The 57671-nt window shown below is 29.1% G+C and carries 59 protein-coding genes, 1 pseudogene and 1 riboswitch (1 of these 61 running past the window's edge); of the genes and pseudogenes, 51 read left to right on the top strand and 9 right to left on the bottom strand.

Annotated features, from left to right (window positions below):
• From tig to J2Z76_RS03350, 28 genes are all read left to right on the top strand, one after another.
• On the top strand, positions 1–66 hold the 3' end of the coding sequence (tig, locus tag J2Z76_RS03485; protein ID WP_209510618.1) for a trigger factor. It extends 1266 nt beyond the left edge of the window; 66 of the gene's 1332 nt are visible here — the last part of the coding sequence; its start codon lies off the left edge, out of view; it ends in the stop codon at positions 64–66.
• 42 nt (positions 67–108) lie between these two features.
• On the top strand, positions 109–693 hold the full coding sequence (clpP, locus tag J2Z76_RS03480; RefSeq protein WP_209510617.1) for an ATP-dependent Clp endopeptidase proteolytic subunit ClpP: 585 nt from the start codon (positions 109–111) through the stop codon (positions 691–693).
• A 14-nt stretch (positions 694–707) separates the two neighbouring features.
• A complete protein-coding gene (gene clpX, locus J2Z76_RS03475; protein WP_209510616.1) occupies positions 708–1970 on the top strand; it encodes an ATP-dependent Clp protease ATP-binding subunit ClpX in 1263 nt (420 codons plus the stop codon).
• A 63-nt stretch (positions 1971–2033) separates the two neighbouring features.
• Complete coding sequence (lon, locus tag J2Z76_RS03470) at positions 2034–4361, top strand: endopeptidase La (RefSeq protein ID WP_209510615.1); 2328 nt, start codon at positions 2034–2036, stop codon at positions 4359–4361.
• Positions 4362–4562: 201 nt separating this feature from the next.
• Positions 4563–5327 carry an epoxyqueuosine reductase gene (locus tag J2Z76_RS03465; protein WP_209510614.1) on the top strand — a complete coding sequence of 255 codons (765 nt, stop codon included), beginning with the start codon at positions 4563–4565 and terminating at the stop codon, positions 5325–5327.
• A 135-nt stretch (positions 5328–5462) separates the two neighbouring features.
• Positions 5463–6632, top strand: coding sequence for an ROK family transcriptional regulator (locus tag J2Z76_RS03460; protein WP_209510613.1), 1170 nt, complete (start codon positions 5463–5465; stop codon positions 6630–6632).
• A 204-nt stretch (positions 6633–6836) separates the two neighbouring features.
• Positions 6837–7562, top strand: a complete 726-nt coding sequence (gene nagB / locus J2Z76_RS03455) for a glucosamine-6-phosphate deaminase (protein WP_209510612.1) — start codon at positions 6837–6839, stop codon at positions 7560–7562.
• A gap of 30 nt (positions 7563–7592) precedes the next feature.
• Complete coding sequence (gene nagA / locus J2Z76_RS03450) at positions 7593–8747, top strand: N-acetylglucosamine-6-phosphate deacetylase (RefSeq protein ID WP_209510611.1); 1155 nt, start codon at positions 7593–7595, stop codon at positions 8745–8747.
• Between the two features lie 179 nt (positions 8748–8926).
• The gene (locus J2Z76_RS03445; protein ID WP_209510610.1) at positions 8927–10513 is read left to right on the top strand and encodes a glutathione ABC transporter substrate-binding protein; all 1587 of its coding nucleotides are present in this window, start codon (positions 8927–8929) and stop codon (positions 10511–10513) included.
• A 70-nt stretch (positions 10514–10583) separates the two neighbouring features.
• Positions 10584–11504 carry an ABC transporter permease gene (locus J2Z76_RS03440; RefSeq protein ID WP_209510609.1) on the top strand — a complete coding sequence of 307 codons (921 nt, stop codon included), beginning with the start codon at positions 10584–10586 and terminating at the stop codon, positions 11502–11504.
• A 12-nt stretch (positions 11505–11516) separates the two neighbouring features.
• Positions 11517–12380: an ABC transporter permease gene (locus J2Z76_RS03435; protein ID WP_209510608.1), complete on the top strand. Its 864-nt coding sequence runs from the start codon at positions 11517–11519 to the stop codon at positions 12378–12380.
• A 12-nt stretch (positions 12381–12392) separates the two neighbouring features.
• Positions 12393–13382 carry an ABC transporter ATP-binding protein gene (locus J2Z76_RS03430; protein WP_209510607.1) on the top strand — a complete coding sequence of 330 codons (990 nt, stop codon included), beginning with the start codon at positions 12393–12395 and terminating at the stop codon, positions 13380–13382.
• The gene (locus tag J2Z76_RS03425) at positions 13372–14340 is read left to right on the top strand and encodes an ABC transporter ATP-binding protein (RefSeq protein WP_209510606.1); all 969 of its coding nucleotides are present in this window, start codon (positions 13372–13374) and stop codon (positions 14338–14340) included. The genes J2Z76_RS03430 and J2Z76_RS03425 overlap by 11 nt, the downstream gene beginning before the upstream one ends.
• Positions 14341–14356: 16 nt before the next feature.
• Positions 14357–15859 carry a M81 family metallopeptidase gene (locus J2Z76_RS03420; protein WP_209510605.1) on the top strand — a complete coding sequence of 501 codons (1503 nt, stop codon included), beginning with the start codon at positions 14357–14359 and terminating at the stop codon, positions 15857–15859.
• A gap of 7 nt (positions 15860–15866) precedes the next feature.
• The gene (locus J2Z76_RS03415; protein ID WP_209510604.1) at positions 15867–16601 is read left to right on the top strand and encodes a copper homeostasis protein CutC; all 735 of its coding nucleotides are present in this window, start codon (positions 15867–15869) and stop codon (positions 16599–16601) included.
• A 60-nt stretch (positions 16602–16661) separates the two neighbouring features.
• On the top strand, positions 16662–18059 hold the full coding sequence (locus J2Z76_RS03410; protein WP_209510603.1) for an ROK family protein: 1398 nt from the start codon (positions 16662–16664) through the stop codon (positions 18057–18059).
• A 25-nt stretch (positions 18060–18084) separates the two neighbouring features.
• Positions 18085–19086, top strand: coding sequence for a Gfo/Idh/MocA family protein (locus J2Z76_RS03405; RefSeq protein ID WP_209510602.1), 1002 nt, complete (start codon positions 18085–18087; stop codon positions 19084–19086).
• Positions 19087–19490: 404 nt separating this feature from the next.
• On the top strand, positions 19491–20099 hold the full coding sequence (yihA, locus tag J2Z76_RS03400; RefSeq protein ID WP_209510601.1) for a ribosome biogenesis GTP-binding protein YihA/YsxC: 609 nt from the start codon (positions 19491–19493) through the stop codon (positions 20097–20099).
• Positions 20100–20216: 117 nt separating this feature from the next.
• A complete protein-coding gene (locus J2Z76_RS03395) occupies positions 20217–20603 on the top strand; it encodes an ATP-binding protein (RefSeq protein WP_209510600.1) in 387 nt (128 codons plus the stop codon).
• A gap of 108 nt (positions 20604–20711) precedes the next feature.
• Entirely contained in the window at positions 20712–23051 is a 2340-nt protein-coding gene (locus tag J2Z76_RS03390) for an ATP-dependent DNA helicase (RefSeq protein ID WP_209510599.1), read from the top strand.
• The gene (locus J2Z76_RS03385; protein WP_209510598.1) at positions 23051–23872 is read left to right on the top strand and encodes an aminotransferase class IV; all 822 of its coding nucleotides are present in this window, start codon (positions 23051–23053) and stop codon (positions 23870–23872) included. Before J2Z76_RS03390 ends, J2Z76_RS03385 begins: the two co-directional genes overlap by 1 nt.
• 250 nt (positions 23873–24122) lie before the next feature.
• Positions 24123–25289, top strand: a complete 1167-nt coding sequence (locus J2Z76_RS03380) for a cysteine desulfurase family protein (protein WP_209510597.1) — start codon at positions 24123–24125, stop codon at positions 25287–25289.
• 57 nt (positions 25290–25346) lie between these two features.
• Entirely contained in the window at positions 25347–26507 is a 1161-nt protein-coding gene (gene thiI / locus J2Z76_RS03375) for a tRNA uracil 4-sulfurtransferase ThiI (RefSeq protein ID WP_209510596.1), read from the top strand.
• Positions 26508–26571: 64 nt separating this feature from the next.
• Positions 26572–26724, top strand: coding sequence for a hypothetical protein (locus tag J2Z76_RS03370; RefSeq protein WP_209510595.1), 153 nt, complete (start codon positions 26572–26574; stop codon positions 26722–26724).
• A 181-nt stretch (positions 26725–26905) separates the two neighbouring features.
• Entirely contained in the window at positions 26906–28069 is a 1164-nt protein-coding gene (locus J2Z76_RS03365; RefSeq protein WP_209510594.1) for a 3-phosphoglycerate dehydrogenase family protein, read from the top strand.
• 15 nt (positions 28070–28084) lie between these two features.
• Positions 28085–28525 carry a ribonuclease HI gene (gene rnhA, locus J2Z76_RS03360; RefSeq protein ID WP_209510593.1) on the top strand — a complete coding sequence of 147 codons (441 nt, stop codon included), beginning with the start codon at positions 28085–28087 and terminating at the stop codon, positions 28523–28525.
• 59 nt (positions 28526–28584) lie between these two features.
• Positions 28585–29292 carry a LysM peptidoglycan-binding domain-containing protein gene (locus tag J2Z76_RS03355; protein ID WP_209510592.1) on the top strand — a complete coding sequence of 236 codons (708 nt, stop codon included), beginning with the start codon at positions 28585–28587 and terminating at the stop codon, positions 29290–29292.
• 34 nt (positions 29293–29326) lie between these two features.
• Entirely contained in the window at positions 29327–30118 is a 792-nt protein-coding gene (locus J2Z76_RS03350; RefSeq protein ID WP_209510591.1) for a patatin-like phospholipase family protein, read from the top strand.
• Positions 30119–30182: 64 nt separating this feature from the next.
• Here J2Z76_RS03350 and J2Z76_RS03345 read toward each other — a convergent pair whose 3' ends face one another.
• Positions 30183–30695 (bottom strand): ferritin, encoded by a 513-nt coding sequence (locus tag J2Z76_RS03345; protein ID WP_209510590.1) that lies wholly within the window; start codon positions 30693–30695, stop codon positions 30183–30185.
• A 124-nt stretch (positions 30696–30819) separates the two neighbouring features.
• Between J2Z76_RS03345 and J2Z76_RS03340 the strand changes: the two genes are divergently transcribed.
• Positions 30820–31728: a YncE family protein gene (locus J2Z76_RS03340; RefSeq protein ID WP_209510589.1), complete on the top strand. Its 909-nt coding sequence runs from the start codon at positions 30820–30822 to the stop codon at positions 31726–31728.
• Here the strand turns inward: J2Z76_RS03340 and J2Z76_RS03335 are convergent.
• Positions 31720–32247, bottom strand: a complete 528-nt coding sequence (locus J2Z76_RS03335) for a DUF4364 family protein (RefSeq protein WP_209510588.1) — start codon at positions 32245–32247, stop codon at positions 31720–31722. The genes J2Z76_RS03340 and J2Z76_RS03335 overlap by 9 nt on opposite strands.
• A 151-nt stretch (positions 32248–32398) precedes the next feature.
• Between J2Z76_RS03335 and J2Z76_RS03330 the strand changes: the two genes are divergently transcribed.
• The 3 genes from J2Z76_RS03330 to J2Z76_RS03320 all read left to right on the top strand — a co-directional run bounded on the left by J2Z76_RS03330 (position 32399) and on the right by J2Z76_RS03320 (position 34858).
• Positions 32399–33502, top strand: a complete 1104-nt coding sequence (locus tag J2Z76_RS03330) for a polysaccharide deacetylase family protein (protein ID WP_209510587.1) — start codon at positions 32399–32401, stop codon at positions 33500–33502.
• Between the two features lie 205 nt (positions 33503–33707).
• Positions 33708–33899 (top strand): DUF6897 domain-containing protein, encoded by a 192-nt coding sequence (locus J2Z76_RS03325; RefSeq protein WP_209510586.1) that lies wholly within the window; start codon positions 33708–33710, stop codon positions 33897–33899.
• A 71-nt stretch (positions 33900–33970) separates the two neighbouring features.
• Complete coding sequence (locus J2Z76_RS03320; protein ID WP_209510585.1) at positions 33971–34858, top strand: GNAT family N-acetyltransferase; 888 nt, start codon at positions 33971–33973, stop codon at positions 34856–34858.
• 111 nt (positions 34859–34969) lie between these two features.
• On the opposite strand, the gene J2Z76_RS03315 is transcribed toward J2Z76_RS03320, so the two are convergent.
• On the bottom strand, positions 34970–35524 hold the full coding sequence (locus J2Z76_RS03315; protein ID WP_209510584.1) for a spore coat protein: 555 nt from the start codon (positions 35522–35524) through the stop codon (positions 34970–34972).
• A gap of 139 nt (positions 35525–35663) precedes the next feature.
• Here J2Z76_RS03315 and J2Z76_RS03310 point away from each other — a divergent pair, with 139 nt between their 5' ends.
• The 16 genes from J2Z76_RS03310 (at position 35664) to J2Z76_RS03235 (ending at position 49685) form a co-directional block, all read left to right on the top strand.
• A complete protein-coding gene (locus J2Z76_RS03310; protein WP_209510583.1) occupies positions 35664–36452 on the top strand; it encodes a zinc dependent phospholipase C family protein in 789 nt (262 codons plus the stop codon).
• Positions 36453–36493: 41 nt separating this feature from the next.
• Positions 36494–37747 carry an MFS transporter gene (locus J2Z76_RS03305; protein WP_209510582.1) on the top strand — a complete coding sequence of 418 codons (1254 nt, stop codon included), beginning with the start codon at positions 36494–36496 and terminating at the stop codon, positions 37745–37747.
• Positions 37748–37930: 183 nt separating this feature from the next.
• Positions 37931–38284: a P-II family nitrogen regulator gene (locus J2Z76_RS03300; RefSeq protein ID WP_209510581.1), complete on the top strand. Its 354-nt coding sequence runs from the start codon at positions 37931–37933 to the stop codon at positions 38282–38284.
• Positions 38274–39446, top strand: coding sequence for a cation:proton antiporter (locus J2Z76_RS03295; RefSeq protein ID WP_209510580.1), 1173 nt, complete (start codon positions 38274–38276; stop codon positions 39444–39446). The genes J2Z76_RS03300 and J2Z76_RS03295 overlap by 11 nt, the downstream gene beginning before the upstream one ends.
• A 162-nt stretch (positions 39447–39608) precedes the next feature.
• Positions 39609–40226, top strand: coding sequence for a rhodanese-like domain-containing protein (locus tag J2Z76_RS16570; RefSeq protein ID WP_245210309.1), 618 nt, complete (start codon positions 39609–39611; stop codon positions 40224–40226).
• Positions 40227–40426: 200 nt separating this feature from the next.
• Positions 40427–41080: a prepilin peptidase gene (locus J2Z76_RS03285; protein WP_209510579.1), complete on the top strand. Its 654-nt coding sequence runs from the start codon at positions 40427–40429 to the stop codon at positions 41078–41080.
• Positions 41081–41170: 90 nt separating this feature from the next.
• Positions 41171–41255: riboswitch (cyclic di-GMP riboswitch) on the top strand.
• 182 nt (positions 41256–41437) lie between these two features.
• Positions 41438–41611 carry a Flp family type IVb pilin gene (locus J2Z76_RS03280; protein ID WP_209510578.1) on the top strand — a complete coding sequence of 58 codons (174 nt, stop codon included), beginning with the start codon at positions 41438–41440 and terminating at the stop codon, positions 41609–41611.
• A 75-nt stretch (positions 41612–41686) separates the two neighbouring features.
• Positions 41687–42079, top strand: coding sequence for a TadE/TadG family type IV pilus assembly protein (locus J2Z76_RS03275; RefSeq protein ID WP_209510577.1), 393 nt, complete (start codon positions 41687–41689; stop codon positions 42077–42079).
• Positions 42080–42088: 9 nt separating this feature from the next.
• Positions 42089–42823 (top strand): Flp pilus assembly protein CpaB, encoded by a 735-nt coding sequence (gene cpaB, locus J2Z76_RS03270; RefSeq protein ID WP_209510576.1) that lies wholly within the window; start codon positions 42089–42091, stop codon positions 42821–42823.
• Between the two features lie 21 nt (positions 42824–42844).
• Complete coding sequence (locus tag J2Z76_RS03265) at positions 42845–44035, top strand: CpaE/TadZ family protein (protein ID WP_209510575.1); 1191 nt, start codon at positions 42845–42847, stop codon at positions 44033–44035.
• Positions 44036–44068: 33 nt separating this feature from the next.
• Complete coding sequence (locus J2Z76_RS03260) at positions 44069–45424, top strand: TadA family conjugal transfer-associated ATPase (RefSeq protein WP_245210308.1); 1356 nt, start codon at positions 44069–44071, stop codon at positions 45422–45424.
• A gap of 10 nt (positions 45425–45434) precedes the next feature.
• Entirely contained in the window at positions 45435–46382 is a 948-nt protein-coding gene (locus tag J2Z76_RS03255) for a type II secretion system F family protein (RefSeq protein WP_209510574.1), read from the top strand.
• A 7-nt stretch (positions 46383–46389) separates the two neighbouring features.
• The gene (locus J2Z76_RS03250; RefSeq protein WP_209510573.1) at positions 46390–47322 is read left to right on the top strand and encodes a type II secretion system F family protein; all 933 of its coding nucleotides are present in this window, start codon (positions 46390–46392) and stop codon (positions 47320–47322) included.
• The gene (locus J2Z76_RS03245) at positions 47323–47649 is read left to right on the top strand and encodes a DUF192 domain-containing protein (RefSeq protein WP_342455007.1); all 327 of its coding nucleotides are present in this window, start codon (positions 47323–47325) and stop codon (positions 47647–47649) included.
• Positions 47650–47693: 44 nt separating this feature from the next.
• Positions 47694–48734 carry a coiled-coil domain-containing protein gene (locus J2Z76_RS03240; RefSeq protein ID WP_209510572.1) on the top strand — a complete coding sequence of 347 codons (1041 nt, stop codon included), beginning with the start codon at positions 47694–47696 and terminating at the stop codon, positions 48732–48734.
• Positions 48735–48761: 27 nt separating this feature from the next.
• Complete coding sequence (locus J2Z76_RS03235; RefSeq protein ID WP_209510571.1) at positions 48762–49685, top strand: pilus assembly protein TadG-related protein; 924 nt, start codon at positions 48762–48764, stop codon at positions 49683–49685.
• Positions 49686–49687: 2 nt separating this feature from the next.
• Here J2Z76_RS03235 and J2Z76_RS03230 read toward each other — a convergent pair whose 3' ends face one another.
• Together J2Z76_RS03230 and J2Z76_RS03225 are read right to left on the bottom strand one after the other, a co-directional pair.
• Positions 49688–51025 carry an O-antigen ligase family protein gene (locus J2Z76_RS03230; RefSeq protein WP_209510570.1) on the bottom strand — a complete coding sequence of 446 codons (1338 nt, stop codon included), beginning with the start codon at positions 51023–51025 and terminating at the stop codon, positions 49688–49690.
• Positions 51026–51185: 160 nt separating this feature from the next.
• Positions 51186–51953 (bottom strand): SDR family oxidoreductase, encoded by a 768-nt coding sequence (locus J2Z76_RS03225; RefSeq protein ID WP_209510569.1) that lies wholly within the window; start codon positions 51951–51953, stop codon positions 51186–51188.
• Between the two features lie 238 nt (positions 51954–52191).
• Here J2Z76_RS03225 and J2Z76_RS03220 point away from each other — a divergent pair, with 238 nt between their 5' ends.
• The gene (locus tag J2Z76_RS03220) at positions 52192–53853 is read left to right on the top strand and encodes a tetratricopeptide repeat-containing diguanylate cyclase (RefSeq protein ID WP_209510568.1); all 1662 of its coding nucleotides are present in this window, start codon (positions 52192–52194) and stop codon (positions 53851–53853) included.
• A gap of 112 nt (positions 53854–53965) precedes the next feature.
• Here J2Z76_RS03220 and J2Z76_RS03215 read toward each other — a convergent pair whose 3' ends face one another.
• Positions 53966–54781: an RMD1 family protein gene (locus J2Z76_RS03215; protein WP_209510567.1), complete on the bottom strand. Its 816-nt coding sequence runs from the start codon at positions 54779–54781 to the stop codon at positions 53966–53968.
• 12 nt (positions 54782–54793) lie between these two features.
• Entirely contained in the window at positions 54794–55618 is an 825-nt protein-coding gene (locus J2Z76_RS03210) for an RMD1 family protein (RefSeq protein WP_209510566.1), read from the bottom strand.
• A 226-nt stretch (positions 55619–55844) separates the two neighbouring features.
• On the opposite strand from J2Z76_RS03210, the gene J2Z76_RS03205 reads away from it, so the two are divergent.
• Entirely contained in the window at positions 55845–56771 is a 927-nt protein-coding gene (locus J2Z76_RS03205; protein WP_209510565.1) for an NAD(P)H-hydrate dehydratase, read from the top strand.
• 45 nt (positions 56772–56816) lie between these two features.
• Positions 56817–56915, top strand: a pseudogene (locus J2Z76_RS17045) (acetate uptake transporter); the annotation flags it as partial.
• Between the two features lie 67 nt (positions 56916–56982).
• Here J2Z76_RS17045 and J2Z76_RS03200 read toward each other — a convergent pair.
• Complete coding sequence (locus tag J2Z76_RS03200) at positions 56983–57153, bottom strand: hypothetical protein (RefSeq protein WP_209510564.1); 171 nt, start codon at positions 57151–57153, stop codon at positions 56983–56985.
• Positions 57154–57200: 47 nt separating this feature from the next.
• Positions 57201–57404, bottom strand: coding sequence for a heavy-metal-associated domain-containing protein (locus tag J2Z76_RS03195; protein ID WP_209510563.1), 204 nt, complete (start codon positions 57402–57404; stop codon positions 57201–57203).
• Between the last annotated feature and the right edge of the window lie 267 nt (positions 57405–57671).

Below are 57671 nucleotides of genomic sequence, written 5' to 3'. Positions count from 1 at the left end.
ATGCTTGTAGAAAATGCTAAACTTATAGATAAAGTTGAAACTGAAGTAAAAGAAGAAGAAAAATAATAAAATAGAGTAAATAAAGTAAGTAAATAAGGAGGAAATAAAATGGCATTGGTACCTTATGTGGTAGAACAAACTGGAAGAGGCGAAAGATCTTATGACATATATTCCAGACTTTTAAAAGATAGAATAATAATTTTAAGTGATGAAGTGAATGATGCAACTGCTAGTGTAATTGTAGCACAACTTTTATTTCTAGAATCAGAAGATCCAGACAAGGATATTCAATTATATATAAATAGCCCAGGCGGTTCAATAACAGCCGGTATGGCAATTTATGATACTATGCAATATATTAAGCCTGATGTTTCAACTATATGTATAGGAATGGCAGCAAGTATGGGAGCATTTTTATTGTTGTCAGGTACGAAAGGAAAGAGATTTGCTCTTCCTAATTCTGAGATAATGATTCACCAACCACTTGGTGGAATGAAAGGTCAGGCATCAGATATAAAAATTCACGCTGATAGAATAATTAAAATCAGAGAAACTTTAAATACAATAATTAGTGAAAGAACTGGTCAGCCTATAGACAAGGTTGAAAAAGACACTGATAGAGATAATTTTATGACATCCGAGGACGCTAAATCATATGGGATAATTGATGATATTATTGTTAAAAGAAATTAAAAAGGAGTGTTGTAATGGCCAAAAATAATGAAAAGCAAATAAGATGCTCTTTTTGTGGGAAATCCCAAGAACAAGTAAGGCGACTTATAGCTGGTCCAGATGTTTATATTTGTGATGAATGTATTGACCTGTGCTATAATATAGTAGATGATGATGTTGATGTTTTTGAAGATTATGATTTTTCTGAACTTCCAAAGCCAAAGGAAATTAAATCTAAGTTAGATGAGTATGTAATAAAACAAGATAACGCAAAAAAATCATTAGCTGTTGCTGTGTATAATCACTATAAAAGAATAAACCACAGGTTCAAGGATGATGATGTAGAGTTGTTAAAAAGTAATATACTTCTACTTGGTCCAACAGGTAGTGGAAAAACATATCTGGCTCAAACTTTAGCAAGAATGTTAAATGTTCCATTTGCTATAGCTGATGCTACGTCACTTACTGAAGCTGGATATGTTGGTGAAGATGTTGAAAATATATTGCTTAAACTTTTACAAGCTTCAGATTTTGAAATAGAAAGAGCTGAGAAGGGTATTATTTATATAGATGAAATAGATAAAATTTCACGAAAATCTGATAATCCTTCTATTACTAGAGATGTAAGCGGTGAAGGCGTTCAACAGGCACTTCTAAAAATACTTGAAGGTACTGTAGCTAATGTTCCTCCTCAAGGAGGAAGAAAACATCCACATCAGGAATTTATTCAAATTGATACTACGAATATTTTATTTATTCTTGGTGGTGCATTTGATGGTATAGAAAAAATCATTGAAAAAAGAATTGGTAAAAAAAGTATAGGGTTTGGTTCTGATATTACAGGCAACGTAGTTAAAGACAAAGAAATGTTATTGAAGCAAGTTCAATCAAGTGATTTATTGAAGTTTGGTCTAATACCTGAATTTATAGGTAGACTTCCAGTTATAGTATCACTGGATAAACTGGATAAAGAGGCACTTGTTAGAATTCTTACAGAGCCTAAAAATGCTTTAGTAAAGCAGTACAAAGAATTATTTAAAATAGATAATGTTGAATTAGAAATAGAAAAAGAAGCGTTAGAAGAAATTGCTTCAAAGGCTTTAGAAGTTAATACTGGAGCAAGAGGGCTAAGAGGTATTCTTGAGTCGACTATGACAGAAGTTATGTACGAGATACCATCTAGAAAAGATATTAAGAAATGTGTTATAACAAAAGATACGATTACTAATAAGAGTGAGCCTAAATTGGTTCTTAGTAAAAAGGCTTTAAAGGATAAAGAAGAAGAAAATGCATCGTAAAACTGCCTGCCTATAAGTAGGCAGTTTTTAGATATTATCTTACTTTACGACGAGGAGTAAATAATGATACAAAACTACAGTATAGAAAATAAAAAATTGCCGCTTATACCAATTAGAGGAATTGGGATTTTTCCTAATATGGTTATACATTTTGATATAGGAAGAGAAAAATCTGTAAATGCACTAGAAGAAGCAATGTTAGAGGATTCGGATATTTTCCTAACAGTTCAAAAAGAAGCTGATATTGATTCACCTAAAGAGGATGATTTTTTCGAGGTTGGTGTTATTTGCAAAATAAAGCAAATGATAAAAATGCCAGGGGATAATATTAGAGTTTTAGTTGAAGGATTATATAGAGCAAAAATTCTAGAAATCACACAAAATGAACCTTTTTTTGAGGTTAATATAGATGAATATGTTTATAACTTTAATATACAGATAGATGAGAATTTAGATGCTATGATACGATTATCATTAGAACAATTTGAAGAGTATGCATCAATATATTCTAAAATAGCTCCTGATGCAGTGTCATCATTAAAGGGAATTAAAGATCCAGATAAATTAGCAGATGTTATTGCTTCTTATGTTTATTTAAAACCCGAACAAAAACAAGAACTTCTGGAGATTTTTGATCCATATGAGCGATTAAATAATCTAAATAATTATATTGCAAAAGAAATAAAGGTATTAAAAATAGAAGATGAAATAAGTGAGCAGGTTCGAAAACAAGTAAGTGAATTTCAAAGAGATTATTATTTAAAAGAACAGATGAAGGCTATACAGAGAGAATTAGGCGAAGATGAAAATACGGAATTAGAAGTAGAAGAATATATTAAAAAAATAGCTTCAGCAAAAATGCCTAAGGAAGTAAAAGAAAAAGCAGAAAAAGAAATTGGACGACTTCTCAAAATATCCCCCTCTTCACCAGACTCAGGGGTTATTAGGACATATGTTGATTGGCTTATTGACATGCCTTGGGATAAAAAATCAAAAGATAATTCAGACCTTAAAAAGGCGAGAGGAATTCTCCAAGAAGATCATTATGGTCTAATGGAAGTAAAGGAAAGAATATTAGAATACTTAGCAGTGAAACATTTAAATAAAAGTATGAAAGGGCCTATACTTTGTTTTGTTGGACCTCCAGGTGTAGGTAAAACGTCTATTGCTAAATCTATTGCTAGGGCAATGAATAGAAAGTTTGTAAGAATTTCATTAGGTGGCATGAGAGATGAAGCTGAAATAAGAGGGCACAGAAGAACATATGTAGGTGCTATTCCTGGTCGAATAATTTCTTCAATTGCTAAAGTTAAAACAAATAATCCAGTATTTTTGCTCGATGAAATAGATAAGCTTGCAAATGATTTTAGAGGTGACCCAGCGTCAGCGTTATTAGAGGCATTAGATCCTGAACAAAACAATACATTTACAGATCATTATATAGATGCACCGTTTAGTTTGGAAAATGTAATGTTTATAACTACAGCAAATTCAACATCAACCATTCCTGAACCACTTCTTGATAGAATGGAAGTAATTGAAATATCAGGTTATACAGATGAAGAAAAAAGTAATATAGCACAAAAATATTTAATAAAAAAACAGTTATCAGAACATGGATTAAAAGATAAACAAGTAAATATATCTTTAAATGCCATCAATGAAATTCTAAGAAAATACACTAGAGAATCTGGAGTTAGAAATTTAGAAAGACATATAGGAAAACTAGTTAGAAAAGCTGCTGTTCAAATAGTAGAGAAAAATAAAAAATCTGTAACTATAAATAGTGGCAATATTAAAAACTTCTTAGGGTTACCTAAGTACTCATATGATGTTGCATATGAAGAAAACCAAGTAGGTGTTGTAACTGGCCTAGCATGGACATCTGTTGGAGGGGAAACACTATTTATAGAAGTAAATACTATGAAGGGTGACGGTAAACTTCAGCTTACAGGACAACTTGGGGATGTTATGAAAGAATCGGCAATGGCAGCTTTAAGTTATATTAAATCAAATAATGATAAATATGATATAGATGATAAGGTGTTCAAAGAAACTGACATTCATGTCCATGTACCAGAAGGTGCAATACCAAAAGATGGGCCATCTGCAGGAATAACAATAGCTACGGCATTAATATCTGCTTTGACTAAAAGACCTGTGAGACAAGATGTAGCAATGACTGGTGAAATAACTATTACAGGTAGAGTTTTACCTATTGGTGGTTTAAAGGATAAACTTCTAGCAGCTAATAGAGCTGGAATTAAAAAAGTAATTTTGTGTACAAAAAATAAAAGCGAAGTAGTTAAAATTGATTCTAAAATAATCAAATCGCTTGAAATTGTTTATGTTAATAGCATAGATGAAGTTATAAAAGAAGCAATGGCTTAAAAACATATAATTATTTACAAAAGCAGGTATATTAGATGACCTGCTTTTTGTTATAGCAATTGAATTCATTGGAAATATATGTTATGATAAATTTAATATCAAGAAAAAAGTTTCACATAACTGAAGTAGCCAGAAGCGTTATATATATTTTACAAAAAAATAACTTATGGAGAATTAAAAATTCAGTACATGGAGGGTATGATGAAAACTAAATTAGAAAATATGATAAAAGAATACGTTGAAAATTATCCTAAGAATAAGGATACTAAGAGTAAATGGAGAGAACCATTAATATCATATGCTGATGCAGATGATAAAGAATTTTATACGTTGAAGGAAATTGTAAGTCCAACACATGCTTTACCAAAAGATTTTTTGCAAGAAGCAACAACGGTTGTCACATATTTTATTCCTTTTGATGAGTCAATAGTTAAAAGTAATATAAATGATAAATATAGTTCGAAAGAATGGGCATTAGCATACATAGAAACAAATAAGCTTATTTTTGAACTAAACACATTTGTTATGAATGAACTTAAAAAAATAGGATATAAATCTAATGTTATTCCTGCTACTCATAATTTTAATGAGAAAAAACTAATCAGTGATTGGTCACATAGACATGTTGCAGTTATCGCTGGATTAGGTACTTTTGGACTAAATAATATGATTATTACAGAAAAAGGGTGTTGTGGACGAGTTGGGAGTTTTGTAACAGACATAAAAATAAATCCAACATCAAAAATAAAAGGTGAAAATTGTTTATATAAAAGTATGAATATATGTAAAAAATGTGTAGATAGATGTGTTAATGACGCATTAAAAATTGAATCTTTTAATAGATATAAATGCTATGAAATGTGTTTAGATAATGATAGATATCATTCACACCTTGGTTTGATGGATATATGTGGTAAATGTTTAGTTGACTTACCATGTTCAACAAAAAATCCAATAAATCGTTAATGCATTTATATGTTGTGGCTTATGCAAGATAATTTGATACATATTTTGAATAAACTTAAGAATGTATAAAACTTATTATCATGAGTAAAGTGGATATGAAATTTAGAATAGAATCATATAAGCAAGGGGAAAGGTATGAAAAAAAAAATAAATAATCTATCTGATATCAAAATAGAAAATATTAATTTAATTATTGATACTATAAAGAATAATAAAGGTATTACGAGAATAGAATTAGCGAGTTTATCAGGTCTTAGTGGTATGAGTATAACAAGGATAGTTTCTTTGTTGTTAGATAATGACTTCATATATGAAGATGGAGAAATTTCAAATAAAAGGGGTAGACCTGCAAAGCTATTACATATTAATCCTCGAGCACTTTATACATTAACAATATACATAGATGTAAACACCCTTATAATTGCAGTGGTTGATTTAAATAACTTAATTATACTTCAATCTAATATTAATTCCAATGATATAAGTTCAATGGAAGACTATATAGATGCAGCATATGAAGGATATAAAGAAATGATAAGAAATTACAGAGATATAAAAGAAGGTATTAAGTGTATTTCAGTAGTTTGCTCAGGAGTAGTAGATAATAAAAAAAACGAAGTAATTATTTCGGCCCAGCTCAAGTGGAGAAATGCTAAAATAGGTGATTATACAAGAAAAAAATTTGGGATTACCACAATTGTAGATAATGATGTTAAATCAGCTTTAATAGGGGAAATATCCAATAATAGCAAGTATAATAACATAAATCTAGCATATATGGATATTGGATACGGTATCGGTGTTGGATTATGGATAGGGGGACAAATACTTAGGGGAACTAATAATAATGCAGGAGAGATAGGTCATATAACTATAGACTACAATGGATTGCAGTGCGAGTGTGGAAGAAGAGGATGTCTAAATACAGTACTAAATATTAAATCATTTATAAATCAAGCACAGGAAAATGATAATAACATTACTTCCATAGAGGATATTGTTAATAAATACAAAGCACATGAAAAGTGGGCTATTTCACTAGTAGATGATGTTTGTATGTATTTTTCCATTGCTATTAATAATATAATAAATGCTTATGATCCTGCTATTATAATAATAGGAGGCAAATTTATTGATCAATTTAAGGGATTTTTAGATATTATTTCTTCGTCACAACATTTTACCCAATATGGAAGTTTTAAGATTGATGCAGATATCCAGTTAAGCTCTATGGGTGAAAAATCATACATAATGGGAGGTGCTATAAATTCTCAAAGGTTGATATTTAATAATTTGTTTAGTTAGGTAATTATAAGTTAATATCACAATTAACTTTGATTGCAATTATAAAAATTGGTATTGACATTTTGTTTTATATATTATAACATGGTGTTAATAATTTAGGGTTACATTGTCGCTTCAAAATATTATTTAATAATGGGATGTTTTGAAAATTCAGTTTATGCCTTAACTTTATAAATAGCAGAAGTGTAGAAAAGGATTTAATATATGGAAATAGTAATTAAGAAGGATTACGATGAAGTTAGTGAATTAGCAGCTAAATATATGTTAGATGTTATAAGAAATAAGGAAAACGCCGTTTTGGGACTTCCAACTGGAGGTACTCCTATTAGAATGTATAATATTGTTGTTGAAGAATATAAGAGAAAAAAAATATTATTCAATAATATAAAAACATTTAATCTAGATGAATATATAGGACTATCAAAGTTAAATAAACAAAGTTATTATTATTTTATGAATAAGCATTTATTTTCATACACGGATATAAAAGAAGAAAATATACATACACCCAATGGTATGACAAAAGATGTACTAAATGAATGTATCAATTATGAAAATAAAATTAAAGCTGTAGGGAGTATGGATATACTATTTCTTGGAATAGGACAAAATGGTCATATAGGGTTTAATGAACCTGCTGATTTTTTTGAACCTTATACACATAAAGTAATACTTAAAGAAAAAACGGTTAAGTCTAATTCTAGATTTTTTGAAAAAATAGAAGATGTACCTGTGACTGCTATTACCATGGGTGTAAAAACAATTCTGTCGGCTAAAAAAATTGTCATGCTTGCAATTGGTGAAACAAAAGCAGATGCAATATCAAAAATGGTGAATGGTAAAATTACACCACAATTACCAGCATCAATATTGCAACTTCATAACGATGTTACAGTAATAGTTGATGAAAATGCTTCTAAGTATTTATAACAATATAATAATAGCGTGAGAGGAGATATATTGAGTACTTTAATTAAAAATATAAGGTTAATTACACCATATGAAATTTTATATGGTTATGGGGTGGTAGTCGACAAAGGTATAATAGTAAATATCGATTTAATAGATAATATACCTAGTAGTTTAATAAATGTAGTCATTGATGGAAATGGAAAATATTTATCTCCTGGTTTCGTAGATATTCATAATCATGGTAACTCAGGCTACGATTTTATGGATGCAACAACTGAAGCAATAGATAAAATAGGTCAGTATCATTTGAAAAATGGAGTTACATCTTATTTAGGTACCGTTTTGACGTCTTCTTATGACAATATAATTAGTGCTTCAAAAACAATATCTAACTATGAAAATAAGGAAAATTCATCGCAGATATTAGGAATTCATTTAGAAGGCCCTTTCTTTTCAAAACAAAAAAAAGGAGCTCAGCCAGAACAATATATAGTTGAGCCTGAAGTGGATTTAATAAAAAAAATTAAAGAACTAAGCAATAATAAATTAAAAATGGTTTCAATAGCACCAGAGAAAAAAGGCGCAACTGAGGTTATAACATACCTGAAAAACAATAATATTACCGCTTCAATGGCTCACAGCAACGCAACATATAATGAGGCTAAAAATGGTATAAATCATGGTGCGACAGTGGCGACACATCTATATAATGGCATGAGAGAGTTTAGTCATAGAGAACCTGGAATAATAGGCGCATCATTACTAGATACAAGGGTATACTGTGAAATTATATATGATAGAATACATCTGCATGACGGTGCAGTGCAAATAGCTTTGAAAATGAAAGGTATAGATAAGATAATTCTAGTTTCTGATGCCATGAGAGCGGCGGGATTAGCTGATGGAGTATATGAACTAGGAGGACAAAAGGTTGTAGTAAATCATGGAGCTGCACGCTTAGAACATGGGAATTTAGCAGGTTCAACACTAAATTTAAGAACTTCAGTATATAACATGGTTCATTTCTTGAACATTCCAGTTCAAAATGCAATCAGGATGGCTAGTTTAAATCCAGCTACGGCTATCGGATTAGATTATTGTAAGGGAAGCATTGAAATAGGAAAAGATGCGGATATGTTAATTTTTGATGATAATATAAATATATCTTTAAGAATGGTAGCTGGGAAAGAATTGAAATTATAGTTAAAGTATTCGACAAGGCAAAATGTCGAATACTTTTTTTGTAACTTTATTTTTTGTTTTTTAGAATTTAAACATCGTGGATTTGGCATTGACATAAATACATAATCATGGTAAAATTAAAATCATATATTTAATAACATTATGTTATTAAATAAAATAATTAGAGGGGAAGTTAATTTATGAAAAAAATAGTTGTTTTATTTATGGTTATCTTAATGACATTTAGTTTTGTATCATGTACAAACGATACCAAGCAAGAAGAAACAGCAGCTAATGTAGAACCGAACCAAGAAAACACAGAAGGAAAAAGTGAAGATGTTAATATGACAATAGCAGTAAATGCAGAAATAATTTCACTTGATCCACATAATTTATCAGATACATTGTCAGGATCAGCTGCTGATACAATGTATGAATCGCTTTATGATTATAAACTTGATATGAGTTTAGAACCTGTTTTAGCTACAGGTTACAGTGTATCAGAAGATGGATTGGAATATACTTTTAATATAAGAGAAGGTGTAACATTCCATGATGGAACTGAATTAAATGCAGAGGCTGTAAAGTATAATTTCGATAGGGTTATGGATGAAGAAAAGAATCTTAGAAGACGAAGAAACTTCTTATATGTAAACAGTACAGAAGTTATAGATGAGTATACAATACTAATTAAATTAGATTCTCCATTCGCACCTATGATCAATAGAATTGCTTCTCTTTCAGTAATAAGTCCAACAGCACTAGAGGAATATGGAGATCAAGGTATTCTTACAAATCCAGTAGGTACTGGGCCATATACATTTGAAGAGTGGACACCAGGAGATAAAATGGTTGTAAGAGCTAATCCTAATTACTGGAAAGAAGGACCAAAAATTGATACACTTACATTTAAACCTGTAACTGAAAATGGTGCTAGGATAGCTATGTTACAAACAGGAGAGGCAGACTATATATATCCAATGCCAACAGAACAAGTTAAAACTGTAGAAAGTGATGAAAATATAAAGGTAATAGAGGGTCCTTCAACTATTGCAAGGTTTACATTTTTAAATATGACAAAGGATATTTTTTCAGATGTAAAGGTTAGACAAGCTATTAACCATGCTATAAACAAGGAAGCATATGCTAAAGTTGTTAAGTCGGGATACGCTGTACCACTTACTTCTCATGTTCCTACTACAATAGAATATCAATCTCCTCAACCTGAGTATGAATATAATGTAGAGAAAGCTAAGGAACTTATGAAAGAAGCAGGATACCCTGATGGATTTGCAACACATATCTGGGCACCAAACGATACTGAAAACATGAAGGGTATGCAATTTATAAGTCAACAATTAGCTGAAATAGGTATAGATGTAGAAGTGATTCCAATGGAAGAAGGAACACTATCAGATTCTATTTATAGTCCACAAACACCAGAAGAATCAGAAGTTAATATGTGGTATGTAAGTTGGTCTGCATTTGATATTGATGGTGCAACTACTAGATTGTTCCATAGTTCTAATATACCTCCAACTTCTCCTAATGTATCTTATTATATGAGTGATGAGGCAGATAAGCTTATGGATGCAGGTGCAACAGAAGTTGATCCAGTAAAGAGAGCAGAAATTTATGCAGAATTACAAGAAGTTATTTGGAATGATGCACCATGGATTTTCCTAGGATCGGATGTTTTGTTATCAGCTAAGAGAGCAACAACTGAAGGTATATTTGTTGATCCAAGTGGAGGAATAATAGCTACTGAAGCATCAACTACTAAATAATTAGTAAAGCTAGATGGTAGTTAAGAAATTTTAGCTACCATTTAATTTTTATTGGAAAGTGGGGTAAGAAGTGAAACAATATGTTTTAAAAAGACTATTAAATATAATTCCAATAATGTTAGTTGTATCAATAATAGTATTTATGTTTATTCATTTGATACCCGGAGATCCAGCAAGGATTGTAGCTGGTCAAAAAGCAACATTAGAAGAAATTGAGATAATGAGAGAAAAACTAGGACTAAATGATCCATATATTGTTCAGTATAAAAATTTCATGGTTGGTGTATTTTCAGGAAATTGGGGAACTTCTATTAAGTCAAATTTACCAGTTTGGAATGTTATAGTACCAAGGATTAAGCCAACTTTAATTCTTGCTATATTTTCAATAATATGGTCTGTTGTTGCAGGGATAAGTATGGGCGTAATCTCTGCTATAAAAAGAGGTAAATTAATTGACTATATTGTAATGGTAGGAGCAACATCAGGTATATCTGTTCCATTGTTTTGGCTTGGACTTATGCTTATGCAAATTTTCTCAGTAAAACTCGGCTGGTTTCCTACAACAGGAGTAGATAGTTTTTCATCCTACGTTTTACCTTCTATTACTCTAGGAGCAGGTATTACAGCTATGATTGCACGTTACACTAGATCTTCAATGATTGAAATATTAAAAGAAAATTATATTAGAACCTCACGAGCAAAGGGTCTTCATGAGTTTATGGTTATAAATAAACATGCCCTTAGAAATTCGCTTGTTGATGTAATAACTATAGTAGGATTGCAGTTTGGATTTTTATTGGCAGGATCAGTATTAGTTGAAACTGTATTTGCAATACCTGGTCTTGGCAGGTTGCTTATAGATTCCATATTATTTAGAGATTATACAGTCGTTCAGACGGTATTGTTAATTTTCACATTCCAATTCATTATAATAAATTTGATAGTGGATGTGCTTTATGGAATAGCCAATCCAAAAATTAGATATGAATAAGGGGAAATTACTATGAAAGAGATACAATATGAAGATTTTAAAATAGAAAGTCCTTTTAGAGAATTTTCGAGGAAATTCCTCAAAAAAAAATCAGCAGTAATTTCTTTGGCATTTCTAGTATTCTTGTTAATATTGGTGGTTTTTCAGCCTACGCCATACGATATATCTGCAATTGATTATGATAATATATTGTGTGAGCCAAATTCAGATCATCTATTTGGAACTGATGAATATGGAAGAGATGTTTTAAGTCGTATAATCACAGGTACAAGAATTTCATTATCTGTTGCAATTATAGCCGTAACAATTGGTGCAATTATAGGTTCTATTTTAGGAATTATTGCAGGTTATTATGGAGGTTTATTAGAGAGCTTAATTATGAGGAGCTGTGATGTTTTATTCTCATTTCCAGGGTTATTACTAGCTATTGGTATAGTTGCTATAATAGGACCAGGACTAACCAATGTAGTTATAGCTATATCAATTTATGGGATACCAACTTTTACTAGGATTATAAGAAGTTCTACATTATCAATAAAGGAATTGCTATATATAGAAGCAAGTAAGTCTATTGGCGTAAGTGATATGAGGCTATTATTTAAACATATTTTCCCAGGAACTTTACCTTCGCTTATTGTTTCTTATACAATGAGAATGGGAACTGCTATTATATCTGCTGCTTCTCTTAGTTTTTTGGGATTTGGAGCAAGTCCTAAAAATCCTGACTGGGGTGCCATGTTATCAACAGGTAGAGATTATATTGGTGTTGCACCGCATATGTTATTTTATCCAGGGTTGATGATATTTCTTACCGTATTAGCGTTTAACTTGTTAGGTGATGGTCTTAGAGACACACTAGACCCTAAATTAGATTAAGGAGAGTTAATAGTGACAGATAAATTATTAGATGTAAAAAACTTAAAAACAGAATTTCATACAGATAAGGGAAACTTGACAGCTGTGAATGATGTTTCTTTTTATGTAAACAATGAAGAAATTGTTGGGCTTGTAGGAGAGTCTGGCAGTGGTAAATCAGTTACATCATTATCTCTTCTTAGATTGCTTCCGGAAAATGGAGAAATATCAGAAGGAGAGATTTTGTTAGAAGGTAGAAATTTAAGAGAAATGAATAAAAAAGAGATAAGAAGTATTAGAGGTAGTGATATTGCAATTATTTTTCAAGACCCTATGTCATCGCTTAATCCTGTTTTAAGGGTTGGAGAACAACTTATGGAGTGTACAAAGCTTCATTTGAAATATACAAATGACCAAGCGAGAAAACATGCTATTGATATGATCAAACGAGTAGGGATTCCTGTTCCTGAGGACATAATGAATAGATATCCTCATCAGTTGTCAGGTGGGATGTCTCAAAGGATAATGATAGCTATGGCAATGTCCTGTAATCCAAAATTATTAATTGCGGATGAACCTACAACTGCCCTTGATGTAACAATACAAGCCCAAGTAATGGAACTTATGCTAGAATTGAAAGAAAAAAATAAAATTGGAGTATTGCTTATAACCCACGATTTAGGTGTAGTTGCTGAAATGTGTGATAGAGTAATGGTAATGTATTGTGGTAGGATTGTTGAGATGGCCGATGTTAATTCTTTATTTAAAAACCCACTACATCCCTATACAAAAGGGCTGATTGCTTCGGTTCCTAAAATAGGTAGGAACTCAGATGTACTGCCCTATATAAGCGGTAGAGTTCCAGATTTATCTCAATTGCCCACAGGTTGTAAATTTGCACCTAGATGCAGTTTAGCCATAGACAAATGTCATATAGAAGAACCTAAACTTATTTATGTAGGAGAAAACAGACAATGCAGATGTCATCTTGTTAATGAGAGAGGTGAAAACCATGAGCAATAATCTTGTTGAATTAAAAGATGTACGTAAGACTTTTTTAGCTTCAAAGACACTATTTAGGAGTAATAAATATGTCCATGCTCTTAACGGGGTATCTCTTGAGATAAAAAATGGAGAAACCCTATCTATAGTTGGTGAAAGCGGATGTGGCAAAAGTACTCTAGGTAGGGTAATAAACAAGCTTTTAGATGTTGATTCAGGAGAAGTTTGGTTTGAAGACAAAAATATTACAAACTATGCTACTTCTCAAATAAGACCTTTTAGAAATAAGATGCAGATGGTTTTTCAAGATCCTTATGGTAGTCTTAATCCTAGAATGAAAATAAAAGATATAGTAGCAGAACCTCTTTTAGTACACACAGACATGTCTAAAAAAGATAGATATAATACTGTTATAGAACTTTTAGAAACTGTTGGGCTTAATGAAAGACACGCTCAAGGCTATGCTCATGAATTTTCTGGTGGACAAAGACAGAGGATAGGAATTGCTCGTGCATTGTCGGTTAATCCTAAGCTTATTATTGCTGATGAACCTGTATCTGCCCTTGATGTTTCAATACAGGCACAAGTTATCAATATATTTAAGCGTTTGCAAAGGGACTTTAATCTAACATATTTATTTATTTCTCACGATTTAAGTGTAGTAGAAATAATATCAGATAGAATTGGAGTAATGTATCTTGGATATTTAGTAGAGATAACTACGAAAGAAGAATTATACAAAAATCCTAAACATCCATATACACAGGCATTACTATCTGCTGTACCCATTGCAGATCCTAGTCATAAGAGGAATCGTATAATTTTAAAAGGAGATATACCTAGTCCGATTGATATGCCAATTGGTTGTCCATTTAACACAAGGTGTATGTATGCAATGGAACAATGCTTTAAAACAATGCCTCAACTTGTTGAGGTAGGGTCTGATCATAAGGTTGCATGTCATTTAAACTTATCATAATGGAGGATGAAATATAATGAAAAGAATTTTGGTTGCAGGATTGCACCATGAATCTAACACTTTTAATCCAATAATAGCGGGAGAGAAAGATTTCAAAGTTATATATGGAGATGATATTTTTAATAATTTTCGTGAAAATGATTCAGTAACAGGAGTCATTAAAACTTTACAAGGAGCAGGATACGAAGTAATTCCTACTGTATTTGCAAGAGCTGTTCCAAATGGTGAGGTTGATTATGATTTTTATTTAAAAATAAAAAATGAGATTTTAGAAAAAGCAAAATTTGCTTTAAAAGAGGGACCAATAGATGCAATTACTCTTTCACTACATGGATCTATGAGAGTTAAAAAACAAGGAGAAGTAGAAGGATACTTTTTAGAGGAGTTAAGAGAAGTGCTCCCTAATATACCAATTATTTCATCTCTAGATATGCATACAACTATGACGAAAAGAATGAATTACAATTGTGATGCATTTGTTGGATACAAATGTGCTCCTCATACAGATTGCTTTGAAACAGGTGAACATGCTGCAAATATGACAATAGCTGTTCTTGAAAATGGGGCTAAACCAAAATCAGCATGGGTAAGGGTTCCTATTTTAATTGCTGGAGAACAATCTTCTACTTTTGTTGAACCTATGAGGGGACTTATAAAAGTACTTAGAGAATGTGAAAAAAAAGAAGGAATAATGGCAGCTTCATATCTTATGGGATTTCCATGGGCAGATAACGAGGATAGTTCCGTAGCAGTTTATGTAGTAGCAAATGGGGATAAGGAATTAGCTGAAAGAGAAGCTGTTAAACTTGCAGAAATAATGTGGTCCAAAAAAGATGATTTTTGTTTTCATACAGAGACATATGAAGAAAAAGAAGCATTGGATATTGCATTTAAGGCAGTAAAAGAAGGCAAACTTCCTATTTATCTTTCGGATTCTGGAGACAATCCAACTGCAGGGGCTTCTTCTGATGCTACTGGATTTTTAAAGTTGATAATGGATGATGATAGGACAGATAGCCTTAAACATCCAGTAATATTTGGGGGGATATACGATCCGATAGCAACAAAACAATGTGAAGGTAGAGTTGGTGAAGAAATAACAATTAAATTTGGAGCAAAATTTGATAGCATTACTTCAACTCCTATTACAGCAACTGGAATAGTGAAATCATACATTAAAAATTGGTCTAGTAGAGGAATGCTTCAAGGTGATTTGGCTTTATTTAGTAGCTGTGGAGTAGATATAGTTCTTGCAGAAGTTCATGTAGGATATGTAACTCCGGATATGTTTACAGATTTAGGAGTTAATCCTAGAGATGCAGAAATAGTAGTTTGCAAGCTTGGATATCTTACACATGAACAAAGTTTAGTGGCTAAACGAAGTATAATGGCACTTACTAAGGGGAATACAAATGAAAATTTAAAGACATTAGACTACAAAAAAGTAACAAGGCCAATATTTCCTTTAGATGATGATTTTCAGTACAATGCTTTAGACAATTTAAATAAAAAGGAATGATAAATTTATGATATTAGAAGTATGTGTAGATTCTTATACATCTTTGATGATAGCTAAAGATGCTGGAGCGGATAGAATAGAACTATGCTCTTCGCTTAATATTGGTGGAATTACTCCAAGCTATGGATTAATGAAAATGGCAAAAGAAGTAGAGGACATAGAAATATTTGTAATGATAAGACCTCGTTCTGGTGATTTTTTATATGATAATAATGAGTTTCAAACTATGAAACGGGACATTGAGATAGTAAAAGAATTGGGATTTGATGGGATTGTCACTGGAATTCTGCTGAGTGATGGTAGAATTGATATAGATAGAATGAATGAACTTGTATATTTTGCAAACCCTCTTAAGGTAGTATTTCATAGAGCTTTTGATGATGCAAAAGATCCCGTATTAGATATTTCAAAATTAATTGATATGGGTGTATGTAGAATTTTAACTTCAGGTCAAAGGGTAAATGCATTAGAAGGAGCAGAATATATAGCTAAAATGCAAGCAGACTTTGGAAAAAACATTACAATTATGCCTGGATGCGGTGTTAATGCAAATAACATAAAAAAAATATATGAAATAACTGGATGCAGCCATTATCATATGTCAGGCAAAGTTAATATAGGTAGTAAAATGGAATACAGAGGGAATATCATGAGGATGAGTACTCCTCAGAGTGAATTTATAGTCGAAAGATCTGATTACGACTTAATAAAAAAAGCTAGAGATGTAATTGACAATCTTTAGTTATATGCAATTAACAATTTGATTAGCATATTAAATTGTTATATGGAAAGGAAATATACTATGAAAAGTTTTAAACGTATACCAAAATTTATACCGGAATTAGATCCAGGATTTATGCCAATATCCCTTCAAAATAGAGAATATAGAGAAGCACTCGCTTTAGAAGATGAAAAAGTAGATGTTAAAGTCGCAATTGTTGGACCTAAAGGGTTTGTTTCTACTACCAAACTTCAGATTTTCCCAGATAGTGCAGATAAAAATGAAGATAATATTCAATATGTAGAGCGTCTAGTTAAATCCTTAATATGGGTTAAAGGTGGATATAAAGTTATATTTGCTGGACCTAATTATATAGGACAACATTTAAAAATGGCATATACAATTGGTGGAGAAAGAGATTTTGATGTAGTGTTCATGAGAGATGTCTATGATAGAGAATTTGAAATAGAAATCACAGACTACGACAATGTACCTGAATCAAACGAGCAAGTTAAAAAGCTTGGTAGGAATTTAGAAGGATATAGAATTGGATTTGATGCAGGTGGAAGTGATAGAAAAGTATCAGCTGTAGTAGATGGTGAAGCAATATATAGTGAGGAAGTAGTGTGGCATCCTAAGATAACTAAAGATCCAGAATATCATTATCAAGGAATACTAGATTCCGTTAAAAGAGCAGCTGAAAAAATGCCTAGAGTTGACGCTATTGGCATAAGTGCAGCTGGTATATATATAGATAATCAAGTTAGAGCAGCATCACTATTTAGGGTAATTCCAAAGGAAGATTTTGAAAAAAGGGTTAAAAATATTTTTTATGATGTGGCAGCAAATATTGGAGATGTGCCTATAGAAGTAGCTAATGATGGAGATGTAACAGCTCTTGCAGGTGCCATGAGTTTCCAAGAAAATTGTATTTTAGGTATTGCTATGGGAACTAGTGAGGCAGTTGGATATGTAGATAAAAATGGAAATATAACTGGATGGTTAAATGAACTTGCGTTTGTACCTGTTGATTATAGTGAAAATGCTATAATGGATGAATGGTCGTTAGACAGAGGTGTTGGAGTTAGTTACTTCTCTCAAGATGCAGTAATTAAGCTATCTCCAAATGCAGGTATAGATCTAGATGAAAATTTGTCTCCAGCGGATAAGCTAAAGGTTGTACAAAATCTAATGGAAAAAAACGATGAGAGAGCCAAGAAGGTATATGAAAATATAGGAATTTATCTTGGATATTCCTTAGCATATTACTCGGATTTCTATGATATAAACAAAGTGCTATTACTAGGAAGGGTAGTATCTGGAAAAGGTGGAGATATTTTAATAGAAAAGGCTAATGAAGTACTAAAAGTGGAATTTAGAGAGCTTTACGATAAAATTGAACTGATTACTCCGGATGAAAAAATGAAGAGAGTAGGTCAATCTATTGCTGCAGCTAGTCTACCAAATTTATCAAAATAATTGATCAGTTACTGGAGGAATTTTGGTGAAAATCATAATAGTAGGTACAGGTGTAATGGGTATAACTCATGCAAATGCAATTAAAGACTCTGAGATACTAAGTCTAGTTGGATTTGTAGGTAGAAATTTCGAAAAAACTAAGAAAATAGCAGAAAGTTTTTCAACAAATGCGTATACTGACATAGAGGAGATGTTGTCTAAAGAAGATGTAGATATTTTAGATATATGTCTTCCTACATACCTTCATGAGTATGCAGTATCTATGGCAATTAAGTATAAAAAACATATTATGTGTGAGAAACCATTTACATTATCATGTAGTTTAGCTGAAAGATTATCAAATAAAGCTAAAAACGCTGGTATAAGGATGATGGTCTTACAAGTTGTCAGGTTTTGGCCAGAATATGTATCTATTAAAAATATGATAGACAAAAAAGTGATAGGTGAAATTCAAAATATATATATGAATAGGTTGTCTACTTACCCAAAATACTCAAGTTGGTTTAGAGATCCTTCTAAATCTGGAGGAGGGCTATATGACCTTAATATACATGATTTGGATTATTTATATTATTTATTTGGTGAGGTCAAATCCGTATATGCTACAGGACAAAAGAGCAGTAAGAATTCATATGATGCTGTAACTGCAAATATTGTGTTTGTTAGAGGAATCACAGCAACAGTTGAATGTAACATGGATATAAAAGGAGAATATCCTTTTACAACTTGTGTTAGAGTTATTGGAGAGTTAGGGGCATTAGAATATAATTCTACTTCCAGATACGATGATAACTTTGATAATGTTAAATATAATGAGTTGATTTTATATTTAGAAGATAAAAAGCCAAATAAAATTGGTGTAACTCAATATAATCCCTATCAAAAACAAATGGAGTATTTTGCTAGATGTGTTTTACAAGATAAAGATCCAGAAATAATAAATATGAATGATGTGGTCTATGTCCTTAAAATGATAAAAGCTATAGAAAAGTCGCTGGAAACTAACAATGTTGTTTTTGATATTTAATTTTTAATTTATTTTCAATACTTATATTTTTGTTCCCACAGATGAAGAATTTGTGGGAATCTTTTTAATTAGTGCTTTATATATGTAGAAGTGAGAGAAAAATATTATGGATATGATGTGTAGTTTCAACTTTTGTTATGCATACATACAAATTAAAAGAAAAAAATATAATATAGTACTTGAATAAAGCATGTCAAGTAAGTTATAATATCGAATGTAGATAACAATTACTTTTCTAGTTATTGTTATTTTATACATGCGATATTTTAATTAAAAAATAGCATTTTCATATGTCTTATTGATTCCCCACAGGGAAAATATTTTAAATATAAATAAATTTTATAAGGATTATTAAAAAAAATAACGAACTTTTAGTAATACCATTGTTTTAAGAAAGGAAAAAAATGATAATTAGAAAATCGGAACTATTAATTACTGCTGCAAAAAAAGAACAATATCCTGAAACTGTCGTACCTGAGATTGCTTTTGCTGGAAAATCAAATGTAGGTAAATCATCAATGATTAACGCAATGCTCAATAGGAGAAACTTAGCTAGAACGAGCTCATCACCAGGAAAAACTCAAACAATAAATTTCTATAATATTAATGACCAGTTCAATTTTGTTGATTTACCTGGTTATGGATATGCAAAAGTATCGAAGCAAGAAAAAGGTAAGTGGGGAGGTATGATAGAAACATTTTTCAAAGTTAGAAATCAGCTAAAAGAAGTTGTATTACTAGTTGATATAAGACATGAACCAGGTTTAAATGATCAACAAATGTATGAATGGATTAGAAGTTTCAATTATACTGGATATGTAATAGCGACAAAAGCAGATAAACTTTCTAGATCTCAACAGATAAAATGCATATCAGCAATTAAAAAGACACTAAACATTGAAGACAGCAAATTGATTTTACCTCTTTCTGCAACTTCAAAGCAAGGAGTAGAAGATACCTGGTGTTTATTTGAGAAAATATTGGGAATTGAAGATGAAAAGAAAGAAATATAATAAATTAGCAAATTATGACAAGAGTTATTAATTACTAAACCATTATTTATATATGTATATAATTACTGTTTAAAATATTATTAAGAGGGTATATTATGTGCGTAGGAGGAATGCTTTATGAATTACAAAATAGAGAAGAAAGTTCAAAGCGACATAAATATAGTGAAAAACGTTGTGGAGGACATTCTTTTAGACATTCGAGATGGATTAACAGAAAGTAATTTTTTTAACACTAAATTAATATTAAACGAATTAATTATCAATGGTGTTAAGCATGGAAACCTTGATGATATAAATAAAAGTTTATTTATTGATGTACTTGTAAATAATTCTTGTTTAATTATAAAGGTATCAGATGAAGGTAAGGGTATCAAATATAAACATAAAAAGCTAGGTGAATATGATTTTTGTGAGAATGGGAGAGGACTTATGCTTGTTGAAGGACTTGCAGATAAGGTTGATATAAATGGAAATACTGTAACATGTGTACAATATTTAAAATAAACATTTTAAAATAGTTGAAAGTTTGATATAATAAACACTGAGTAGGTATGGTGTTTATTTTTTAATTCTATTTAATCGGATTTCAAATTTATTTTTAGGTGAAAAAACATGGAAAATGTAAAATTATCAGTGCGAGAGCTAGTTGAGTATATCTATACTGGTGGAGATTTGAATACTAAAGGTATGAGACCCGAAAGGGCTTTAGAAGGAATTAAAGCACATAAACTATTGCAATCTCAAATGGGCGAAGAATATAAAAAAGAATTTTTCCTTAAACATGAATTTGAATATAAAAATATATTATTTACAATTGAAGGACGTGCGGATGGAATAATTGTAGATAACAATACTGTTACTATTGACGAAATTAAGTCTACATATAAAAATTTAGAAGATATTAATGATAATTATAATTTATCACATAGTGCTCAAGCTAAATGCTACGCATATATATATGGATTGCAAAATAATTTATATAATATAAATATGCAATTAAGATATTATAATTTAGATACTAAGAAAACAAAATGTTTATCATATAGTTATAAACAAAAAGAATTAGAGATGTTTTTTTTTGAATTAATAGACAAATATTTGTCTTGGGCGGAGACTATTATAAATTTAAATATAAATAAAAGAAAAACTGTAGATGAATTAAAATTTCCCTTTGAAAATTATAGAAAAGGGCAAAGAGAATTTTCAATAGCAGTTTTTAAAACTATAAAAGAAGGAAAGAAACTTTTTGCACAAGCTCCAACCGGTGTAGGTAAGACTATTTCAGTTTTATTTCCTGCTATAAAAGCTATGAGTATAAAGCAGAATTCAAAGATATTTTATTTAACGGCTAAGTCATCAACGAAAAATATTGCCTTCAATACAATGAAAATCATGATTGACAAGGGTTTGAACTTAAGAACTATTATAATAACAGCAAAAGAAAAAATATGCTTTATGGAAGATTGTAACTGCGACCCTGATTATTGTCCATATGCAAAAGGATACTATGATAAAATAAATGAAATATTAAAAGAATCAGTAAAAAATAATTGTCTATTTGATAGAGAGTATATAGAAAAAATTAGTAGGGAAAATGAAGTATGCCCTTTTGAATTTAGTTTAGATTTGAGCTATATGTCAGATGTAGTTATTTGCGATTACAACTATTATTTTGACCCAAGAGTATCTTTGCAAAGAGAAGATTTCTTAAAGAATAACAATGATATATTATTAATTGACGAAGCGCATAATTTAGAGGATAGGGCAAGGAATATGTATTCTCCTGAACTTTTAAAAGAAGATTTTCTACAAGTTTCAAAATTGATGAAGGACATAAACAAAAAAGTATACAAAGAATTAAAAAATGTGAATAAAAAATTTATAGATATAAAAAAATCAATGAATGAAAAAACAAGTATCATAGAAGAAGAACCTAAGGAATTTATAAAATCACTAAGGAAATTTGTAACAGAAGGAGAATTATATATAAATGATTTAAAATCTGAAGTTATCCCAGATGAATTGGTAGATCTGTATTTTAAAAGTAATTTTTTTGTTAAAATATCTGAAATATTTGATGATAATTTTTGTTATTATGCAAACTTTAATGGTGGGAATACTATTATAAGAATTTTTTTAATAGACCCATCAAAAGTTTTGAAGGAATCTGAAAAAAATGCATTTTCATCAATATTATTTTCAGCTACATTAACTCCTTTAAAATATTTCAAATATCTTCTTGGTGGAGAAGATTCTGATTATTGTCTTAAGATAAAATCTCCTTTTGATGAAGATAAACTAAAAATTATGATAGCAGCAGATTTATCTATGAAATATTCTGTTAGAGATACAAACATTGAAAAGGTGTGCGCTTATATTCATTCTGCGGTATTCGATAATAACGGAAATTATATGGTGTTTTTTCCTTCATATAACTTTTTAGATAAAGTTTATTCTGTATATGAACAAATTTATCCTAATGATAATATTATTATACATAATCAATCTATAAATGAGGAAGAGCAAAATAAAATAGTGAATAAATTTCATCAAATGAATAACGTAGTACTTTTTACAGTTGTTGGGGGTGTTTTTTCAGAAGGAATTGATTTGCCCCTTGAAAAATTGGTTGGGGCAGTTATAATAGGTACAGGTATACCACAGCTTTCATTTGAAAGAGATATAATCAAAGATTATTTCAATGAAAAATTCAATATGGGTTATGAATTTGCATATAAATATCCTGGATTCAACAAAATATTGCAGTCAGCAGGTCGTGTAATAAGAACAGAAAAAGATATAGGAATAACATTGCTTATAGATTCAAGATTATGTCAACATTCATATGTTAAATTGTTACCTCAACATTGGAACAATTTTAAAAAGGTATACGGAGTAGATGAATTTAGAAATGAAAACAATCTATTTTGGAAAGAAAAGAGGCTAAATTAATGATTAACATTGTATCTGAAAATAATGTAAGAAATGGTGAATTAATAGCAAAAAAAGATATAGAACAATTATTGGAGCAATATAATACAAATATATATGAAGTTATACGCGTAATAAATAAAAAGCCAGTTTTTTTAAAAGAACATTTTAATAGAATGAAAAGAAGTATAGAACTTAGTAAGTTAAATAGCAAATTGCAATACGTGGAATATAAAACATTTATAGAACTTCTAATAAACGAAAATAGCTTTGAAAATTGCAACATTAGGGTGTCTTATTTAAAAAAGGATGATGAAACTTATTTAATGTATTTTGTTAAAAGTTATTATCCACCAGAAGAACTTTATGAAAAGGGAATTTCTGTAGTTATGGTAACAAAACATAGAAAAAACCCTAATATAAAATTTTATGAATCTGATTTAAGAGAAGGTATAGATAAAATTTTGTCGAAAAAAAATGCATTTGAGGCTATTTTGATAAATGATGATGATACTATTAGCGAAGGAAGTAAATCAAATGTGTTTTTTGTAAAAGGTGATACACTTATTACATCTAAAGATAGTTCAGTGCTTTTAGGAGTTACAAGAGAAAAGGTTATTGATGTATGCAATAGAAATGGAATAAAAGTTGAAAAAAGAGATATTTTTGTAAGGGAAATCAAATTATTGGACGGTGCATTTATAACAGGAACTTCTATTAATGTTCTTCCGATTAAAAACATTGATGATATAGTACTTGATTCATCTAATAATGAAATAGTAAAGAAGGTTTCTGATTTATATTTAAATGAAGTAAATTTAAATATAAATCAAAATAAATAAATTTCCCAAAAACACAAAAATGGCCTCGGGGCCATTTTTGTGAAGCATTAATATGCATAAAAGGGGTATTGGGAATATATTTTGGCTATCGGGGGGGATAACCAAACTTATTATAGCAAATATACTAAACCTTTGCAAGCTTTTTTTGTCGAAATTAGTTATAAATTAGTTGTAGTTCTCTGACTTATTTAGATTTCAACATATTTAGAAAAAGCACAAAGCAAATGTAAAAAACTAACAAGAGGTAGTCATGGAAATTTACTTAGATAATAGCGCAACAACAAAAACTAGAGCTGAGGTAATGGAATCAATAATAGACATATATGAAAACAACTATGGAAACCCATCTTCTCTTCATCGGATGGGAATGGAGATTGAGAAAAAAATTGACTGGGCAAGAAAATCCGTAGCGAAAGTAATCAATGCCAGAACAGAGGAAATTTATTTTACAGGTGGTGGAACTGAAAGTAATAATATTGCTATACTAGGCTACTTGTCTAATTTTTTTATTTCGAAATGTGTAGATAAAACTTTTAATGTCATAACAACTAAAATAGAGCACCCTTCAGTATATAATATTTTCAAACAATTTGAAAGTGTTTTAGATGTTAGATATCTTGACGTTGATAGCAGTGGAAAAATTGAAATATCTGAATTAGAAAATAGAATAGATGAAAATACATTACTTGTATCCATTATGCAAGTAAATAATGAATTAGGAACAGTTCAAGATTTAGATAAAATAATAGAAATAGTAAAAAGTAAAAACAGAAGGACAAAAATTCATGTAGATGCTATACAAGCATTCGGTAAAATGAAAGTGGATACTAAAAAGACTTTAGTTGATACGATGTCATTTAGTAGTCATAAAGTTCATGGACCCAAAGGTGTTGGTGGATTATATGTAAGGTCAGGTTATAAAATTAATCCAATATATTTTGGTGCTAGCCAAGAAAAGGGAATAAGACCTGGAACTGAAAATACAGCAGGAATAGTGGGTTTTGGAAAGGCATGTGAGCTAATTTGTGACAATTTCCAAGCTGAAACAGAAAAATTATATAATTTAAAAAAACAATACGGTATGAGGTTAATTCAAAAAATAGATGATATTAAAATTAACAGTGATTTAGGTAGAAATAGCGCACCTCATATATTGAGTATATCCTTTAAGAATATAAGAGGTGAAGTTTTAGTACACTATTTAGAGCGTAAAGGTATTTATGTTTCTACGGGTTCAGCATGTTCTTCAAAAGTTAAAAGCGATAATAGAATTTTAAAATCAATTGGATTAAACAAAGAATATGTTGATGGTACAATACGAATTAGTTTTGGACATTATAATAGCGTAGACGAAATAGAATATGTGGTAAATACTATTAAGCAATCAGTAAATGAAATAAGAATGATTATGAAGTAATGTAAAAATGTGAAATAATACTTAAGACAATAAAATAAAAAATGAAGGGAAATAATTATGTATAATTTACTAGCAGTTAGCTTTGGAGAAATATTTCTAAAAGGGAAAAATAGAAATACATTTGAGAAAAAAGTCATTGAACAAATCAGGTCATCATTAAGAGGATTTAGTGATATTGTTGTTTATAAGGACCAAGGAAAAGTATTCATAGAAACAAAAAATGAATATGACATGGATGAAATAATAAATAAAGTAAAAAAGATTTTTGGAATTGTATTAATAAGCCCATCTATTAAGGTGGAAAAAGATGTGGAAATTATAAAAAATAAGACGAAAGAATTGATAAAATATCTTTGTAGTAAACAAAATATAAAAACATTTAAGGTAGAAACTCATAGAAGTGATAAAACATTCCCTATTAAATCAATGGATTTTAGCGCAATTATGGGCGAAGAAATTTTAAATGAATTTGAAAATTTAAGAGTTGATGTTCACAATCCTGACATTTACGTTTATATTGACATAAAAAATAGCGCTTATATTTCATCTGAAAAAATTAAAACTGTAGGGGGACTTCCTGTTGGTACAAGTGGTAGTGCCTTGTTATTGTTGTCAGGGGGTATAGATAGTCCCGTAGCAGGATATATGATAGCTAAAAGAGGTGTTCAAATAGAGGCCCTATATTTTCACACTTATCCTTTTACCAGCGAAAGAGCAAATGAAAAGGTTAAGCATTTAGCTGAATTGTTAGAAGAATATTGTGGAAAAATTAAATTGTACAGTGTTAATATACTTGAAATACACAAGGCAATTAAAGAGAACTGCAGAGAAGATGAAACTACAATATTAGCAAGAAGATTTATGATGAGAATAGCTGAAAGAATAGCTAAAGATAATAATATTGATATGCTTATAACTGGTGAAAGTTTAGGTCAAGTGGCAAGCCAAACTATGAAATCAATGATTGTAATTGAAAATTCAATTGATATGCCAATTCTTAAACCTGTAGTTGGTTTAGATAAAACTGAAATTATGGAGATAGCTAGAAACATAGGGACCTATGAAACTTCAATTTTACCTTATGATGATTGTTGCTCTGTTTTTGCTCCAAAACATCCATTAATTAAACCCAAATTACATGTAATAGAAAATGCTGAAAGCAATTTAGACGTTGATGGTTTGATTGAAAAAGCATTATCTACTCTTGAAATTTTGTAATACCATATTCACATTATTTTTTCACTGGCATATATTATAGAATAAAATAAAAGAGGTGATATATATGTCAGATATAAAAAGTGCTTGTATAGGAGATTGTGGATGTGATAATTACGGTTGGAATTGGGAATGGATAATTATACTTATAATTCTATTCTGCTTTTTCTGCGGAGGATTTGGTAACAACTTTTTTGGTGGAGGATGCTGCAACAGATAGTGTAGCATGCTAATTAATACTTAATCTAATGACCATATGCATTTGTTGTTATAATGTATATGGTCACTTTTATTTGAATTGTACCAATGTTACATGTCTATATAAATTTCTAAATTAATCCTTGATTTTATATCCTAACAGTTGTATACTAGATTTTAAAATTACTATTAGGAGGGTTTAAATGTATAAAGTAGCACTGTTTAATAAAATTCCAAAAGAAAGTCAAAATATGCTTTCGGAAAATAAATATATTTTAGTTAACGAACAAATAAGTGAAGTTGATGGAATTGTAATGAGAAGTATGGATATACATGATATGAAATTCTCAAGACAACTAAAAGCTATTGCAAGATCCGGTGCTGGAACAAACAATATTCCAGTAGAAAGATGTGCTGAAGAGGGAATTGTAGTATTTAATTCGCCTGGAGCCAATGCGAATGCAGTTTGCGAGTTAACATTTCTTGGTTTATTAATTAGCTCAAGAAAAATTGTTGATAGCATTAATTGGACAAAGAATTTAAAACAAGATGTTGCTGTTACAGTAGAGAAAGGCAAATCACAATTTGTTGGTCCTGAAATTAAAGGTAAAACATTAGGTGTTATTGGTCTAGGAAATGTAGGGCACTTAGTAGCAAATTTAGGTGTGAAACTTGGAATGGAAGTAATAGGATATGACCCATATATTTCGGTTAAAAATGCATTGTCATTATCTTGGGATGTTCAATATTCTGATAGCTTAGATGAATTGTATAAAAGGGCAGATTACATAACAATTCATGTTCCGTTAAATGATGAAACTAGAAATTATATACATAAGGATAATATAAAATTAATGAAAGATGGAGTTAAATTACTTAATTTCGCAAGAGATGGGCTTGTTAATGATAATGATATATTGGAAGCTTTGGAATCTGGAAAGGTATCATATTTTGTTTCAGATTTGCCTAATGAAAGATTAGTTGGAGCTAAAAATGTAGTTTGCATACCACATTTGGGAGGTTCAACACCAGAAGCTGAAAATAATTGTGCTGAAATGGCAGTTAGTCAATTAACGGAATATTTAGAACATGGAAATATTAGGAATTCAGTCAACTTTCCAGAATGCACTATGGACAGATATCCTAATACTAAGAGAATTGTAGTTCTTAATAAAAATATACCAAACATGATCAGTACTCTAACATCTGTATTAGCTAAGTATAATATTAATATAATTGGTATGGTAAATAAAAGTCAAGGTAATTTTGCTTGTAATATAATTGATGTAAATGGAGAGTTTACAGAGGAACAAGTGAGAGAAATGGAAGATTTCCCTGGCATATTGAGGGTAATGCTAATAAATTAAAAGGTGGAACTTAGTGTGAAAAAGGTTTATATTTATTCAGATGGAGCCTGTAGCGGTAATCCAGGACCTGGAGGATATGCAGTAATTTTAGAGTATAATGGAACTGAACTTGAACTAAGTGGTGGAGAAGAAAATACTACTAATAATCGTATGGAACTGATGGGTGTTATAACAGGATTAGAATCACTTAAGGAGCCGTGTGACGTTACAATAGTTTCTGATTCTAAATATGTGGTAGATGCATTTAATAAAAAATGGATTGATTCATGGCAGAAAAAAAATTGGAAAAAAGCAGATGGTAAATCAGTATTAAATAAGGATTTGTGGCAGAGATTGTTGATGGTAGTAAATAAGCATAAAGTTAAGTTTGTGCATATTTTAGGTCACAATGGACATGAATACAATGAACGATGTGATAAATTAGCCGTTATGGAAAGAGATAAGTTTAAAAATTGAGGAAACATTCACTACCTCATGAATATTATGAATTAATAAATTTAATATGAGGTGATTAAATGATTAATTTTCCATATACGTGTCCAGATGAGTATACTATGATTTATACCGTACAGCCCGGGGATACTTTGAATTCTATAGCAAGACAATTCGGAATTAATTTAATTGGTCTATTAGATCTTAATCCAACTCTAAGGTTAAGAACTTTAACCGAAGGTATGCAGCTTTGTGTACCTAAAGTTCCAGAAAGACCAACATGCATCAATGGAGCTTATTATATAATAAAGGAAGGGGATAGCTTTTATAAAATTGCACAAACTTATAAGATACCCCTAAATTCTATTATTGAAGCTAATCCAAACGCAAATCCATTTGACTTAAAGGTCGGGCAAGAAATTTGTATACCTGAAATACCTTCTTTCTGTCCATTTGGATTTGTTTATACAATTGAGAATGGTACTACATTAAGTCAAATACTTATTAAGTATAATCTAAGTGTAAATGAGTTAATGGAAGCCAATCCAACTTTCAATCCAAATATTTTAGTACCAGATACTAGATTATGCATACCTCCAACTGTATATCAAGAGTGCGAATGCCCTAATAGCAGAGAATATGTTATAAAATCGGGTGACAGCTTAGCTACTGTAGCAGAAGCATATGACGTTTCAGCTTCAGAATTACTTATTGCAAATCCAAATTTAAGACCTGCGAATTTTATTATAATAGGAACTAAGGTATGCATTCCTACAGAGGAAGTATGTTAAATATTAACAAGTATTAAAGCAAAGGAGAAAATTTATGACAAGTACAAAGAGGATTGGAATTGCTTTAGAGGGTGGAGGAGCAAAAGGTGCTTATCAGTTAGGTGCATTGAAAGCTATTAAAGAGTTAGATATAAAATATGATTGTGTAGTAGGTACATCCATAGGGGCTTTAAATGCTGCTGCATATGTTCTCGAAGAATATGAAAAGTATTCAAATCTTTGGAAGGATATGAACTTTTCATTTGATATAAGCAATGAAAAATCTTCAATGGTTAAAATTCTTGATTTTGAAGAAATAAAAAATGATATAAATGAATTTGAAAAACAATATTTAGTAAGCAAGGGCATTGAAACAGATGAAATAATTCAATTATACAAAAAACACATAGATGAAGGTGAAATTCGAAAATCTAAAATAAACTTTGGTCTTTCAACATATTGTTTAACTGACAAGAAACTTTTGAATTTGTTTATAGATGAAATACCAAAAGGAATGCTTCATGAATACATTTTTGCAAGCTGTTGTTTGCCAGTGTTTTCTCCTAGGGAGATTAATGGTAAGTATTATTTAGATGGTAGTATATATAATAGATTACCCATTAATATGTTGGTGGATAAAGGGTATAAAAAAATCATAACTGTTAGGTTAAGGAGAGAATCATACGACTTTAGTCTGTACAATGAAGTTAATATAATTGATATAGCACCAGATAAATTTTTAAGTAATACATTGAAAGCAAATTCTGAAAGAATAAAATGGATGATAGACAAAGGATATGAAGATGCATATAGAATATTAAATGAAAATTTAAGTTGTTTAATATAAAAAATAAAACACAGCTGATAATTATATCAGTTGTGTTTTATTTTAAAATATCTATATAAACTTGTTATAGAACAAGCGAGGGAGCAGCATATACCCTTGTTCCGAGTTCAGAGTCTAACATATAAAGTCCTTTTGCATCAGAGCCGTATAATTCGTATTTTTTGATTAAATCTTCTGCATTTTTTTCTTCTTCACCTTGTTCCTTAATAAACCAGTCAAGAAATTGCATAGTACGAAAGTCCTTGATTTTAAAAGCTTCATCATAAATATTATGGATAGAAGCAGTTACATATTGCTCGTGTTTTAGAGATTCATCTAGTGGCGTTTTGTTATTGACAAATGATATATTCGGCGATTTTATTTCGCTTAATGTAATACTGTGTGAATTGTTTTGCAAATACTCCATAAAAATCATAGCGTGATCTCTTTCTTCTTGTGCTTGAACTTTAAACCAATTTGAAAAACCATCTAATCCTTCATTTAAGTAATAATTTGACATATCTAAATATAAATAAGCTGAATATAATTCTTTGTTAATTTGTTCATTTAATAAATTTGTTACTTTTTCATTTAACATATTATGTCTCCTTGTATTTTAATTTATATTGATATAATACCCACTAAAAAAATATTAAAACATTTTTTGAAATAGAAAATCACTTCTTTTGAAATTGAACATAAACTATATGGAGGTGATTACTATGAATTGTATGGATAATGTTGTAGTTACAGGTTATAGTCAGAATAGATATATGATAATGCTGTTAGAATTAAGGGATGAAGATAACTATGTTTGCAAAAAAATATTCAACTTTACTGATATGGAGAGAATTGCTACACATAGTATAATAAGTGAAGATAATATTGTTTATATAGTAGACTCATATAATAATAAAATTAATAAGTTTGATTTCAATTCAAATAAATATAAAGGAACTACCGTGGGTAGAGACCCAAGGCATTTATGTAAAAATGATGAAAATATTTATGTAACTAATTTTGAATCAGACAATATTTCTGTTATTGATATAGAAAATTTCACATTGACAGGTTCTATTCCAGCAGGGATAAAACCTCACGATATAAAATTATGTGAAAGTAACAATTACTTGTACATATCATGTTATGAAGAAAATCATATTATTGAATGTGATTTACAGGGCAGTATTAAGAATTATTTTAATACTGAAGGTAAGCCAATGCATTTTTTTATTGAAAATAAAAACATTATAGCTATGACATATTATACAAATGGAAATATTTATACAAAAATCAATTTTATAAATTTAATAACAGAAGAGATAGAAGACGTAATAAAAATAAAAGGTCTTGCTTCTGATATGGATTATGATATTAAAAACAACTTACTATATGTAATAAATATAGATGATAAGAGTTTATATATAATAGATACAAAAAAAAGAAATATACTTAAACGTATATTTATAGGAGGATATCCAGAGGGATTATCATTTGGAGAAAATAATATCTATGTTACTAATTCAAAAAAAAATCAAATTAGTGTCATTGATATAGCTACATTTTTTATAACTAGAAACATAGATTTAGAGTTTTCACCCGCATGTATTAAAGTTGTAAATTTATTTTAAATCAGACGTTAATGTCTTTATAATGCTGCCGAAAATTTCTTCAGGATTTGAATCCCATTTCTTACATATGTTTTTTGCTAAAATTTCAGTTGGAACATTTATACTGAGATTAAATATAACGGATTCATTTTCCATTACCTGAAGAGATACAATAAATTCATCATTTTTTTTGTAATAATGACCTAGTAACTCTCTTTGTCTTTTTAATTCTTTTTTAAAATAAGAAAAATTTGTTGCTATTTCATTTGTAAAATAGTCGGGAAGTTTTTCACCGAACATTTCTAAAGCAGCTGAACCAGCTTCAGAAATTGAATAATATTCATTGCCATTTTTTGAATTCAATTTAACAAACTTTGCATCACATAAATCAGATAAGTGTTGTTGAAGAGAAAAATAGTCCATGTAATTATTTTCTAAAATATGATTTGTTATTTCTATATTAGTCATTGGAATATTTATGTAATTCAAAATATATAAAAGCTTTAATTTATCTTGTGCAATTTTATTACCGCTTTCCATTTGAACCTCCAGTTAATTATATATACATTATTATATCAAATATTATATTATAAACAACATCTTTTTATGGTAAATTTTTATTGTATAGATTTTTATGTAATAATATTATATAATAGAAAAGACATAAAATAACTATATGATGAGGTAAATTATGAAAAATAAAATTATTTTGACTCTATTGCTAACTGCTACAATATTATCTAGTTGTTCAAATAGCAATAATGAACTTGTAACACCAGATGCTAATGATGTACAAGCAGAGGCACCAGTAGATGTGTCAAATGAAAATACAAATAATAATCAAGCAAATACAGAAAGTCAACAAAATTTAGATGTTGATCCTATTGAATCTATAGATATGTCTTTAGAGCCAAATGAAATTGGTGAAATCATGATTGTCATGTATCATGGTATAGGAGATAAAGAAAGTGATTGGCAAAGAACCCCTGAAAACTTTAGAAAAGATTTAGAATATATGTATCAAAATGGATACAGGATGATAAGCTTAAATGATTATGCAAAGGGAATTATTACTACTCAAGCAGGATATACACCTATCATATTGACATTTGATGATGGAAGACAAAACAATTTTGATATAACAGAAAAAAATGGCGAATATATAATTAATCCAGATTGTGCAATTGGCATATTAGAAGAGTTTAAGGAAAAATATCCTGACTTTGATGTTACAGCAAGCTTTTTTTTAAACTCAAGTCCTTTTGGTCAACAAGAATATATAGATTATAAATTAAAATGGCTTGTGGATAATGGATATGATATTGGTAATCATACTTATACTCACGATGAAATTGCAAATTTAAATGGTGAAGAAATCCAATCTGAAATTGGGTCTATTAATAACATACTTCACCAGTATATACCTGATTATGCAGTAGAAACATTAGCTCTCCCTCATGGTAGTAATCCAAAGGACGAATATGCTAAATATGTGCTAGATGGTTCATATGAAGAAAAAAGCTATAAAAATATTGCTGTGTTAGATGTAGGTTGGAGACCTGCATATTCACCATTTGACACATGCACAGATTTTAGTAGCCTTTATAGAGTTACAGGAAGTGAAATGAACGTGCAAAACTGCGGAATATATGATTATTTTAAGCAGTTTGAAGAAAATAAAAGAGAAAAATTTGTTAGTGATGGAAATCCAAACGTAGTAACAATTCCTAAAAAATATGAAGAATATATAGATATGGATATTGTAGGAGACAGAATATTAAATATATTTGAATAGCAAATTAAGCGATTAAAAATAACAAAAAACTAATAAAATATAATTGATAATAGAATAATTTAAGGGGTGTTGCTTATTGAATTCATCATCATTGATTGCCATATATATGCCGATATTTATAATATTATTTATAGTTATACCGCAACAACGTGAAGTACAAAGATTTGTCATTATCAAAAATAGTAACAAAAAGAGAGGAATTGTTATGACTAATGAAATAGTAAATAAATATATAGGAAAAAATTGCAAAATATCTACAGGTTCTTATGGTACAACTGTAGTAGGAAAAATAGTTAATGTAATTGAAAATTGGATTGAAGTTGAAACTAAAAAGGGTATAGAACTTGTAAATGCAGAGTTTATACAAAGTATTAAAATTAAGCAATGGTTTCAATAAAATGTTTGTATTATAATTTATTAATAAATTAGTGTTGCTAGATTCTATATATTAAAATACGAGGGGAATAAATGAAAGAAATTAGAAATCCAGTTATAAAATTAAAAGAAGAGTTAATGCAAGAGGACTATGACGATATAAATAATCTTAAAGAAATTTGCATTAATACGGATAATATATCGTTAAAACTAGAGATAGATTATAAAATAAACAGACAAAAAAAGAAAAATGGAAATATAGACAATATTAATGAATTTATGTTTTATGATGGTGATATTCTTGTTGGTTACATTGGGATATGTGATTTTGGAGGAGATGCTTTAGAGGTAAATGGAATGGTTCATCCTGACTATAGAAGGAATGGTGTTTTTACAAAATTATTTTATTTAGTTAATGATGAATGGAATAAAAGAAATAAAAAGAGTGTACTTTTGTTAAGTGACAGTAATTCAATTGATGGGATTAATTTTATAAGAAACACATGTGATATATATGACCATTCCGAATATGAAATGTTTCTAAAGAAAGATTTTGTTCAAAAACAAATACTTGGTGATGTAGAATTGAGAAATGCTACAATTCATGATTCTAAAAAAATTGCATGGCAAAATTCTATATATTTTGGTATTGAGTATAATGGTGAAAGTTTTCCTATGCCAGAGATAGGAGAACAATCATATATTTATATGGCAATATTAAATGATGTAATTATAGGAAAGGTTCATGTAGAAATAAATAACGGAGTAGGTGGTATTTATGGTCTAGGTGTACTGCCAGAGTATCGTAGTAAAGGATATGGGAGACGAATTTTACTAATGGCAATAGAAAAGTTGAAAGAAAAAGATTCTAAGGAAATAATGCTTCAAGTAGAGATAAAAAATAAAAATGCATTAAATCTTTACAAATCATGTGGCTTTGAAGAGACAAGTATAATGGATTATTATAGAGTGACATTATAATTATAATTAATATAGAAAACCCTATTCAAAATTATGTTAGTATTGAATAGGGTTTGTTGTTTAAGGATTATTATATAAGATAATAGTCCTTAAAAAAACTAAATGAATTTATTATTTAACAGTATACATGCCATTGCTTTCCATATATTTGAATATGGATTCGCCATGTTGCTGTTCTTCTTTTTGAATATGATTGAGGACACTTCGAACTTGTGGGTTGCTAAATTCAAATATTGCTGTATCATATGCATTAGAAACATATTTTTCTGTCATAAGTAAATCAGAGCACATATCTTTGTCAGAACGATTACTCATTAACGAACCATTCTGAGAACTATTGCTGCTGGATTGTTGGAACTGAGACATAGTTGATTTCATTTGACCAGATTGCTTTGATTGCATGCTTTGCTGGCTAGATTGATTAGATTGCATACTTTGTTGATTTGATTGTTGCTGGTTGTTCATTGATGGAATTTGACCATTAAGCAGTTGATTAATAGAGTTCAAATGTTCTTGTTCCTGTTTCGCATTGTTTTGTAATATTGTTTTTAATTGTGGGCAAGACGCTTGATTAGCATAATTTGTATATTTTTGGATACAAAGTTGCTCATGGCTTTTTTGATCTTCAAGCAAAAACTTTTCTTTTGTAGATAAATTTAAATTCATTTAAAACACCTCCAATACTATTATTTTCAAATATAAATAAAATATCCTATAAAAATATTAAAACTAAATCTTTAATTTAATTTGAATCAATGATAAAATATTTATTAGAATTTATTTTTTTATCAATGGAGGACAACGTATGCCAGCTACTTATGCTCATTACATATTTGGTGAACAAATTATGAATCTACTAGAAGGTGATATCAAAAGAATTGTTTCAGAAAATTTAAATTTATTTCATATTGGTTTACATGGACCAGATATTTTGTTTTATTACAAACCGTTAGGATCAAATCATATAAATAAACTAGGACATCAACTTCATAGCCTTTCAGCAAGAATATTTTTTGAAAATGCAAAAAAAATTATAAATGATTGTACTGACAGAGATAAGGCATGTTCTTATATAATAGGTTACATTTGTCACTTTATGCTGGATAGCGAATGTCATCCATGCGTAAGAGAAAATGAATCGGATAAGCTTACTCATAGTGAAATAGAAACAGAATTTGAAAGAATGTTGATGGAAATAAATAATTTAAACCCTCTTTCATTTAAATCTACATCACATATTATTCCGACTTTAGATACTTCTGAATGCATTTCTTGGTTTTATGAAGAGATATCGGCAAAGGAAGTGTTATCATCACTTAAGTCAATGAAATTTTATTTGAATTTGTTGGTCACTCCAAGTCATGTAAAGAGGTGGATTATTATTTCAGCTCTGAAAGTATCAGGTAACTATGATGGTATGATTGGATTAATTATGAACTATAAAAAAAGTTTAGAATTCATTCAAATAAATAAAAGTTTATATGACTTGTATTTAAATGCAGTTACACCAACTATTGCTTTGATTAATGAATTTTATAATGGACTTAAAAACAATAAACCAATTAATGAAAGATTTTATAGAAATTTTGGTTAAAATTAAAGTACTATAATATTATTAGAAAGCAGGAATAATCTATGAATGAATCTAAAATTAAACTAACAAAGCTTGAAAAATACTGGATTTTATATGATGTTGGCAATTCAGCGTTTATTTTATTAGTATCTACTATTATTCCAATTTATTTTAAAAATATTGCTATGTCTAATGGAATATCTGCTGCAAATTCTACAGCATATTGGAGTTATGCCATATCAATTTCTACGTTGGTAGTTGCCATATTAGGACCTATATTAGGGACATTAGCAGATACAAAGGGATATAAGAAGCCATTATTTATTTTATTTTTAATGCTAGGTGTTTTAGGATGTGCTGCATTGTCTCTTCCGTTTTCGTGGATCGCTTTTCTTACAGTTTTTGTTTTTGCAAAAGTAGGTATATCTGGAAGTTTTATATTTTATGATTCAATGCTATCGGATATAACAACTGATGATAAAATGGATTATCTTTCGTCTCTAGGATATGCTTGGGGATATATAGGAAGTTGTATTCCATTCACTATAAGTTTAATTCTAATATTATTTGCAGATAAGTTAAATATATCAACTACATTTGCTACAAGTATTGCTTTTATATTGAATTCAGCATGGTGGTTCATTATAACTATTCCTTTACTAAGAAATTATAATCAAATTCATTATATTGAAGTTAAAAAGCATGCCATGATGAAAGCTTTTAAAAGGTTATGGGATGTTTTTAAGGACATAAAGAATCAAAAAGAGATATTTACTTATTTATTGGCATTCTTTTTTTACATTGATGGGGTTTATACTATTATAGAAATGGCTACTTCATACGGAAAGGATGTTGGCATTGGAGATAATGATTTGCTATTAGCGTTGCTTTTAACACAAGTAGTTGCTTTTCCATTTGCAATTATTTTTGGTAGATTATCAAAGAAGTTCAAAACTAAAAATTTAATTAATGTTTGTATTATTGGATATTTTCTAATTGCCTTATTTGCACTTCAACTTGATAAAACATGGGAATTCTGGTTTTTAGCTGTATGTGTTGCTATTTTTCAAGGAGGGATTCAAGCTTTTTCACGTTCTTATTTTGCTAAAATTATTCCAAAAGAAAAATCTAGTGAATACTTTGGGCTTTATGACATTTTTGGAAAGGGAGCATCTTTTATAGGAGCATTGTTAATGGGAATATCTACTCAAATTAGTGGAAATTCAAAAACAGGGGTTGCCTTTATTGGTGTCATGTTTATTATAGGTTTCATTGTTTTCCAAAGGGCTGTGAAAATAGGTAGTACAAAAAACTAAAATGAGGAAAACATTTATATAGCTGGAGAGGATAAATTTGTTGATATTAAGGGAATAGTTTATTAAATATTACCTTGCAATATAATTTTATAAGTGGTATAACAATATATGTGAAAATAAATGGTGAGTGTAACCATTATTTTCAATTATATAATATCTATTATAAAATTGAAGGAGGTAGAAATGAGATTACTATTTTATGTATTAATTAAGACGGAAAAATTAGATGATATTTTATCTGAATTTGCGCGTAAGAATATTAGTGGTGCAACTGTTTTAGAAAGCATGGGTATGGCACGATTGTTAAGCCATAAACATGGAGAGGAAGATATTCCGTTTTTAGGCTCATTAAGAAAATTCTTGAATCCTGAAAGGGAAAAGGGAAATTTAATATTTGCAGTTATAGAAGATGACCAGTTAGATGAAGCAGTAAATATTATTGAAAGTGTAGTAGGCGATTTATCAACAAAGGATAATGGTGTTGTTTTTAGCTTACCTATTGATTATTCAAAGGGGATTAATAAAGGTGGAAAGTAAAATACTATTTGATGTTGCAATACTATTATTTTCTGGTATTATATTTGGAAGACTGGTTGAGTATATTAAACTTCCAAATGTTACAGGATATCTTATAGCTGGTCTTTTGCTAGGGCCATCGGTTTTTAATATTATACCAATGGATATGGTAAATAATTTTGCTGTAATTTCTGATATGGCATTAGGGTTTATTGCTTTTTCTATAGGAAGTGAATTTAATCTTTCTTATTTTAAAAGGGTAGGGATAGCACCTATCGGAATAGCTATTATGGAATCATTTGGAGCAATTATACTTGTTACATCAACTTTAATTATTATAGGATTCGATTTAAAGCTATCTATTATGCTAGGTGCCATAGCAGCTGCAACTGCACCTGCTCAAACTATAATGGTCATAAATCAATATAAGGCAAAGGGTTCTTTAACTTCTATGCTTATGAGCGTTGTAGCAATTGATGATGCTACCGCACTTATTGGATTTGGATTTGCATCAACAATAGTTAAAATGATGTCTTCTTCTCTTGATACTAATCTTTTCTTATCCATATTAAATCCTATTTATGAAATAATAATATCGTTTGTTTTAGGCGCTGTTGCAAGTATTATTATGAAACTAATGTTTAAATGGTTTAAAAAGTCGTCAAATAGACTTTGTATTATTATAGCTTTTATTTTAATAATCTATTGGTCTTCTAGTAAGTTGCATGGTTCACCATTGTTAGCATGTATGTCTTTGGGAGGTATGTTAGTAAATATTTTCAAAGATATTGATAGTATTGTAGAAATAACTGATTCATTTAGCCCGCCTATATTTATGATATTCTTTGTTATATCCGGAGCAGGCTTTCAAATTTCAGCGCTTCAAGGAATTGGTCTAATAGGATTAGTATATGTTGTAATGCGTGTTATAGGAAAATGGGCTGGTGCTTGGGCAGGCGGAAAATTAACTAAACAAGAAGATAAAATTTGTAAATATTTAGGACCCACTCTTATGCCACAGGCAGGAGTAGCATTAGGGTTAATTGTTGCAGCAGGAAATGTTGTTCCTGATTATGCACCACAAATCAGAGTTGTTATTTTATGTTCTACATTTATTTATTCAATAATTGGGCCTGTAGCCGCTAAAATAGCACTTGTTAAATCTGGAGAAATCATAATATAATAATTATGTTTATACGTCAAAGTATGTAATAATAAGCAATGGAACATCTATGATAACAATTAATCTTTAATCATAGATGTTTTTATTTGGTTAATTGAAAATTAACGGGGTATATATAATTATATTATAAAGAAATAAAATCTGAATATGAAAGGAGTAGTTATGAGGAGATGTTTTTTAGTTATTAGTATTATAATTTTGCTTGTTACAAGTTGCACTCAAAAAAATAATAATATTACATTTGTGGGTATAATTGAAAATGTAACAGAAAATGATATTATGGTTAAAACTAATGATGATGTAGGTTTTGATAAAGCAAGTGTCCGTTATGATAAGAATTTAGAAATTAAATTTGTTCCAGAAGTAGGACAAAAAGTGAAAGTTGAAATATATCCTGAAATTAGAGAAAGTTATCCTGTTCAGGTCACAGGAATTAATATTGAATTGGTGAATGATGAGATGAATAACAAAACTGAATATAAAAAAATTAGTTCGGAAGAAGCAAAAGAAATAATTGATAGTGAAGATACTGTTGTTTTAGATGTTCGTACACAGGACGAATATGACAGTGGTCATATTGAACAAGCGGTACTATTACCTGTTACAGAAATAGAAAAAAGGGCTTTTGATGTTCTTACGAATAAAGATGAAAAAATACTAGTTTATTGCAGAAGTGGTAATAGAAGTGCAACTGCATCTAAGTTACTTATTGAGATGGGATATACAAATGTATATGACTTCGGTGGCATAATCGATTGGCCTTATGAAATTGTTAAATAGAAATTAACATACAAAACTCTGCCTACTCAATATTAGGCTTTATCATATGAAAATGCTTACAACTAATACATGCTTGATTAATTTCATTTCCAAAATTTCTTCCATTTAAATATTTAAGGTTGTATACACTTATTTAATATGCTATGATTTTATATATTTATGAAACTGCATGTTCGCATATTAGATAGAGGGGTGATGGAATGATTTCAAAGATAACAGTTTTATATGGTTTAATTGGTATTATTTTAGGTTATACAATTCCTTATTTGTCATTTAGAATAATGGAGTATAAGAAGGGTAAAGGTAATGTAAATAGCAGTAAAATAGCTTTGTATTCGAAAATATTTAAAGTATTTTTGAGTTTATCAAGTTGTGGAGTTTGGATGTTTATAGCACTTAATGTTAACGATTTGTTTGTAGGACTGTTAATAGGTATACTAATTATTTTAGGGTTAATAATAATCTTTATTGATATTCAAATACGTATTATACCCAATGAACTTGTTATTGCTCTTGCAGTAGTAGGCATAATATTTCAGCTTTACAGTTATGGTTTGTTGTCTATGATGATAGCTATTGTATGTATGGTTGTAATGATGGGTGTATTTACTTCTGCAGCTGGTTTCGTAGGTTTTGGAAAAGTTGGAGCTGGAGATGTAAAGCTTTCAGGAGCTATGGGTTTAGCGCTTGGTTACCCGTTAGTTATAACTGCTGTAGAAATTATGGCTATTGTGCTTTTAGTTTATATTACAATTGGTTTTGTAATAAAAAAAATATTTTTATCAACAATGCTACCTCTTGCACCTTTTATGATATCAGGGTTCATATTTGCTCTAATAACATTATTATTCTAATTTGAGTTAATAATATATTAATATATATTATTATACAAAATTGCAATAAAAACTTCTTGACATGATAAAATTTACATGGTACGATGTTTATAACTTAATAGGCAAAGTTTTCTAAAGAAAATGACGCAAAGCTATAGGGTCTAAGCCAGTTATGGTATGATAGCCAGTTGCTGTACTTAATTGTACATTTACGTGAAGTTAACTTTGCTGTTTATTTATATACAGCAAAGTTTTTTGATTTTATAGGAAAAAGATAATTAGTTAATCTTTTTCTATATTATTATTTGTTTTTCACTGGTTCTGATACATAATTTGGGTTTAAAATTTTTAAAAAAATCTAAAACCTGGAGGAAACAAATGAAAAAATTTATGAATTGGTTAAAAAATGAAGAAAGTGGACAGGGAATGGTTGAGTATGGTTTGATACTAGCACTTATAGCAGTAGTTGTTATTGGTGCTCTAACATTGCTAGGTGGTAATGTTAAGGGTATATTTAATAATGCTGCAAGTAAACTTACAACAACTCCTTAGAAGCTAAATAAAAAAAGCGCCGGCTCTTTCGTTACGTTCGAGTTCGGTGCTTTTTGCAAATATGGTGGTGCTAAAATGTTTATAAAAAAAGAAGATGGTCAAGCAATGGTTGAATTTGCATTAGTGCTACCTATATTAATATTTCTGATTGCTGGTATAATTGACTTTGGATGGATTTTTGGTAACCAGATATTAGCTGATAATGCATGTAGAGAAGCTGCTAGGTACAATGCAATTCACTATAATATTGATAAAATGACTATTGTTAATGCTACAATTAAAGCAGAGGAAATAATTAATAATAGGGCTCCAACGTTAAAAAGTAATAATGTTAATGTTAGTAAATCAAATGAAAGTATAACCGTTTACTTAGAGTCTGATATATTTGTGATTACACCATTTCTATCTGCTATTGTAGGAGATACATTCACTCTCGAATCAACATGCATCATGAAACTTGAATATTAGGAGATAACAATGAAAAAAGTAAAGATTTTAGCATTAATTTCAGCGATAATTGTTGCTGTTTTATTATATAATTTTTTAACTTCAATAAGTAAACCTGTTAATGTGGAAGTAACAAAGACTGCTGTGATAATTGCATCAATAGACATTATTCCTAATACAATAATTACAGAAGACATGTTAAAAACTATTGATTTACCAGTAGAGGCAGTACATGCTGATGCTATTGATGAAACAAATCTTGCTATAGGAAAGGTATCTAGTTCTGAAATTATGATTGGAGAGCAAATTTTGTCAACTAAATTGATTTCAGTAGACGGGGACAGTGGTAATGGAACCTTAGCATATGAAATAAAGAAGGGAACACGTGCTATAACAATTGGTGTAGGAAATTTATCAGGATTATCAGGCATGATTAAGCCTAAAAATACTGTTGATGTAATAGCACAATTTGAAAAAGTAGATTCACAAGCTGAAGGTGATGATAAAACTAAGTATTATACAACTATGTTAGCTGAAAATATAACAGTTCTTGCAGTTGATAACGTATTATCCCAAGATGGCAAAACACTAAATGAGGATGGTGTAGCATATACTTCTGTTACGTTGCAGGTAACGCCTATGCAAGCCATGAAAATTAGTTTGTCAGAATACAAAGGGCAGCTAAGATTAATTTTAAGATCTCCTCTAGATGATGGTATTACTTCTCTGCCAAGTATACTTTACGACGATATAATAATTAATTAAAGGAATAGGGTGAATATAGTTATGAAAATAAGTATTTTACTTATTAGTAAAATGGAAAGAAATCTTAGTGCAATTAAAAAAATGATAAATGATGAGGAACTTTCAGTTATTGGTGAATCTGCGGGTGGGTCTTTGGCACTTGATAAAATTGAAAATACATCTCCTAATATAATAATTATGACGTTAGGGGCAGGTGATACAGATGTTTTGAATTTAGCTGAAAGAATAATACTTCATAGACCTCGAACTTTTGTAATTTTAGTAGCAGAACATATAGATGTAGAAATTATGCAAAGTTCAATAAAGGTTGGATGTCATAATGTAATTGAATTTCCTACATCAGCTAAAGACTTCGCAGAATATATAAAGTCTGTTTATAATAATGAATCAATTCGAATCAAAGCACTTAGTAATAATGAAACATTGGTATGGTCATCCACAGTTGTAACTGTTTTTGGAGCAAAAGGTGGACTTGGAAAAAGTACCATAGCTGCAAATTTAGCGGTAAAGCTTGCAGCAAAAAGAAAAAAAGTAGTTTTGGTTGACTTGAATTTACAATTTGGAGATTTGCATATTTTTTTAGATATAGAACCTAAAGACACTATTACTGAATTAGTTCAAGACGTAATAATTCCAAATATAGATTCTGTTAGAAGTTACATGTCTGTTCATTCAAGTGGAGTGCATGTTTTATGTGCACCTAAAAGTCCTGAATATGCTGAATTAGTTTCCGCTGAAAAAGTTCAAAGTTTGTTAAGTCTTTTAAGAACATATTATGACTATGTAATAATTGATACTGCTCCTTCTTTTACAGAAATTACTATGACTGCCATAGAGTCTTCATCGCTTATATTTTTTGTAACGGGATTAGATATCTCCATACTTAAAAATTCTAAATTGAGTATTTCAATTTTAGAATCACTACAACAAACAGATAAATTAAGGATTATTGTAAATAGAGCAGTTGATATGAACACTATAACTATAAATGATGTAAAGAGAATCATTGGTTATCCAATTTGGGCAAAAATGCCAAGTGATTACAAAATTGCGGTAAATGCTCTTAATAGAGGTATACCTTTTGTAATAGGAGCACCTAAAAGTCAACTTAGCCAATCAATCTCTGAACTAGTAGAACTATTATTGAATGGGTCAGCAAATTACGATATTTTGAACAAAAAAAAGAAAAATAAGGTATTAGGTTTATTTTAAAAAAAGAACTTTTAGAAGTGAGGTGAGAATAATTTGGGATTGCTTGATCGCATGGAGAAAATTAAGTCAAATAATAGTAATGAACAATTATTGGATATACCTATAAAGAATAATAATATTACTTTTAATGATGAATATATTGAGTTAAAAGAAGCGGTCCATAAAGAATTCATAGAAACAATAAATCAAGATGATGTAAGTCTTTTAAATATAAAGGAAGAACAAGAAGAACAGTTAATGATGAAAATGGAGTCCATTGTAGATGAGAGAGCTTCAAGCATGTCTAGGTCTGAAAAAGCGAGACTTTTAAAAGAAATATACAGTGATGTAATGGGTTTAGGTCCTTTAGAACAATTGTTGAATGATTCTGAAATTAGTGAAATTATGGTAAATGGTCCTCACAGAATCTATGTAGAAAGAAAAGGAAAATTGGAACTTTCTCAAGTGGTTTTTCGAGATGATGGGCATTTGATGAATGTTATTAATCGTATTGTGTCTTCGGTAGGAAGACGAGTTGATGAATCAAGTCCTATGGTTGATGCTAGATTGTCTGACGGTTCCAGATTTAATGCTGTAATTCCACCACTTGCACTAAATGGTCCTACAATTACAATACGTAAATTTTCTAAAAAACCACTAAATGCTAGTGATCTTATAAAGTATAATTCTATTTCACCTAAGATGGTGTCTTTCTTAGAAGCATGCGTTAAAGGTAAATTGAATATTATTGTAGCAGGTGGTACTGGCAGTGGTAAAACAACATTGCTTAATATGCTATCAGGATATATTCCTAAAAATGAACGCATAGTTACTATAGAAGATGCTGCGGAACTTCAATTAGTTCAAGACCATGTTGTAACATTGGAAAGTAGACCCCCTAATATTGAGGGGGTGGGTCAAATTTCAATAAGGGATTTAGTAAGAAATGCACTTAGAATGAGGCCTGATAGAATAATAGTAGGAGAGGTTCGTTCTGGAGAAACATTAGATATGCTTCAAGCTATGAATACGGGACATGATGGTTCTTTAACAACAGCACATGCCAATTCACCAAGAGAGCTTATGTCTCGCTTGGAAACAATGGTTCTTATGTCTGGAATGGATTTACCTGTCAGAGCTATACGAGAGCAAATTCATTCAGCACTAGATATAATAGTTCATCAATCTAGGCTAAAAGATGGGTCAAGGAAAGTTGTAAATATTACTGAGATAGTTGGTATAGAAGGAGATACTATTACACTTCAAGATATTTTCACTTATAGAACTGAGGGAGTGGATTCGTTTGGTAAAATTAGAGGTAATTTTATATCAACTGGAATAAGACCCAATTTTATTGAGAAGCTTTCATCTAGTGGCGTACTAGTTAGAGATGATTGGTTTGTGAATTAGAGGTGAAGTTATGCAGATTTATTTAATATCTTTATTTAGTTCAATTTTCATCTATCTTATGATAAATATTGTTTTGTCGTCACCTGGGAAGGTAAAAGAAAAAGATAGGCTTGTAAAGTATTTTAAAGAAAATACAGCCAATGATGTACAAGAACAATTTATAAAAGAACGAAATGAAGAAGAGCACAAAAAGAAAAAAAATAGAATTAAGATTGTTAATAAAGAATTTTCTAATTATATTGCATCATCAGGTATAAAGCTTACCGCTTTAGAATTTATTTATTTTTGGGTTAGTTCAACTATTTTGCCTATGATTATAATTGATTTTATGGGAGTAAATATAATTACTACATCAGCTATAGGCATAATTGGATTTGCTATACCTCCAATAATAGTTACTAAATCAAGAAAAAAGCGTGATGAATTATTTAACAAGCAACTCGGAGAAGCGTTAATAATCATAGGCAACAGTTTAAAAGGTGGTTTTACTTTTTTGCAAGGTATGGAAAGTATAGCTATTGATATGCAACCACCCATTTCCAAGGAATTTTCGAAAGTATTAAGAGAAATTCATTATGGTGTTAAACAAATGGATGCCTTAAATCATATGGTAGAACGTACTAAGAATAAGGATCTAGAGCTTTTAGTATCTGCTGTACTAATATCATCGCAAGTAGGTAGTAACTTATCTGAAATATTAGATACTATATCTGCAACTATTAGGGATAGAATTAGAATAAAGCAAGAAATTAGAACGTTTTCTGCTCAGGGGCGCGTATCAGGAATAATTATAGGTTCTTTACCAATTGCGATAATTTTAATTATAATGTTAATAAATCCAATTTATTTTGAAGGTTTTTTTGAATCGGATTTAGGTAAAATTATGATTGGTATTTCTGTTGTTCTTGAAACAGTTGGTTTTGTTTTAATTAATAAAATTGTTAATATAAAAGTGTGAGGTATATATGGCTATTATTATTTCTATATTTGGTGGGCTACTGATTTTTTGTATTTTAGTTATACTGCTGTATAAACGTGGCATAGACTATGACATGATTAATAAACGGTTATATAATATTTCGTTCAAACAAAAAAATGTTGATTTAGACGAGGATTTAAATAAATCATTATATGAACGTTTTGCTAAACAAAAATTAGAGTATGTTATAAAATTGCTTACAAAGCATTTACCTAAAAATACTAAAAATACTAAAAAAGATGATAGCTTAAGAAAAATATTAAGACAAGCAGGTATGATAATAATGCCAAATGAATACTTGGTAATAAGAATGATTGTAATAACTACAATATCAATTATATTTGTGATTATTGGTTTATTGTTTCAATTTAACATAATAACTATTGTATTCATGGCATTATTTGGTGTATATGCATCTTATACTGTAATGCGCTTTAATTTAATGAGTCGTATAAAAAAAAGAAAGGAACGTTTAGAAAGTCAAATGCCCGATGTTCTAGATATGATTAGTGTAAATGTAGAAGCTGGTTTAGCATTTGAACAAGCTATGTCACATGTTATTAATAATTTTAAAGGTCCCTTACTCGATGAGCTAAATATCTGTTATAGAGAAATGACCATGGGAAGAAGTAGAAGGGATGCTTTAGTATTGCTTGGCGAAAGATGTGATATAGATGATATGAAATCTTTTACTGGAGCTGTAATTCAAGCAGGAAAGATGGGGATATCTTTGAAGAATGTGCTTCGGACTCAGGCCGCAGCCATACGTCAAAATAGAAGAAATAAAGTTGAGGAGAGGGCGATGAAAATTTCAATTAAAATGTTGTTGCCTATGGTATTGTTTATCTTTCCAGTTATTTTTATTGTTTTGTTAGGACCCGCTGTTATTAAAATTATTGAAATGTTTGGAGGAATGTAAGTGAGAATATATTGTAAAGGTATTATGATAACTGATGAATTAAGTATAGCTAATAATTTTACATCTCGTTTTATTGGATTAATGGGTAGAAAGTATCTTGATAAAAAAGAAGGATTGCTACTGGTGAAATGTAATTCAATTCATAGCTTTTTTATGAAATTTCCAATGGATGTAGTTTATCTTTCGGAAAACATGGATGTATTGCACATAGAGACAATAAAACCTTGGAAAATAGGAAAAAGGGTTAGAAAAGCAGCTAATGTATTAGAATTAGCCGTTGGTTCTGCAAATGGGGTATTTATAGGAGATAAAATTTTATTGGAATAATACTATAATATTAATATGAAATATTGCAAAGTGGGAGAAAAATGATGAGTGAGAACATAAATATTGATATAGATGAAATGTTTCGTGATAAAACACTAGAGTCTGATTTAGAACAGTATTTAAAGAAATCAATTGGTGGTTATACTAAAAAATCTGTACAAGATTATTTATATGTTTTGCGTCAACAACAAAAATTATCACAAGAAACATTTGCTAGAAACCTTCAAGATTTGTTTGAAGAAAAAGAGAGTATAAAAAAAAACAATGATTCTTTGTTAGCAAAATACAACAGAATTTCTGCGGAGTATGATAATTTAGCTGAATCATTTAGAAATATAAAGCTTAATGATTCTGAATTTTCTGCACAAGATTTAATGTCATTAAAAGGTAATGTTGAAAAATATGAAGAAGAAGTAAAGGCTACAAATAGAGAAAAAAATATTTTAGAAAAAAGAATAATACAGCAGGAAAAGGATAAGGAAGATTTACAATTAAAGTTAGAACATTCAATAAAAGAAACTGAAGCACAAAAACAAATATTAAAATCAGAGAAATTAGAGTCTAAAAAACAAAGAGATATAGTGGCAGACCTTTATAGTCAGTTGGAGGTAGAAAAAAATGAAAGTAGATATTTAAAAGGTGTTATGTCTGAGAGAAATGTTTCACAATTGTCATTCAAAGTAAATGAGTTGACGGAACAACTGTCAGCGCAAACGGATGTGATATCAAAACTAAATTCGAATAATTTATTGAAAGACGAAACAATTGATACATTGACAAATGAAATTCATGTACTTAAATTAAATATAAACAACTTATCAAAAACAGTAGAAGGATTAAATGTTCAAAATGAAAAATTAATATTATCCAATGATAATTTGAAAAGTCAGTTAGAAAAAGAATATAAAAATACAATTATGCTTATAAATGAGAAATCAAATGTATTAATAGATAAATATATAGCTCAAAGGAAATTAAGCGATGCTGAGTCAGAATTTTCATTATTTAAACTTGAAATTGAAAAAAACAAAAATTTAGAAGGTATAAAGAGTATTAATAATGAAATAAGGGAAATTGCCGAGTAATTTAATTATATATTGAGGTGTAGTATAATGTTGATAAAATATAAGCAGTTTTTTAGAGATGAATCGGGTCAAAGCATGGTATTGTTAATTTTGGTATTGTTTTCCTTGATTGGCATAGGTGCATTTGTAGTCGATTTAGGCTATAAAACATATCAAATAGACAAACTTCAGAATGCAGCTGATTCAGCTGCATTAGCAGGTGCTATGCTAATTACAGAACTAACCAGTGATAACGATGTGAAAGTTAATACAATTAACTATGCAAATTTAAATATACAATCAAAACTAAGTGAAGAAGAAGCCGAGATTTTACCTATCGTTAAAAGAAATGAAGGAATAGTCGAGGTAGTAATTAATCAAAAGGTACCTAAATTCTTTGCAAGTATTATTTTTAATAATGATGATTTTGTATCTGTAACTGCTAAAGCAAAGTATTTTTATAGGTGGGATGGAGAAGCATTGCCATTTGTTAATTTAGACGACAATTATGCTGTTGGTCAAAATATTGAGCTTTGGGAAAAATTATCAGATTCATCTGGAGACTTTGAAAGTTTATGGAAGGATGAAATAACAATTATGAATGAAAATGATCATGAGAATACTTATATAATGGTAAATTATAGCGATGGTTTAACTATTACAAAAGGAGTTGTAGCTAATGTAAAACAAGAAGTTCAAACAATAATGGATCAAAATAAACCAGTTTATATCTTAAGTTTATCTAATGATATAATAAATCAAGAAAAATATAATGCTCTAGAAAATAGACTTACTATTGACTATGACGATTTAGTTTTATTAGAAGCAAATATGATTTCCTATGAACCAAATGGAAATATGCAGAGAATATTACTTCAAGTACTAAATATTTATAATATAGGAAATAATGAATATCCAAGAGATTATACAAATGCGGAAGCAGCAAGGATTGTATCGGCATTAATTGAATAAAATTAATTAATAACCTTTGTTGCAATTAAACCTAAGAATATCCAATATACATAAACTACTGAAACAACACTTATATTAAAAAAGGCAGCAACCAGATACCCTATAATACTTGATATGAGTAACAACATGTATTTATCATGCCTTATTTTACATAAACCATTCTTGAGTATTAGTGTTAAAAATGTTAGATAAGCAATAAGCGATGGAATTCCTGATGAAACTGCAATATGTAAATATTCGTTATGAGCTCTGTCAACATTTATAACATTGCCCCATAAGCCAATCATATCCTTTTGATAATATTTTTCGAAAGTAATTCCAAGATTTTCTATACCATATCCGAATATTGGTCGATTTTTAATAAGTTCAACAACTCTTTTCCAAATAAAACCTCTATGAGCACCTGTGTAGTCTGAATTTTCACCATTAGTAAGCAAAATTCTTGCATCATTAGTAATTGATAAAAATCTATTTAGCAATTCACCTTGCGTTTGAAAATCATACAATAAAACAATTATAATTGACAAAAATAACAAAATTATATATCTATTAAGTTCATCTTTCTTAATTTTGTAAAAATAATAGTGTAGTGATGAAAAACTCACCATAGATGCTATACTACCTAACCATGAACCCCTAGTGCTTGTACATAAGAGGCAATATAGCAATATAGAATAAAATAATAGTCCTGTTTTTAGCTTTCTAATGATAAAAAAATAAATTGAAATAGGTATCATTAAAACTAAATAGGTTCCAAGAAAATTTGGATTTCCCATTGTCGAAAAAGATCTATATCCCCAATTAGTTCTAATTGCATCTCTAATAAATGGGTCAAGTCCAAAATGCTGAAATATTCCATATATTGAAACGAGGATAGCCGTTAACAGTATTATTAAATAAAATTTGTCATTTGTTTTTGAGCAATAACGCGCGATTAGAAATAAAATCATATACATTGAAATAGTTATTATGCCTTCTAATCTGTCTACAGACCCAAATATTGCTAAGTAAAAATTATCTGCAAAAAAAACTGAGATAATTAGTAGAAAAAAATATATTAGAAGTGATTTGTCAATCCAATCGTTTTCTATGATTTTTCCAACATTTTTGAAATTCAAAATGAATAAACTTAAAAAGCTAAATACTAATATGAACATGGCTACAACTTTTGGTAAATAAAAGTGATCAAATTCTTTTCCAAGTGGTAAAAATACCAATGGAATTCCAGCAAGAGCAATTAATATTGTAAATTTTGCAATATTTTTAAATTCTTTTATTAATGTAATAACAGTATTCGATTCATTTGATATATATAATTTTTCTTTGTCTGTTAAGCCCATTTCAAACCTCTAGGATATAATTTATATAAAATTAAGTAATGTTATTTAAGCTATTAAATAACATTACTTAATTGATTTATTATACCAAAATAATTATGATATATCAATGATATTAATTGATATATCATGAAACAAGAGTGATAAGATAGATTGTTTTATTTTAGATTGATGTCCAGCCACCATCTATCGCAAGATATTGACCTGTAGTGTAGCTTGATGCATCTGAAGCGAAGTAAACTATAGCTCCATCTAGCTCGCCATCTCTTCCTGGTCTGCCCATTGGACAATATGTTTTTATTACTTGCATAAAACCGTCATCTGAAATTACAGATTCAGTCATTTCACTTGGAAAATATGCTGGTCCAATTGTATTTACAGTAATATTATATTTTGCCCATTCATTTGCTAATTCTTTTGAAAGCATTAATACTGCACCTTTTGTAGCACAGTATGCTGAAATTGGTAATCCAGACATTGCTACTTTACTATGTATAGAGCCAACATTTATTATTTTTCCATAGTTATTTTCAATCATTATTTTTCCAACTTCTCTTGCAAAATAATAAACGCTACTTAAATTAATATCTACAACTTGTTGCCATGCTTCATCAGTTTGATCTTCAGCAGGATTCATTACTCCAACACCCGCATTATTAACTAATATGTCAATTTTTCCAAAGTTATCTTTTATAGCTTTTACTGATGCTTTGATTTGATCATTTTTTGTAACATCACACTGTAAAGCTAGACATCGTACACCTAAAGACTCAATATCATTTTTTACTATATTTAGTTTTTCCATTCTTCTTGCCAGTATACAAATATCAGCACCTTGATTAGCAAGAGCTTTAGCAAATTGTATTCCTAAACCAGAAGATGCACCAGTAATAACAGCTACCTTTCCATTTAAATCAAATAAATTTTTCATTTGAACCTCCTAGAATTATATATATAATATAATATACCAATAAAAAATGCTTTTTAAACATATTATTTTAATAAAAGCAGTAATTGTAACTACTTTATTTTTCTATTGCTTAAATTATGATTTTCGACATCAATATTAAATAAAAAAATAACTTGTTGAATTAGTGGAAATATTGTAGAATATATTTAAATGATGGAAGTAAATGACATTATTGAATGATAAAATGAGGGATATTATTATGTCGAAAACCATATTTGAAGAAATATATATAATGCTAAATGAAGCAAAAAAACTATCTACAATTAATCCTGATAAATCATATGAAATTAGTAATGAAGTATATAGCATGGCAAAAAAAAATAATTTAAATGCAGAAGAAGGGTATGCGTTGGTTTCTAAGGCTTTTGCTTGTAGAGCAAAATCTGAAATAAGTAAAATGCTTGATTATTCGTATAATGCATATGAAATATTTGAATATTTGCAGGATATGTTAGGACAAATTAAATCATTAAATCTTATTGGCATTGCTTATTTTTATAGTTCAATGTATGAAGAATCCCTTAAATTTTTATTAAAAGTTAAGGATATGTTAGATGAATTTAGAGACGATTTTTTATTAAGTTGTGTTTTAAATAATATTGGAGAGGTTTATCGAGAGTGTGCTGAGTACGATAAAGCATTAGAATATTATAATAGCGCCCTTGACATATGTGTTAGTAATAATTATAAAATAAATACAGCTTCTCTATTTAGTAATATTGGTGAAATTTATTTTATAGAAAATAAATTTGATAAAGCTTTGAAATGTTATACTAAAAGTTATGATATTCTTAAAGTTGAAAACGATATGGTTGTACTTGGGGAAATTGAAAACAAATTAGGAAAAGTACACTATATGTATAATAATTACATTAAGGCAAAAGAATATTTTTTTAGTGCTCTACGTAGGTTAGATAGTATAAATAATAAGTTTTACGCTATAGATGTATTAGAGAATATTGCAAAAATGGAATTGGAAATAGATACAGAAAAGTATTTATTTTATTATGAGAAGGCAATACAATATGCGGAAGAAATTAATGCAAAGAAAAAATTAAGTCAAATGTGTAAAACTGTAGCTGACTATTATGAAAAAATAGCTAATTTTAGAGTATCACTTGAATATTATAAAAGATACTGTAGATTAAACGAAGAAATCATGACTTCAAATTTAGGAAATAAACTTGAGGTTATAAAAATTGAATTAGGTTATTTAAAAGAAACGGACAAGCTTGAAAAAATTAGAATTATTAATCATAGATTAGAAATGGAAATTTCAAATCAAAAAAGAGAGTTAGAATACATAAAAAGGTCAAATGAAATTTTAGAAAAAAAGGCATTAGAAGATGAACTTACTAATATCCCAAATAGAAGGTATATTAATTATTATTTAAATAATACATGGAAAGAATCTTTGTTAAAAAATGAAACCATTGCTTTATTTATGATAGATATTGATAATTTTAAGAAATATAATGATTACTGGGGTCATCTTAAAGGAGACGTATGTCTTATAAAAGTTGCAAATTGCATAAAAGATATACAAATACATAAAAACATATTTGGAAGATATGGTGGAGAAGAATTCATATATAGTGTAAAAGGCATAACCTACGACCAAGCATTAGAAGTAGGTAATACTATAAGAAAAGAAGTTGAAAAATTATCTTTGGATTATATGAGCAATAATAAGGACATGGTTATAACAATAAGCGTAGGTGGAGTAATAGGAAAAGCTTCTTTTTTAAATGATATATCTCAAATGGTTAAAATTGCAGATGAAGAACTTTATAAAGCTAAAGACATGGGACGAAATATCACAATTGTAAAAAATTTATTAAATGAAACAATGATGAGGTGAAATGGAGGGCTCAAATGAAGTAGTTTGTTTAGGCCTTTAAAGTTGGGTACTGTGTAGTTTACTTTAAAGGAAATTACACAGTAAAAACATTTACATTATATTTAAAATTAACTTATTTTGAAATTATTTGTAAAAGAGGAAAGATACTAAGTAGTAATATTTCAAATAATAATAGTCTTTTTTCTGCTTGCATGTTTCTATAACTGAAATATTCTCCAGTAATTGAATCTAAAATATTCATTCTATCTGATAAAATAGTATATCTATCTTTTAGTTCAAAATATTCACTCATTACATCAAATGTTTGCCTTGCTTCTATTGTTCTATTAAATTCAAGAGGCTTATCGAGAATTTTTATGCTTTCAATACTTCTATATTTAAATCTGATACATTTTGCAATGATTGAAATTACTTTTTTTGTATTTGCTTTTAGAGATCCTTTGTTTAAATAGGAAATAAGTTTACCTGAACTATCTAAAACATCCGAAAGTTCTGTTTCTATTTTGTGAAGTTCAATAGACTTTGCTAAAACTGATGCTACGATATCATTTGTTTTATTATGATAGTGAAATTGTTCTTCGGAGCCTTTCCATAAAGCTACTGTGTCATCAGATGTAAGATAAATTGTGTGTGTATCGTTAAACTTAGAAAGCAGCTTGTTATCTAATTCTACGAATATTTTTTTTAAGTATTCAAGAAAAATATAAATCTCATTTTGATTAAAATCTATAAATGTAATGCATCCATATTTGTATAAGTAAACTGCCTTTTTTGATGAAGAATATTTAAGTATATTTTCTATTTCTATCCTATCTATTTTAACATACTCTTTCCAACCTGTATCTTGCTTTATATTAAAAAATGAAGATATCTTTAATAGTGGTAATCTTGTAGCTACCTTATATGTATAAAAAGTTATTTTATTCATATTACACATCCTTTATTTTAATAAATCAAGTAGCATTAGAACTACTTCAGCAACTATTAGAAGAACAATTACCCATTCTACAAATAATCCTCTTATTGAATTACTTATAGAACCAAGCCCATCAATTATACTTTTTAATATTTCAGTTTTGCTTTTAATTATTTCATATCTATCGTTTAATTCAAAAAATTCTGACATTTGTTCATAAAAATATGCGGCATCACTGTTTATCCAAGTGATATCTGGCTTATCTAAAATCATTATATAAGCAATAGTATTGTATTCGTGTCTGACAATTCTTGATGTAGTCCTAGCTAGTTCTTTGTTACCAATATTTAGTTTTCCCTTTTCAAGATTATCAATTTTAATTTCAAGATCATCTAGGATTTTGCTAAGTTGTTTTTCTATTCTTTCAAGTGCAACAGATTTTGCAATTACAATTGATACAAGCTCAGGATAAAATAATTCCATGTTTGGAATTTGAACAAAACTGTCTGTAAATTCAATTTCTTCACCTTCCACATGATGTAGAGCATAGTCATCTTGAAATGTGTTGTAATGTTCAATATCAATATCAGGTTCAATATTTTTTAAATATCGCATGAATATTTCTGTATGCTCAATAGTTGAATTAACAAAAACAATGCTACCAAAAGAAAAAACTAATATTTTTTCATTTTCTTCTGATTTTTCTTTGATTATTCTTTCAAGTATATCTTGTTGAAGAATAAGAGGCTCTTCCCAAGTGTATTTTTTCTTGATATTACATTCTTCTGCAATTTTATTAAGTTCGATTTCATTAGTAACTGCATATGTTTTAAAAATTAAGTCATTCATATTATTCACCGTGCTTTCCATTTTAATACAATTATACTATTAGCAATAATAATGTCAATAGATTTAAATTATTATATTAATTTAAACATATTAAAATTGATTTTGTATAGTTAAATAATCAGTCTTTTTATTTACATAATATATAGTATATGTTAGTATAAAAAAAATATATATTTAAAAAATAGATAAACAATTAAAATATTATGTTAACTAATGGAGCGTAAAAATGAACAATTTCGATGATTATATACTAGGTAAAACTGATACATCTAATGTGTTGATAAAAGGTGAGAATTCCAAAATTAATCTTACGGAACATGCAGATATAAAAGATTTTATTAAGAAAAGAGCTAGAGATTCACATAAGGGTACATATGGTAGAGTTGGATTTTTGTCTGGTTCTAAAGGTATGGCTGGTGCCTGTGTATTAAATTTAAACGCTGCGTTACGAAGTGGTTCAGGACTTGTAAAGGGGTTTGTAACAAATTCAATTTATACTATAGTTGATTCCATGTCTTTAGAAGCATTAACATATTCTTTTGACGAACAAAATCTATCATTTAGTGATTTAAATAGAGAATTAATACAATTTTCAGACGTGATTGCCACTGGTTCAGGTTGTGCAAATATGCGAAACTATAAAAATATTTTAGAATTCATTATTAAAAGTGCTAGTCAAACATTAGTGATTGATGCAGAAGGGATAAATCAACTAAAGTTAGAAATGTTGAAAAATCATAAACAAAATATTGTATTAACACCTCATTATGGTGAATTTGCAAACTTATTAAAAAAAGATGTTTCATATGTCAGAAAAGATATTATTGATAAAGCTACTGAATTTTCAAATAAATACAATGTTTATTTAATTTTAAAAGGTGCAAGAACTATTGTGTGTTGTCCAGAAGGATATGCGTATGTAAATACAACGGGAAATCCAGGAATGGCTACGGCTGGTAGTGGAGATGTATTGACTGGAATTGTTGCTTCTTTTATTGGACAAAAAATATATATTATAGATGCGTTAAGACTATCTGTTTACTTGCACGGCTTAGCTGGGGATATAGGAAATAGTAATGTTGGAGAATATTCATTAGTTGCAGGTGATATAATCAAATATTTACCGGAAGCAATTCAAAACACTATACGTTAAGTAGATTTAAATCCAAATGAAGGATAAAATAAATTTATTGCAGCAGCAGGATATGTGGGTATTTTCTGTGGATTATCTGCAATATATAATTCTGTAGGGCAAATAGTAAATAATGAATTTGGAAAAGCTATATTGCCATTATAAATAAACAGTTAGAATAAAGAGATGCGATTTAATGATTATTAACATTATCCCATCTCTTTTTTTAATTTTAATCTTTCTTATTTTTAAATTCAGGTCTTCGTTTTTCGTTTTTGCCTTCATGAACACCTATTATTTGACCATTTATAATTCCAACATCAGCATTATTTTTTGGGTCTATTTTTCTTAATTCAGCATTGCTTTTTTCCCTATCTCTCATTCGATTTTTGTTGTTAATCATAATTTAAAAGTCGTTTCTTTTATTTAGTATGAAAACTAAAGTCATTATCATTCAAATTTACAACCTACATTTTCTATACATTGTTTTATTGTGCTTTCATCTATCGATTCATCATATCCAACTTCTATAGAACTTCTTGCTAAATCTACATTAACCATTTTGACGCCATCTATTTCATTTAATGCATTTTTTACTTGAGTTTTCATTTGAGTATTTAATAATCTTGATACGTTATAATGTGATCTAATCATAAGCTTCCTTTCTAATTTTATTATTTAATTTTATATTAATAGTATTTGATTATTAGAAAATATTATTTTGGTATGTTTTTCTTTAAAAGGGTAGTTAAATATTTTCAGTATTAAATGGGATGAATTTTTAGTTTGAGAAATGAAATAATAATAAAAATATATTTAAGGAGTAAAGTGTGAAAAAAGACTGTGGTTTTTGTGTAACTTTAACTAAGGGTTCGTAGAACCCAATAAAAAAATTTGATTAATTAATTATCGTTGCAATTT

The organism is Sedimentibacter acidaminivorans (genome assembly GCF_017873955.1).
GTDB lineage: Bacteria > Bacillota > Clostridia > Tissierellales > Sedimentibacteraceae > Sedimentibacter > Sedimentibacter acidaminivorans.
The sequence above is the reverse complement of the archived record's forward strand: the minus strand, read 5'-3'. Positions and strand labels throughout refer to the sequence as shown.

Bases quoted from the DNA above. Each gene is read 5' to 3' on its own strand.
- clpP (WP_209510617.1), top strand. From the start codon at position 109: ATGGCATTGGTACCTTATGTGGTAGAACAAACTGGAAGAGGCGAAAGA.
- clpX (WP_209510616.1), top strand. From the start codon at position 708: ATGGCCAAAAATAATGAAAAGCAAATAAGATGCTCTTTTTGTGGGAAA.
- lon (WP_209510615.1), top strand. From the start codon at position 2,034: ATGATACAAAACTACAGTATAGAAAATAAAAAATTGCCGCTTATACCA.
- J2Z76_RS03465 (WP_209510614.1), top strand. From the start codon at position 4,563: ATGAAAACTAAATTAGAAAATATGATAAAAGAATACGTTGAAAATTAT.
- J2Z76_RS03460 (WP_209510613.1), top strand. From the start codon at position 5,463: ATGAAAAAAAAAATAAATAATCTATCTGATATCAAAATAGAAAATATT.
- nagB (WP_209510612.1), top strand. From the start codon at position 6,837: ATGGAAATAGTAATTAAGAAGGATTACGATGAAGTTAGTGAATTAGCA.
- J2Z76_RS03445 (WP_209510610.1), top strand. From the start codon at position 8,927: ATGAAAAAAATAGTTGTTTTATTTATGGTTATCTTAATGACATTTAGT.
- J2Z76_RS03435 (WP_209510608.1), top strand. From the start codon at position 11,517: ATGAAAGAGATACAATATGAAGATTTTAAAATAGAAAGTCCTTTTAGA.
- J2Z76_RS03425 (WP_209510606.1), top strand. From the start codon at position 13,372: ATGAGCAATAATCTTGTTGAATTAAAAGATGTACGTAAGACTTTTTTA.
- J2Z76_RS03420 (WP_209510605.1), top strand. From the start codon at position 14,357: ATGAAAAGAATTTTGGTTGCAGGATTGCACCATGAATCTAACACTTTT.
- J2Z76_RS03415 (WP_209510604.1), top strand. From the start codon at position 15,867: ATGATATTAGAAGTATGTGTAGATTCTTATACATCTTTGATGATAGCT.
- J2Z76_RS03410 (WP_209510603.1), top strand. From the start codon at position 16,662: ATGAAAAGTTTTAAACGTATACCAAAATTTATACCGGAATTAGATCCA.
- yihA (WP_209510601.1), top strand. From the start codon at position 19,491: ATGATAATTAGAAAATCGGAACTATTAATTACTGCTGCAAAAAAAGAA.
- J2Z76_RS03395 (WP_209510600.1), top strand. From the start codon at position 20,217: ATGAATTACAAAATAGAGAAGAAAGTTCAAAGCGACATAAATATAGTG.
- J2Z76_RS03390 (WP_209510599.1), top strand. From the start codon at position 20,712: ATGGAAAATGTAAAATTATCAGTGCGAGAGCTAGTTGAGTATATCTAT.
- J2Z76_RS03385 (WP_209510598.1), top strand. From the start codon at position 23,051: ATGATTAACATTGTATCTGAAAATAATGTAAGAAATGGTGAATTAATA.
- J2Z76_RS03380 (WP_209510597.1), top strand. From the start codon at position 24,123: ATGGAAATTTACTTAGATAATAGCGCAACAACAAAAACTAGAGCTGAG.
- thiI (WP_209510596.1), top strand. From the start codon at position 25,347: ATGTATAATTTACTAGCAGTTAGCTTTGGAGAAATATTTCTAAAAGGG.
- J2Z76_RS03370 (WP_209510595.1), top strand. From the start codon at position 26,572: ATGTCAGATATAAAAAGTGCTTGTATAGGAGATTGTGGATGTGATAAT.
- J2Z76_RS03365 (WP_209510594.1), top strand. From the start codon at position 26,906: ATGTATAAAGTAGCACTGTTTAATAAAATTCCAAAAGAAAGTCAAAAT.
- J2Z76_RS03355 (WP_209510592.1), top strand. From the start codon at position 28,585: ATGATTAATTTTCCATATACGTGTCCAGATGAGTATACTATGATTTAT.
- J2Z76_RS03350 (WP_209510591.1), top strand. From the start codon at position 29,327: ATGACAAGTACAAAGAGGATTGGAATTGCTTTAGAGGGTGGAGGAGCA.
- J2Z76_RS03345 (WP_209510590.1), bottom strand. From the start codon at position 30,695: ATGTTAAATGAAAAAGTAACAAATTTATTAAATGAACAAATTAACAAA.
- J2Z76_RS03340 (WP_209510589.1), top strand. From the start codon at position 30,820: ATGAATTGTATGGATAATGTTGTAGTTACAGGTTATAGTCAGAATAGA.
- J2Z76_RS03335 (WP_209510588.1), bottom strand. From the start codon at position 32,247: ATGGAAAGCGGTAATAAAATTGCACAAGATAAATTAAAGCTTTTATAT.
- J2Z76_RS03330 (WP_209510587.1), top strand. From the start codon at position 32,399: ATGAAAAATAAAATTATTTTGACTCTATTGCTAACTGCTACAATATTA.
- J2Z76_RS03325 (WP_209510586.1), top strand. From the start codon at position 33,708: ATGACTAATGAAATAGTAAATAAATATATAGGAAAAAATTGCAAAATA.
- J2Z76_RS03320 (WP_209510585.1), top strand. From the start codon at position 33,971: ATGAAAGAAATTAGAAATCCAGTTATAAAATTAAAAGAAGAGTTAATG.
- J2Z76_RS03315 (WP_209510584.1), bottom strand. From the start codon at position 35,524: ATGAATTTAAATTTATCTACAAAAGAAAAGTTTTTGCTTGAAGATCAA.
- J2Z76_RS03310 (WP_209510583.1), top strand. From the start codon at position 35,664: ATGCCAGCTACTTATGCTCATTACATATTTGGTGAACAAATTATGAAT.
- J2Z76_RS03305 (WP_209510582.1), top strand. From the start codon at position 36,494: ATGAATGAATCTAAAATTAAACTAACAAAGCTTGAAAAATACTGGATT.
- J2Z76_RS03300 (WP_209510581.1), top strand. From the start codon at position 37,931: ATGAGATTACTATTTTATGTATTAATTAAGACGGAAAAATTAGATGAT.
- J2Z76_RS16570 (WP_245210309.1), top strand. From the start codon at position 39,609: ATGAGGAGATGTTTTTTAGTTATTAGTATTATAATTTTGCTTGTTACA.
- J2Z76_RS03285 (WP_209510579.1), top strand. From the start codon at position 40,427: ATGATTTCAAAGATAACAGTTTTATATGGTTTAATTGGTATTATTTTA.
- J2Z76_RS03280 (WP_209510578.1), top strand. From the start codon at position 41,438: ATGAAAAAATTTATGAATTGGTTAAAAAATGAAGAAAGTGGACAGGGA.
- J2Z76_RS03275 (WP_209510577.1), top strand. From the start codon at position 41,687: ATGTTTATAAAAAAAGAAGATGGTCAAGCAATGGTTGAATTTGCATTA.
- cpaB (WP_209510576.1), top strand. From the start codon at position 42,089: ATGAAAAAAGTAAAGATTTTAGCATTAATTTCAGCGATAATTGTTGCT.
- J2Z76_RS03265 (WP_209510575.1), top strand. From the start codon at position 42,845: ATGAAAATAAGTATTTTACTTATTAGTAAAATGGAAAGAAATCTTAGT.
- J2Z76_RS03255 (WP_209510574.1), top strand. From the start codon at position 45,435: ATGCAGATTTATTTAATATCTTTATTTAGTTCAATTTTCATCTATCTT.
- J2Z76_RS03250 (WP_209510573.1), top strand. From the start codon at position 46,390: ATGGCTATTATTATTTCTATATTTGGTGGGCTACTGATTTTTTGTATT.
- J2Z76_RS03240 (WP_209510572.1), top strand. From the start codon at position 47,694: ATGAGTGAGAACATAAATATTGATATAGATGAAATGTTTCGTGATAAA.
- J2Z76_RS03235 (WP_209510571.1), top strand. From the start codon at position 48,762: ATGTTGATAAAATATAAGCAGTTTTTTAGAGATGAATCGGGTCAAAGC.
- J2Z76_RS03230 (WP_209510570.1), bottom strand. From the start codon at position 51,025: ATGGGCTTAACAGACAAAGAAAAATTATATATATCAAATGAATCGAAT.
- J2Z76_RS03225 (WP_209510569.1), bottom strand. From the start codon at position 51,953: ATGAAAAATTTATTTGATTTAAATGGAAAGGTAGCTGTTATTACTGGT.
- J2Z76_RS03220 (WP_209510568.1), top strand. From the start codon at position 52,192: ATGTCGAAAACCATATTTGAAGAAATATATATAATGCTAAATGAAGCA.
- J2Z76_RS03215 (WP_209510567.1), bottom strand. From the start codon at position 54,781: ATGAATAAAATAACTTTTTATACATATAAGGTAGCTACAAGATTACCA.
- J2Z76_RS03210 (WP_209510566.1), bottom strand. From the start codon at position 55,618: ATGAATGACTTAATTTTTAAAACATATGCAGTTACTAATGAAATCGAA.
- J2Z76_RS03205 (WP_209510565.1), top strand. From the start codon at position 55,845: ATGAACAATTTCGATGATTATATACTAGGTAAAACTGATACATCTAAT.
- J2Z76_RS03200 (WP_209510564.1), bottom strand. From the start codon at position 57,153: ATGATTAACAACAAAAATCGAATGAGAGATAGGGAAAAAAGCAATGCT.
- J2Z76_RS03195 (WP_209510563.1), bottom strand. From the start codon at position 57,404: ATGATTAGATCACATTATAACGTATCAAGATTATTAAATACTCAAATG.